At 61.0% G+C, this 54,601-nt stretch carries 60 protein-coding genes and 1 pseudogene (2 of these 61 only partly in view); 26 read left to right on the top strand and 35 right to left on the bottom strand.

Going from position 1 to position 54,601, the window contains the following annotated elements; all coding sequences use genetic code 11:
• Positions 1-1,198, bottom strand: the 5' portion of a protein-coding gene (locus N2600_RS30305; RefSeq protein ID WP_260299650.1) for a formimidoylglutamate deiminase. It extends 149 nt beyond the left edge of the window; the window shows 1,198 of its 1,347 coding nt (coding positions 1-1,198); the start codon lies at positions 1,196-1,198; the stop codon falls past the left edge of the window.
• A 123-nt stretch (positions 1,199-1,321) separates the two neighbouring features.
• Here N2600_RS30305 and hutI point away from each other — a divergent pair, with 123 nt between their 5' ends.
• The 6 genes from hutI (at position 1,322) to N2600_RS30275 (ending at position 8,163) form a co-directional block, all read left to right on the top strand.
• Positions 1,322-2,584 (top strand): imidazolonepropionase, encoded by a 1,263-nt coding sequence (gene hutI, locus N2600_RS30300; RefSeq protein ID WP_260299649.1) that lies wholly within the window; start codon positions 1,322-1,324, stop codon positions 2,582-2,584.
• Positions 2,581-4,116 carry a histidine ammonia-lyase gene (hutH, locus tag N2600_RS30295; RefSeq protein WP_260299648.1) on the top strand — a complete coding sequence of 512 codons (1,536 nt, stop codon included), beginning with the start codon at positions 2,581-2,583 and terminating at the stop codon, positions 4,114-4,116. Before hutI ends, hutH begins: the two co-directional genes overlap by 4 nt.
• Before the next feature lie 153 nt (positions 4,117-4,269).
• On the top strand, positions 4,270-5,073 hold the full coding sequence (gene hutG, locus N2600_RS30290) for an N-formylglutamate deformylase (RefSeq protein ID WP_017968262.1): 804 nt from the start codon (positions 4,270-4,272) through the stop codon (positions 5,071-5,073).
• A gap of 30 nt (positions 5,074-5,103) precedes the next feature.
• Entirely contained in the window at positions 5,104-6,777 is a 1,674-nt protein-coding gene (gene hutU / locus N2600_RS30285; RefSeq protein ID WP_018069840.1) for a urocanate hydratase, read from the top strand.
• 5 nt (positions 6,778-6,782) lie between these two features.
• Positions 6,783-7,358: a HutD/Ves family protein gene (locus N2600_RS30280; RefSeq protein ID WP_260299647.1), complete on the top strand. Its 576-nt coding sequence runs from the start codon at positions 6,783-6,785 to the stop codon at positions 7,356-7,358.
• 175 nt (positions 7,359-7,533) lie between these two features.
• Positions 7,534-8,163: a J domain-containing protein gene (locus N2600_RS30275; protein WP_222386884.1), complete on the top strand. Its 630-nt coding sequence runs from the start codon at positions 7,534-7,536 to the stop codon at positions 8,161-8,163.
• A gap of 20 nt (positions 8,164-8,183) precedes the next feature.
• Here the strand turns inward: N2600_RS30275 and N2600_RS30270 are convergent, their stop codons facing one another.
• The 3 genes and pseudogenes from N2600_RS30270 to N2600_RS30265 form a co-directional block, all read right to left on the bottom strand.
• Positions 8,184-8,885, bottom strand: coding sequence for a DUF899 family protein (locus N2600_RS30270; protein WP_162115223.1), 702 nt, complete (start codon positions 8,883-8,885; stop codon positions 8,184-8,186).
• 152 nt (positions 8,886-9,037) lie between these two features.
• Positions 9,038-9,130, bottom strand: a pseudogene (locus N2600_RS34685) (nucleotidyl transferase AbiEii/AbiGii toxin family protein); the annotation flags it as partial.
• Positions 9,131-9,178: 48 nt separating this feature from the next.
• Positions 9,179-9,439 (bottom strand): DUF982 domain-containing protein, encoded by a 261-nt coding sequence (locus N2600_RS30265; RefSeq protein ID WP_017968256.1) that lies wholly within the window; start codon positions 9,437-9,439, stop codon positions 9,179-9,181.
• A gap of 253 nt (positions 9,440-9,692) precedes the next feature.
• Between N2600_RS30265 and N2600_RS30260 the strand changes: the two genes are divergently transcribed.
• From N2600_RS30260 to N2600_RS30250, 3 genes are read left to right on the top strand one after another with little or no spacing between them, the layout of a single operon-like run.
• The gene (locus N2600_RS30260; RefSeq protein WP_260299646.1) at positions 9,693-10,037 is read left to right on the top strand and encodes an ArsR/SmtB family transcription factor; all 345 of its coding nucleotides are present in this window, start codon (positions 9,693-9,695) and stop codon (positions 10,035-10,037) included.
• Entirely contained in the window at positions 10,018-10,503 is a 486-nt protein-coding gene (locus N2600_RS30255) for an SRPBCC family protein (RefSeq protein ID WP_017968254.1), read from the top strand. Before N2600_RS30260 ends, N2600_RS30255 begins: the two co-directional genes overlap by 20 nt.
• Complete coding sequence (locus tag N2600_RS30250) at positions 10,496-11,116, top strand: glutathione S-transferase family protein (RefSeq protein ID WP_260299645.1); 621 nt, start codon at positions 10,496-10,498, stop codon at positions 11,114-11,116. The genes N2600_RS30255 and N2600_RS30250 overlap by 8 nt, the downstream gene beginning before the upstream one ends.
• Before the next feature lie 325 nt (positions 11,117-11,441).
• On the opposite strand, the gene N2600_RS30245 is transcribed toward N2600_RS30250, so the two are convergent.
• On the bottom strand, positions 11,442-11,624 hold the full coding sequence (locus N2600_RS30245; RefSeq protein ID WP_017968252.1) for a hypothetical protein: 183 nt from the start codon (positions 11,622-11,624) through the stop codon (positions 11,442-11,444).
• Between the two features lie 71 nt (positions 11,625-11,695).
• On the opposite strand from N2600_RS30245, the gene N2600_RS30240 reads away from it, so the two are divergent.
• Positions 11,696-12,337, top strand: coding sequence for an alpha/beta hydrolase family protein (locus tag N2600_RS30240; RefSeq protein ID WP_260299644.1), 642 nt, complete (start codon positions 11,696-11,698; stop codon positions 12,335-12,337).
• 46 nt (positions 12,338-12,383) lie between these two features.
• Here the strand turns inward: N2600_RS30240 and N2600_RS30235 are convergent, their stop codons facing one another.
• From N2600_RS30235 to pcaQ, 4 genes are all read right to left on the bottom strand, one after another.
• On the bottom strand, positions 12,384-13,055 hold the full coding sequence (locus N2600_RS30235; RefSeq protein WP_260299643.1) for an RES family NAD+ phosphorylase: 672 nt from the start codon (positions 13,053-13,055) through the stop codon (positions 12,384-12,386).
• On the bottom strand, positions 13,052-13,573 hold the full coding sequence (locus N2600_RS30230; RefSeq protein ID WP_222313948.1) for an MbcA/ParS/Xre antitoxin family protein: 522 nt from the start codon (positions 13,571-13,573) through the stop codon (positions 13,052-13,054). Before N2600_RS30230 ends, N2600_RS30235 begins: the two co-directional genes overlap by 4 nt.
• A 94-nt stretch (positions 13,574-13,667) precedes the next feature.
• A complete protein-coding gene (locus N2600_RS30225) occupies positions 13,668-14,357 on the bottom strand; it encodes a methyltransferase family protein (RefSeq protein WP_260299642.1) in 690 nt (229 codons plus the stop codon).
• Between the two features lie 19 nt (positions 14,358-14,376).
• Positions 14,377-15,294, bottom strand: a complete 918-nt coding sequence (gene pcaQ / locus N2600_RS30220; protein ID WP_222313930.1) for a pca operon transcription factor PcaQ — start codon at positions 15,292-15,294, stop codon at positions 14,377-14,379.
• Between the two features lie 433 nt (positions 15,295-15,727).
• Here pcaQ and pcaD point away from each other — a divergent pair, with 433 nt between their 5' ends.
• From pcaD to N2600_RS30195, 5 genes are all read left to right on the top strand, one after another.
• Complete coding sequence (gene pcaD / locus N2600_RS30215; RefSeq protein ID WP_222313927.1) at positions 15,728-16,537, top strand: 3-oxoadipate enol-lactonase; 810 nt, start codon at positions 15,728-15,730, stop codon at positions 16,535-16,537.
• A complete protein-coding gene (pcaC, locus tag N2600_RS30210) occupies positions 16,534-16,938 on the top strand; it encodes a 4-carboxymuconolactone decarboxylase (protein ID WP_017968245.1) in 405 nt (134 codons plus the stop codon). Before pcaD ends, pcaC begins: the two co-directional genes overlap by 4 nt.
• 9 nt (positions 16,939-16,947) lie before the next feature.
• Positions 16,948-17,697, top strand: coding sequence for a protocatechuate 3,4-dioxygenase subunit beta (pcaH, locus tag N2600_RS30205; RefSeq protein ID WP_018071487.1), 750 nt, complete (start codon positions 16,948-16,950; stop codon positions 17,695-17,697).
• A 2-nt stretch (positions 17,698-17,699) separates the two neighbouring features.
• Positions 17,700-18,311: a protocatechuate 3,4-dioxygenase subunit alpha gene (gene pcaG, locus N2600_RS30200; RefSeq protein ID WP_260299641.1), complete on the top strand. Its 612-nt coding sequence runs from the start codon at positions 17,700-17,702 to the stop codon at positions 18,309-18,311.
• Positions 18,312-18,452: 141 nt separating this feature from the next.
• Positions 18,453-19,499, top strand: coding sequence for a 3-carboxy-cis,cis-muconate cycloisomerase (locus N2600_RS30195; protein WP_260299640.1), 1,047 nt, complete (start codon positions 18,453-18,455; stop codon positions 19,497-19,499).
• Here N2600_RS30195 and N2600_RS30190 read toward each other — a convergent pair.
• Both N2600_RS30190 and N2600_RS30185 read right to left on the bottom strand, forming a co-directional pair.
• Positions 19,496-19,819 (bottom strand): helix-turn-helix domain-containing protein, encoded by a 324-nt coding sequence (locus N2600_RS30190; RefSeq protein WP_260299639.1) that lies wholly within the window; start codon positions 19,817-19,819, stop codon positions 19,496-19,498. The two genes, N2600_RS30195 and N2600_RS30190, sit on opposite strands and share 4 nt — an antisense overlap.
• Complete coding sequence (locus N2600_RS30185) at positions 19,803-20,168, bottom strand: type II toxin-antitoxin system RelE/ParE family toxin (protein WP_260299638.1); 366 nt, start codon at positions 20,166-20,168, stop codon at positions 19,803-19,805. The genes N2600_RS30190 and N2600_RS30185 overlap by 17 nt, the downstream gene beginning before the upstream one ends.
• A gap of 62 nt (positions 20,169-20,230) precedes the next feature.
• Between N2600_RS30185 and N2600_RS30180 the strand changes: the two genes are divergently transcribed.
• A complete protein-coding gene (locus tag N2600_RS30180; RefSeq protein WP_260299637.1) occupies positions 20,231-20,998 on the top strand; it encodes an SDR family oxidoreductase in 768 nt (255 codons plus the stop codon).
• A 57-nt stretch (positions 20,999-21,055) separates the two neighbouring features.
• On the opposite strand, the gene N2600_RS30175 is transcribed toward N2600_RS30180, so the two are convergent.
• From N2600_RS30175 to N2600_RS30145, 7 genes are all read right to left on the bottom strand, one after another.
• Positions 21,056-21,886, bottom strand: coding sequence for a shikimate dehydrogenase family protein (locus N2600_RS30175; RefSeq protein ID WP_162115211.1), 831 nt, complete (start codon positions 21,884-21,886; stop codon positions 21,056-21,058).
• Positions 21,887-21,890: 4 nt separating this feature from the next.
• Positions 21,891-22,958: a Gfo/Idh/MocA family protein gene (locus N2600_RS30170; RefSeq protein ID WP_260299636.1), complete on the bottom strand. Its 1,068-nt coding sequence runs from the start codon at positions 22,956-22,958 to the stop codon at positions 21,891-21,893.
• Positions 22,959-23,002: 44 nt separating this feature from the next.
• Complete coding sequence (locus tag N2600_RS30165) at positions 23,003-23,767, bottom strand: amino acid ABC transporter ATP-binding protein (protein ID WP_130671043.1); 765 nt, start codon at positions 23,765-23,767, stop codon at positions 23,003-23,005.
• A 54-nt stretch (positions 23,768-23,821) separates the two neighbouring features.
• The gene (locus N2600_RS30160) at positions 23,822-24,463 is read right to left on the bottom strand and encodes an amino acid ABC transporter permease (RefSeq protein WP_260299635.1); all 642 of its coding nucleotides are present in this window, start codon (positions 24,461-24,463) and stop codon (positions 23,822-23,824) included.
• A gap of 10 nt (positions 24,464-24,473) precedes the next feature.
• Positions 24,474-25,142, bottom strand: coding sequence for an amino acid ABC transporter permease (locus tag N2600_RS30155; protein ID WP_260299634.1), 669 nt, complete (start codon positions 25,140-25,142; stop codon positions 24,474-24,476).
• Between the two features lie 31 nt (positions 25,143-25,173).
• Complete coding sequence (locus N2600_RS30150; protein ID WP_222295321.1) at positions 25,174-25,617, bottom strand: type II 3-dehydroquinate dehydratase; 444 nt, start codon at positions 25,615-25,617, stop codon at positions 25,174-25,176.
• Between the two features lie 303 nt (positions 25,618-25,920).
• The gene (locus N2600_RS30145; protein ID WP_222386867.1) at positions 25,921-26,751 is read right to left on the bottom strand and encodes a transporter substrate-binding domain-containing protein; all 831 of its coding nucleotides are present in this window, start codon (positions 26,749-26,751) and stop codon (positions 25,921-25,923) included.
• A gap of 248 nt (positions 26,752-26,999) precedes the next feature.
• Between N2600_RS30145 and N2600_RS30140 the strand changes: the two genes are divergently transcribed.
• A complete protein-coding gene (locus tag N2600_RS30140) occupies positions 27,000-28,895 on the top strand; it encodes a bifunctional sugar phosphate isomerase/epimerase/4-hydroxyphenylpyruvate dioxygenase family protein (RefSeq protein ID WP_260299633.1) in 1,896 nt (631 codons plus the stop codon).
• Positions 28,896-28,990: 95 nt separating this feature from the next.
• Here N2600_RS30140 and N2600_RS30135 read toward each other — a convergent pair whose 3' ends face one another.
• Positions 28,991-29,665 (bottom strand): GntR family transcriptional regulator, encoded by a 675-nt coding sequence (locus N2600_RS30135; protein ID WP_170256480.1) that lies wholly within the window; start codon positions 29,663-29,665, stop codon positions 28,991-28,993.
• 76 nt (positions 29,666-29,741) lie between these two features.
• The gene (locus tag N2600_RS30130; RefSeq protein WP_260299632.1) at positions 29,742-30,410 is read right to left on the bottom strand and encodes a GntR family transcriptional regulator; all 669 of its coding nucleotides are present in this window, start codon (positions 30,408-30,410) and stop codon (positions 29,742-29,744) included.
• Between the two features lie 497 nt (positions 30,411-30,907).
• Here N2600_RS30130 and N2600_RS30125 point away from each other — a divergent pair, with 497 nt between their 5' ends.
• The 3 genes from N2600_RS30125 (at position 30,908) to N2600_RS30115 (ending at position 33,125) form a co-directional block, all read left to right on the top strand.
• The gene (locus tag N2600_RS30125) at positions 30,908-31,738 is read left to right on the top strand and encodes an MBL fold metallo-hydrolase (protein WP_170256478.1); all 831 of its coding nucleotides are present in this window, start codon (positions 30,908-30,910) and stop codon (positions 31,736-31,738) included.
• 125 nt (positions 31,739-31,863) lie between these two features.
• Positions 31,864-32,238 carry a GFA family protein gene (locus N2600_RS30120; RefSeq protein ID WP_162115205.1) on the top strand — a complete coding sequence of 125 codons (375 nt, stop codon included), beginning with the start codon at positions 31,864-31,866 and terminating at the stop codon, positions 32,236-32,238.
• A 2-nt stretch (positions 32,239-32,240) separates the two neighbouring features.
• Positions 32,241-33,125: an alpha/beta fold hydrolase gene (locus tag N2600_RS30115; protein WP_222386925.1), complete on the top strand. Its 885-nt coding sequence runs from the start codon at positions 32,241-32,243 to the stop codon at positions 33,123-33,125.
• Here the strand turns inward: N2600_RS30115 and N2600_RS30110 are convergent.
• Both N2600_RS30110 and N2600_RS30105 read right to left on the bottom strand, forming a co-directional pair.
• Positions 33,122-33,862, bottom strand: coding sequence for a polysaccharide deacetylase family protein (locus N2600_RS30110; protein ID WP_222386865.1), 741 nt, complete (start codon positions 33,860-33,862; stop codon positions 33,122-33,124). The two genes, N2600_RS30115 and N2600_RS30110, sit on opposite strands and share 4 nt — an antisense overlap.
• Complete coding sequence (locus N2600_RS30105) at positions 33,862-34,950, bottom strand: glycosyltransferase family 4 protein (RefSeq protein WP_162115203.1); 1,089 nt, start codon at positions 34,948-34,950, stop codon at positions 33,862-33,864. Before N2600_RS30105 ends, N2600_RS30110 begins: the two co-directional genes overlap by 1 nt.
• 177 nt (positions 34,951-35,127) lie before the next feature.
• Here N2600_RS30105 and N2600_RS30100 point away from each other — a divergent pair, with 177 nt between their 5' ends.
• Entirely contained in the window at positions 35,128-36,846 is a 1,719-nt protein-coding gene (locus tag N2600_RS30100) for an adenylate/guanylate cyclase domain-containing protein (RefSeq protein WP_222386864.1), read from the top strand.
• Positions 36,846-37,724, top strand: coding sequence for an FkbM family methyltransferase (locus N2600_RS30095; RefSeq protein ID WP_170256474.1), 879 nt, complete (start codon positions 36,846-36,848; stop codon positions 37,722-37,724). The genes N2600_RS30100 and N2600_RS30095 overlap by 1 nt, the downstream gene beginning before the upstream one ends.
• Before the next feature lie 148 nt (positions 37,725-37,872).
• Here the strand turns inward: N2600_RS30095 and N2600_RS30090 are convergent, their stop codons facing one another.
• The 9 genes from N2600_RS30090 to N2600_RS30050 form a co-directional block, all read right to left on the bottom strand.
• Complete coding sequence (locus N2600_RS30090) at positions 37,873-38,205, bottom strand: hypothetical protein (protein WP_222295325.1); 333 nt, start codon at positions 38,203-38,205, stop codon at positions 37,873-37,875.
• Between the two features lie 239 nt (positions 38,206-38,444).
• The gene (locus tag N2600_RS30085) at positions 38,445-39,344 is read right to left on the bottom strand and encodes an RDD family protein (RefSeq protein WP_260111944.1); all 900 of its coding nucleotides are present in this window, start codon (positions 39,342-39,344) and stop codon (positions 38,445-38,447) included.
• Positions 39,341-40,417 (bottom strand): stage II sporulation protein M, encoded by a 1,077-nt coding sequence (locus N2600_RS30080; protein WP_222386862.1) that lies wholly within the window; start codon positions 40,415-40,417, stop codon positions 39,341-39,343. The genes N2600_RS30085 and N2600_RS30080 overlap by 4 nt, the downstream gene beginning before the upstream one ends.
• Complete coding sequence (locus N2600_RS30075; protein WP_260299631.1) at positions 40,417-41,736, bottom strand: DUF58 domain-containing protein; 1,320 nt, start codon at positions 41,734-41,736, stop codon at positions 40,417-40,419. The genes N2600_RS30080 and N2600_RS30075 overlap by 1 nt, the downstream gene beginning before the upstream one ends.
• The gene (locus N2600_RS30070) at positions 41,737-42,693 is read right to left on the bottom strand and encodes an AAA family ATPase (RefSeq protein WP_222280194.1); all 957 of its coding nucleotides are present in this window, start codon (positions 42,691-42,693) and stop codon (positions 41,737-41,739) included.
• Positions 42,694-42,780: 87 nt separating this feature from the next.
• Positions 42,781-44,067 (bottom strand): hypothetical protein, encoded by a 1,287-nt coding sequence (locus N2600_RS30065; protein WP_260111942.1) that lies wholly within the window; start codon positions 44,065-44,067, stop codon positions 42,781-42,783.
• Positions 44,060-44,815, bottom strand: a complete 756-nt coding sequence (locus N2600_RS30060) for a hypothetical protein (RefSeq protein ID WP_222386859.1) — start codon at positions 44,813-44,815, stop codon at positions 44,060-44,062. Before N2600_RS30060 ends, N2600_RS30065 begins: the two co-directional genes overlap by 8 nt.
• A gap of 4 nt (positions 44,816-44,819) precedes the next feature.
• Positions 44,820-45,266, bottom strand: coding sequence for a DUF805 domain-containing protein (locus N2600_RS30055; RefSeq protein WP_017968216.1), 447 nt, complete (start codon positions 45,264-45,266; stop codon positions 44,820-44,822).
• Between the two features lie 250 nt (positions 45,267-45,516).
• On the bottom strand, positions 45,517-46,422 hold the full coding sequence (locus N2600_RS30050; RefSeq protein ID WP_260299630.1) for an NAD(P)/FAD-dependent oxidoreductase: 906 nt from the start codon (positions 46,420-46,422) through the stop codon (positions 45,517-45,519).
• Positions 46,423-46,554: 132 nt separating this feature from the next.
• Between N2600_RS30050 and N2600_RS30045 the strand changes: the two genes are divergently transcribed.
• Positions 46,555-47,010 carry an Rrf2 family transcriptional regulator gene (locus N2600_RS30045; protein ID WP_222386857.1) on the top strand — a complete coding sequence of 152 codons (456 nt, stop codon included), beginning with the start codon at positions 46,555-46,557 and terminating at the stop codon, positions 47,008-47,010.
• Between the two features lie 415 nt (positions 47,011-47,425).
• A complete protein-coding gene (locus N2600_RS30040; protein WP_260299629.1) occupies positions 47,426-49,216 on the top strand; it encodes an ABC transporter ATP-binding protein in 1,791 nt (596 codons plus the stop codon).
• 125 nt (positions 49,217-49,341) lie between these two features.
• Here N2600_RS30040 and N2600_RS30035 read toward each other — a convergent pair whose 3' ends face one another.
• The gene (locus N2600_RS30035) at positions 49,342-49,821 is read right to left on the bottom strand and encodes a class I SAM-dependent methyltransferase (protein WP_260299628.1); all 480 of its coding nucleotides are present in this window, start codon (positions 49,819-49,821) and stop codon (positions 49,342-49,344) included.
• Between the two features lie 224 nt (positions 49,822-50,045).
• Between N2600_RS30035 and N2600_RS30030 the strand changes: the two genes are divergently transcribed.
• Positions 50,046-51,221: a DUF3095 domain-containing protein gene (locus tag N2600_RS30030; protein ID WP_162115193.1), complete on the top strand. Its 1,176-nt coding sequence runs from the start codon at positions 50,046-50,048 to the stop codon at positions 51,219-51,221.
• Between the two features lie 54 nt (positions 51,222-51,275).
• Here the strand turns inward: N2600_RS30030 and N2600_RS30025 are convergent, their stop codons facing one another.
• The 3 genes from N2600_RS30025 to N2600_RS30015 all read right to left on the bottom strand — a co-directional run bounded on the left by N2600_RS30025 (position 51,276) and on the right by N2600_RS30015 (position 53,272).
• Positions 51,276-51,548: a Txe/YoeB family addiction module toxin gene (locus N2600_RS30025; protein WP_260299627.1), complete on the bottom strand. Its 273-nt coding sequence runs from the start codon at positions 51,546-51,548 to the stop codon at positions 51,276-51,278.
• Between the two features lies 1 nt (position 51,549).
• Positions 51,550-51,801 carry a type II toxin-antitoxin system Phd/YefM family antitoxin gene (locus N2600_RS30020; protein ID WP_260111936.1) on the bottom strand — a complete coding sequence of 84 codons (252 nt, stop codon included), beginning with the start codon at positions 51,799-51,801 and terminating at the stop codon, positions 51,550-51,552.
• Positions 51,802-51,934: 133 nt separating this feature from the next.
• Positions 51,935-53,272: a nucleotide sugar dehydrogenase gene (locus N2600_RS30015; RefSeq protein WP_260299626.1), complete on the bottom strand. Its 1,338-nt coding sequence runs from the start codon at positions 53,270-53,272 to the stop codon at positions 51,935-51,937.
• Between the two features lie 504 nt (positions 53,273-53,776).
• On the opposite strand from N2600_RS30015, the gene N2600_RS30010 reads away from it, so the two are divergent.
• Positions 53,777-54,601, top strand: the 5' portion of a protein-coding gene (locus tag N2600_RS30010; protein WP_260111934.1) for an adenylate/guanylate cyclase domain-containing protein. Its footprint extends 519 nt past the window's final position; 825 of the gene's 1,344 nt are visible here — the first part of the coding sequence; it begins with the start codon at positions 53,777-53,779; its stop codon lies beyond the right edge, outside the window.

Genomic DNA, 54,601 nt, shown 5'->3' with positions numbered 1-54,601 from the left:
TCTGGTCGCCTGCGAGATAAGGAACGGCCGTCGTATCGAGCGAAACGATATCGGCGGAATGGCCCACGGCGAGCCCGGCCGGCGCCTTCAGCGCGGCGCCACCACCGGCCAGTGCATGTGTGAACAGCGAAAGCGCCGTCGAACCGCCGGGTGCGGCGATGACGTTGCGGGCGCGAAGCGCCAGGCGTTGCGAATATTCGAGCTGGCGCAGTTCCTCCGACACGGAGATCAGCACGTTGGAATCCGAGCCGATGCCGTAACGCCCGCCGTCTTCGAGGAAAAACGGCGCGGCAAAGGCACCGTCGCCGAGATTGGCTTCGGTGATCGGGCAGAGGCCGGCGATCGCACCGCTTTTCGCCATCCGCCGCGTTTCGTCCTCGGTCATGTGCGTTGCATGGATCAGGCACCAGCGCTCATCCACAGGCGCATGATCGAGCAGCCATTCCACAGGCCGCGCGCCGGACCAGGCGACGCAGTCCTCGACCTCCTTCACCTGCTCGGCGACATGGATATGGATGGGACCGTCGCCGGCCAGCGGCACGAGCTTTATAAGCTCGTCCGGTGTCGCCGCGCGCAGGCTGTGCGGCGCCAGCCCGAGCTCGGCGCCGTCGAGCCGGCCGGTGACTGCCCGGCATCCCTCCATCAGCCTTTCGAAGCTTTCGAGCGAATTGATGAAACGCCGCTGACCATCGATGGGGGCAGCTCCGCCGAAGCCGGAATGAGCATAGAAGACCGGCAGCAACGTCAGGCCGATACCGGTCTCTTCGCTTGCCGCGCCGATGCGTTCGGCAAGCTCGGCGATATTGGCGTAAGTGCTGCCGTCCCTGTCATGGTGAAGATAGTGGAACTCGCCGACGCGGGAAAACCCGGCCTCCAGCATTTCCGCATAAAGCTTGGCCGCGACCGCTTCGACATGCTCCGGCGTCATCGCCAGGGCAAACTTGTACATGACCGTGCGCCAGCTCCAGAAGCTGTCATTGGCCGGGCCGCGCACTTCGGCAAGGCCGGCCATCGCCCGCTGGAAGGCATGGCTGTGCAGGTTCGCCATGGCGGGAACGAGGAGAGCGTGGCATTCATCGCTCGGTCCCGGAGAAGTCCCGATTTCGACCCGCGCGATGCGCCCGGCTTCAAGCGTCAGCCGCACATCTTTCTGCCAGCCTTGCGGCGTCAGCGCCGTGCCTGCGTGAAGTGTGGTCATGGCCTTCCCTCTCCTTTTGCCGCGTCGCCGATCTTTCTTTTCCAGAAAAGCGCGCAAAATTTCTCTTGTCACCCGTCGATTATGTATATACATGTTATTGACATAAGGAAAGGCGCAAAGCTGATGACCGGGAACAATTTTTCAGAGGAAACCTCGTCCGCAGAAGGTCGCCCAGTTCTTTGGCGCAATGCGCGGCTGGCCACGCTGGCGCCTGGCAAACAAGGACTCGGCATCGTCGAAAAGGGCGCCGTACTGATCGAAAACGGCCGCATCGCCTTTGCCGGCGCCGAAAGCGACCTGCCGGCATCGGCCATCGAACACTCCGAAATCGTCGATCTCGAAGGCCGCTGGGTAACGCCCGGCCTCGTCGACTGCCACACCCATATCGTCCACGGCGGCAACCGCGCCCGCGAGTTCGAAATGCGGCTTGCAGGCGCCACCTATGAGGAGGTCGCACGCGCCGGCGGCGGCATCGTCTCCTCGGTGAAGGCGACCAACGCGCTGTCGGTCGAAGAGCTCGTCGCCGAGGCTCTGCCGCGGCTCGACACGCTGCTTGCCGAAGGTGTCACGACGATCGAGGTCAAGTCCGGTTACGGGCTGAACCGAACCGGTGAAGTGAAGATGCTGCAGAGCGCCCGCCTGCTCGGCCATGTCAGACCAGTCCGCATCGCCACCAGCTATCTCGGCGCCCATGCGACGCCTCTCGAATACAAGGGTCGCAACGGCGATTATCTCGATGATGTCGTCCTGCCCGGTCTCGACGACATGCATGGCCTCGGTCTTGCCGATGCCGTCGACGGCTTCTGCGAGGGCATTGCCTTTTCCACGACCGAGATTGCCCGCGTCTTCGACAAGGCAAAGGCGCTCGGCCTGCCGGTCAAGCTGCATGCCGAGCAGCTCTCCAATCTTGGCGGCGCCAGGCTCGCCGCGTCCTATGGCGCGCTTTCGGCCGATCATCTTGAATATCTTGACGAAGATGGCGTTGCGGCGATGGCCGCAGCCGGCACCGTCGCCGTGCTGCTGCCCGGCGCCTTCTACGCCATCCATGAGAAGCAGAAACCACCGGTAGAGGCGTTGCGGCGGGCAGGCGTGCCGATTGCGATCGCCACCGATTGCAATCCCGGCACCTCGCCGCTCACCTCGATGTTGCTCACCATGAACATGTCGGCCACGCTTTTCGGCCTGACCGTCGAGGAATGCATCGCCGGCGCCACCCGCGAAGGCGCCCGCGCGCTCGGTCTGCTCGACAAGACGGGAACGCTCGAACCCGGCAAATCCGCCGATCTTGCCATCTGGAATATCGAAAGCCTCGCCGAGCTCGTCTACCGCATCGGCTTCAATCCGCTTCACACGCGCGTCTTCAAGGGCGAAAGGAACGGTCGATGACCATCACGCTCCACCCGGGCTCCGTCTCGCTCAAAGATTTGGAAACCATCTACTGGACGGGCGCACCGGCAAGGCTCGATCCCGCCTTCGATGCCGGGATCACCAAGGCCGCTGCCCGCATCGCCGAGATCGCCGCCGGCAATGCGCCGGTCTACGGTATCAATACCGGCTTCGGCAAACTCGCCTCGATCAAGATCGACAGCGCCGATGTGACCACCTTGCAGCGCAATCTCATCCTGTCGCATTGCTGCGGCGTCGGCGCGCCACTGCCTGAGAATATCGTGCGGCTGATCATGGCGCTGAAACTGGTCTCGCTCGGGCGCGGCGCCTCCGGCGTGCGGCTGGAGCTGGTGCGGCTGATCGAAGGCATGCTGGATAAGGGCGTCATCCCGCTGATCCCGGAAAAGGGCTCGGTCGGCGCCTCCGGCGATCTTGCGCCCCTTGCCCATATGGCGGCGGTGATGATGGGCGAGGCCGAAGCCTTCTTCGCCGGCGAACGCCTCTCAGGCGCGCAAGCCCTCGAAAGGGCCGGCCTCAGACCGGTCGTGCTCGCCGCCAAGGAGGGCCTGGCGCTGATCAACGGCACCCAGACCTCGACGGCGCTGGCGCTTGCCGGCCTCTTCCGCGCCCATCGTGCGGCACAGGCAGCGCTCATCACCGGCGCCATGTCCACCGATGCCGCCATGGGCTCTTCGGCGCCCTTTCATCCGGATATTCACACATTGCGTGGCCACAAGGGTCAGATCGACACGGCTGCCGCGCTTCGCGCCCTGCTCGAAAACTCCATCATTCGCCAAAGCCACATCGAGGGCGACGAGCGTGTGCAGGATCCCTATTGCATTCGCTGCCAGCCGCAGGTCGACGGCGCCTGCCTCGATCTGCTGCGCTCGGTTGCCCGCACGCTTGAAATCGAGGCTAATGCGGTCACCGACAATCCGCTGGTGCTGTCGGACAATTCCGTCGTCTCCGGCGGCAATTTCCACGCCGAACCCGTCGCCTTCGCCGCCGACCAGATCGCACTTGCCGTCTGCGAGATCGGCGCGATTTCGCAGCGCCGCATCGCGCTGCTGGTCGATCCGACCCTTTCCTACGGCCTGCCGGCCTTCCTCGCCAAGAAGCCGGGCTTGAACTCCGGCCTGATGATCGCCGAGGTGACGTCTGCGGCGCTGATGTCGGAAAACAAGCAGATGTCGCACCCGGCCTCGGTCGATTCGACGCCGACATCGGCCAACCAGGAAGACCATGTCTCCATGGCCTGCCATGGTGCCCGCCGCCTGCTTGGCATGACCGAGAACCTGTTCGGCATCATCGGCATCGAGGCGCTGACCGCCGCCCAAGGCGTCGAACTGCGCGCACCGCTGTCGACCAGCCCGGAACTTTCGAAGGCCATCGCCGCAATCCGCAGCAAGGTGCCGAGCCTCGACAGCGACCGCTATATGGCCAATGACCTCGCCGCGGCGGCCGAACTGGTGGCGACGGGCGCGCTGAACGCCGCCGTTTCGGATGGCATTCTGCCGGTTTTGGAAGGTTGAGATGATGATGGAAAAAGTCCCCTCCCCAACCCCTCCCCACAAGGGGGAGGGGCTTAACCTGCGGCCCCGGCTGCATTCAATCTTGAACGCAGAGCGTGCGGCTGGCTCTAGCCCCTCCCCCTTGTGGGGAGGGGTTGGGGAGGGGTTTTTGCCATGACCGCACCATACGAAATCCATCGGGGCACCTCCCCCGTCATCCTCGGTTTCCCCCATACCGGCACCAACGTGCCGGCTGAGATTGCCGACCGCCTCAATGACAACGGCAGGATGCTGGCCGACACCGACTGGCACATCCATCGGCTCTATGACGGGCTGCTCGACAATGTCACGACCGTGCGCGCCACCTTCCACCGCTATGTGATCGACGCCAATCGCGATCCGGCCGGCGTCAGCCTCTATCCCGGCCAGAATACCACCGGCCTTATTCCCCAGACGGATTTCGACGGCAAGGCGATCTGGAGGGATGGGCAGGCGCCTGACGAAGCCGACGTCGCGGCGCGGCTGCGGGACTTTCATGCCCCCTATCATGCGGCACTTGCCGCCGAGATCGAGCGCGTGAGAGCAATCCATGGCGTCGCAATTCTCTACGACTGCCACTCGATCCGCTCCCACATTCCCTTCCTCTTCGAAGGCAAGTTGCCGGATTTCAATATCGGCACCGACATGGGCAAGACGTGCGACAGCGCCATCGAGCAGGCGACGCTCACCGTCGTCGAAGCCGCCGAAGGTTACGACAGTGTGCTCAACGGTCGTTTCAAGGGCGGCTGGACGACACGCCACTATGGCCAGCCCGATACCGGTGTGCACGCGATCCAGATGGAGCTTGCGCAATCGACCCATCTCCAGACCGAGGCGGCGCCCTTCGCCTACGATGCCGCCAAAGCAGACAGACTCCGCGTCCATCTCAAAAACATTCTGGTGCGCATCGAACAGATCGCGCCCGACCTGAAACGCTGACGCCCGAAACCTGAGAACAGGGGAACCGCCATGAACAATCCACGCCACAATATCCGCGAAATCCGCGCGCCCCGCGGCAACGATCTCAATGCCAAGAGCTGGATGACCGAAGCGCCGCTGCGCATGCTGATGAACAATCTCGACCCTGACGTTGCCGAAAATCCGAACGAACTCGTCGTTTATGGCGGCATCGGCCGCGCCGCCCGCACCTGGGAGGATTTCGACCGCATCGTCGCGACGCTGAAGACGCTCACGGAAGAAGAAACGCTAGTCGTGCAGTCCGGCAAGCCGGTCGGCGTCTTCCGCACCCACAAGGATGCGCCGCGGGTGCTGATCGCCAACTCCAACCTCGTGCCGCACTGGGCGACCTGGGATCATTTCAACGAACTGGATAAGAAGGGCCTTGCCATGTACGGCCAGATGACGGCCGGCTCGTGGATCTATATCGGCACGCAGGGCATCGTGCAGGGCACCTACGAGACCTTCGTCGAGGCCGGCCGCCAGCATTACGGCGGCAATCTCAAGGGCAAATGGATCCTGACCGGCGGCCTCGGCGGCATGGGCGGCGCCCAGCCGCTCGCCGCCGTCATGGCCGGCGCCTGCTGCCTCGCCGTCGAATGCAATCCCGATTCGATCGATTTCCGCCTGCGCACCCGCTATGTCGACGCCAAGGCGGAGACGCTGGATGAAGCGCTTGAGATGATCGACCGCTGGACCAAGGCCGGCGAGGCAAAGTCCGTCGGCCTCCTCGGCAATGCTGCCGAAATCCTGCCGGAAATGGTCCGTCGCGGCATCCGCCCCGATATCGTCACCGACCAGACCTCGGCCCACGACCCGATTAACGGCTACCTGCCGAAAGGCTGGACGATGGGTGAGTGGAAGGCAAAGCGCGAAAGTGATCCGAAGGCGGTGGAAAAAGCGGCGCGCGCCTCGATGCGCGAGCATGTCGAAGCGATGATCGCCTTCTGGAACGCCGGCGTGCCGACACTCGACTACGGCAACAACATCCGCCAGGTCGCCAAGGACGAAGGCCTCGAAAACGCCTTTGCCTTCCCGGGCTTCGTGCCGGCCTATATCCGCCCGCTGTTTTGCCGCGGCATCGGCCCCTTCCGTTGGGCGGCTCTTTCCGGCGATCCGGAGGATATCTACAAGACCGATGCCAAGGTGAAGGAGCTGCTGCCTGACAACAAGCACCTGCACAACTGGCTCGACATGGCCAGGGAGCGCATCGCCTTCCAAGGCCTGCCGGCACGCATCTGCTGGGTAGGTCTTGGCGACCGCCACAAGCTCGGCCTCGCCTTCAACGAGATGGTGAGAACAGGCGAACTCTCCGCCCCGATCGTCATCGGCCGCGACCATCTGGACTCCGGCTCCGTCGCCTCGCCGAACCGCGAGACCGAAGCGATGAAGGACGGTTCCGACGCCGTTTCCGACTGGCCGCTGCTCAATGCCCTGCTCAACACGGCATCGGGCGCCACCTGGGTGTCGCTGCATCACGGCGGCGGCGTCGGCATGGGCTTCTCGCAGCACTCCGGCATGGTCATCTGCGCCGATGGCACGGACGATGCCGCAAGACGCCTCGAGCGCGTGCTGTGGAACGATCCGGCGACCGGCGTCATGCGCCACGCCGATGCCGGCTACGAGATCGCCATCGACTGCGCCAAGGAAAAGGGCCTGCGCTTGCCCGGCATTCTCGGGAACTGAGCCCGGTGAAGATCCTGCGCGCCGGCGATCACAAACGCATGCCCTGGAAAAACGGCAAGGGAGAGACGGTGGAGATCGCCGTCTTTCCACCCGGCGCTTCGATCGACGACTTCGACTGGCGCATCAGCATGGCGACGGTCGCAGAAGACGGGCCCTTTTCGATCTTCCCCGGCATCGACCGGACGCTGGCGATCCTTAATGGCAACGGCATGGTGCTCGATATCGCAGGCAGCACGCCCGTGCTTCTGACAATGGCAAGCGATCCCCTGGCCTTCCCGGCGGATATCCCGGTCGCCGCCAGGCTCGAGGACGGAACAATCACCGATCTCAACGTGATGACGCGCCGTGACGGGCTTAGCCATACGCTGATCCGCATCGACGTCGATGGCAGCAAAACCGTGCCGCTGCCGCCCTCGACATGCCTGTTCCTCTGCCATCGCGGCGCATTGTCATTCCGCCGCGACGGCGAGACCGGCGCGCTTGCGGCCGGCGATGCGCTGCTGATCGACGACGCGGCTGCAACCGTGCTGGAAATCGATGGCGAAGCCAGATGTTATCTCGCTTTGATCACCACAGGCTGATCTTCGAACAACATACTGAAAACATTAAGCAATCGAGGATTTGGCGAAGCGTGTGCATAAACCATCGCCATCTCGGGCCATGGACGTCATTCCTCGTTTCGGTCTAAACTTCGCCCTTCTGATGCAGAAGAAGACCTAGACTGCCCGCAACGTGCCGGGGAGCAAGGGAGCAGGCGTGACGGATCCATACGATATTCTCGGCGTTGAACGCGATGCGGACGACGCGCAACTGAAGGCCGCCTATCGGCGCCTGGCGAAGGTCGCCCACCCCGATTCGGGTGGCGATTCGGAAGCCTTTGCCCATCTGCAGAAAGCCTATGGGCTGCTTCTCGATCCGGTCCGGCGCAAGGTCTACGACGATACCGGCTACGACGTCGAATTCGCCGATGCGGCCGAATTGCAGGCGCTCGTGATGATCGAGAAGCTCGTCACCGATGCAGTGCTCGACGAGCGCGCACCCGGAAGTTTCGATCCCGTGGCCGTCATGCAGGACAGTCTTTCCGAAGAACTGCGAAAGGCGCGTTTCAGCAAGAGCGAACTGGAGCGCCACGCCTCGCGCATCGGACTGCATCTGGAACGGCTGGAAAAGCAGTCCGGCCGCGATGTGCTCGCCCACATGTTCCGCGCCCGCATCGAAGCGATCTCCAAGGCGGTCGCGGAAACCGAGGCGAAGATCAAGGCGGCGGAACGCGCCGCCGACATGCTCTCCGGCTATGTCTACGACATCGATCCGCCGCCGCTGTCTGATGACGCGGTTACCAGCATCGAATGGGTCGAAGCCTCAAGAAACCGCTCCACCGGCTGACAGCGTAGACGCGGCTGATCTTAATAAGCCAGCTTCGGATACCAGTCCGGTGCCCGACCTTCGGGCGTCGCATCGAGCACGGTCCAGAGCGGCATCAGGTCGGGCGCGCCGCGCGGATCCTCACCGGGATCGGCCGTCACACCGCCCATCTCCTGGCTCCAGAAATGGCGGATGGTGCCGTCGCGCCGCGTGAATACGTTGAAGGCGGCGTCATCGCTGCCATCCCTGCCGATTGCGTGATAGTCGCGGCTGTAGTCGTCCGTCATGTCGGAATAAAGCGGCAGATGATGCCAGCCGCGCTCCTTCTTGAAGGCGAGCAGCCTTTCGATCGGCGAGCGGGCGACGACAGCAAGGGCGGCGCGCTGCTGGATGTCAGGCACTTCGCCGTCCCAGGCCGACAGCAGCGAGGTGCACATCGGGCACGGGCGCTCGCGTTGCGGGCCGAACATGTAGCTGTAGACGATCAGCGTATCCTTGTCGGCGAAGAGCTCGGCAAAGGAGATCGGCCCATCGCTGCCTTGGAAGCGGTAGTCTTTCGTCACCTCGCCGCCCGGCGGCAGCGCCCGGCGCTGTCTTGCCACGCGCTCGATGTGCCGGCGCAATTCGATCTCTTCGGCCAGCAGCGCGTCGCGGGCGCTGCGATACGCCTCGCTCTCATTGGGAAACCGAACGCCGTTCTTGGCCGCAAGCACGGCGGCGGGGACCAGATGTTGATTATCCATGAAGATATCCTCCTTCTATTGCCGCGCGTCTCAGACGCGCCAAGGACGTGCTGAAGCCACGACCGCGGTGCCAGCACATCATTACAAGGACGATCGGCTGATGCGAAAATCGACAGAGCCGACGGAAAATATTCGCCCCGCGCTTTGGCTGGCTCAGCGCCCGGATCGCCAAAGCCCAGCAGATCAAGATCTCGCGTTCCGAAATGCGGACCATCGAACCAGCTCATGATCAGCATTGCGCCCTTCCGAGAGGACGCCGCCCCGTGAACTCATTTCACCGTCGGCTGCGAAACTCAGTGAACGGTGATCACCGGAATGCCAGCTTCGTCGGCGGCACGGATAAGCGCTGCTCGCGCGTCCTGAGCCGGAATTTCCCCATGAATTGCATTTCGGCACGCTCTAATCGCTATAAGATATTCTTCTCCGTCGTCGATCGGCCAGCCAACGGTCAGCATCTCGGCAGCCTGGAAAAGGGTTGCGACAAGCTTGTATTTTTCCGACCCACTCACGACGAGCATCAGAGGGGCAAACTCTTCGGATGTGCGCCACTTCATGACATTAGGTCTCCCCACAGTAAACATATTAGTAACCGTGCAAGAACCGTTCCGTGATCTTGGCTGGCATGCCGAAGCTCGTTTCGGAGGTCGCATATGGAAAGGAGAACGTTTCTTAATGGCCGCTCTAGCCGCCCCAGCATCGCCAGCGTTAGCATGGGCACCTGTTTGCAGGGAAACGGTCGCGCAAGATGACCTTGACACGCCGCCATAATCAATATATCTCGTCGGTTATATAGCTACAAGGTGATATATGGATAGCAGCCTCGATTCGATTTTCTCCGCACTCTCAGACCCAACAAGGAGAGCGATCCTTGAGCGGCTTGCTAGCGGCAAGGCGACCGTGGCCGAACTCGCAGATCCCTTCGAGTTGTCTCAGCCTGCCATCTCAAAGCATCTCAAGGTCCTGGAACAGGCCGGATTGATCCGCTCCGGCCGTGAAGCGACTTCGCGTCCCCGCGAACTTCAGCCGGACGCGTTGAAGAAAATTTCTGATTGGATTGGCGATTACAGACGCTTCTGGGATCAGAGCTTCGATCGTCTCGATGGCTATTTGTCCAAGGTACAAGGATACGAAGATGACAAATCCGAAGACTGATACTGACAATGCTCGCGATCTGGTTTTTGTACGAAGGTTCAATGCCCCATGCGATCTCGTTTTCAGGGCATGGACCGACCCGAAAGCGCTAGCGCAATGGAGCGGTCCTCACGGTTTCAAGGCGGTGGGCGACCAGCTTGAAGTTTGGCCCGGCGGTAGACACCGCGCCTGTCTGATAGCGCCAGATGGAGAGGAGCACTGGGTTAGCGGAAAATACCTTGAGGTCGAGCCTCCGCACAGGCTTGTCTTCACACATGCCTGGGAAATCGGAACCGGCGAAACGAGCCCGGAAACGGTGGTCACGATTGCGCTAAAGGAAAGCGACGGAGGCACGGAAATGACGTTTCGGCAAAGTGGATTTGAAAGCGCATCGTCACTTGAGGGTCATGAAGGTGGTTGGTCGCAAAGCTTCGAGCGACTTGGCGTTTTTCTGGGGGCTGAATCCGAAAGGCCGGACCATGAATAAGGCGGCGATGAAGCTTTACTATTGCGAGACGCTCAATCCTCGGAAGGCCTGCGCCGCTGCCCGTTTTCTTAAAGCCGACGTGGAGTTCATAAGGATTGACCTGGCAAGCGGAGAACAGCGCACCACTGAATTCCTGGCTCTTAACCCGAACGGGAAAGTCCCTGTGCTGCAGGATGATGGCGGAACCTTGTGGGAAGCGAATGCCATCATGTGCCGGTTGTCTGACAGAGTTGCCTCGGATTTCTGGCCGCATGACCACCGGCAGATCGACGTCCTCCGGTGGCTGAGCTGGGACGCCAGTCATTTCACCCGGCACGGGGCAACACTGTGGTTTGAAACCTTGATCAAGCCGTTGTTCGGCGGAGAGCCTGACGTCGCCGTGATCGAAGATGCGAAGACGAGCTTCCGACTCCATGCTCGCGTGCTCGACGACCATTTGGCCGAGAACAGCGTCGCGGTCGGGAAGACACTGACTGTCGCAGATTTCGCGTTGGCCGCTGCACTTCCTTATGCGACTTCTGCTGAGATTCCACTTTCCGAGTTCAGGCATATACAGGCGTGGTACGAACGGCTTGAACAAATAGATGCGTGGCAAAACCCTTTCCCGGCGTAAAAAGTGCGGCCGTCTCCGCTTGGCTGGCGCGGCTGCTTTGCCGGTATTTTCTAACTAATCCGCTTCACGGGGCCTCGCTTCTCCGCCGCTGGAATCCCTTCGCCCGTCAAACGACAAGACGAAAGCGGCGGTATGCGCAAGGGCTGCAAAGCAAAAAGGGCGCTCGACCCTTGCGGGGAGCGCCCTTATCCTGTCGGACAACGAACAATTCGACGACGTCGATACCGCGCGCGTCCATTTTCAGGCAGGACGGGTATATGGACCCTTCCCGCCGGGGTTTCAAGAGGCTGTTCAGCGGTTCTACACTATAATCGACCGTAGTCGATCAGGAGGCGACCCCGGTGATCGGATTGACCACAGGTCGTTCGCTTTTGTCCCTGACCCCAGCCGGCTGCACCGCCGGCGGCGCCATCGATTCTGCGTCGGCGGGCTCCGGCTTTTCAGGAACGACGCCGACATCCTTGGGTCGCCGCTGCTCGGGCTTTACGTTTTGATCATTCGTCGACATTGTCAGTCTCCTTTCCAGGAAGAAGTCACGGCCGTCGACATGGTTCCGGCGATGGGATGGAGGATTTACCGATGCTTGACAGGTTTCTGCTGCAGGGGCCTCAGGATGCACGCTTCACCATCCTTCTTGCGCATGGCGCCGGCGCGCCGATGGATTCGGCATCGATGACAGCAGCCGCAAATGCGCTCGCCGGCGTCGGCTTTCGTGTGGCCCGTTTCGAATTCGCCTATATGGCTGCCCGCCGCACCTCGGAAGGCCGCAAGCCGCCGCCACGGGCCGAAACACTCAATCCCGAATACGAGGCGGCGATTGCCGAGCTCGGCGCCAGCGGCCCGCCGATCATCGGCGGCAAGTCGATGGGCGGCCGGGTCGCCAGCATGGTCGCCGACGATCTTCATCGCCGGGGGAAGATCGCCGGCCTGCTCTGCCTCGGCTATCCCTTCCATCCCCCCGGCCAGCCGGGGAAGCTTCGCACCGGCCATCTCACAGGGCTGACGACGCCCGCCCTGATCTGCCAGGGAACGCGCGACGAATTCGGCACGCGGGACGAGGTGTCGGGCTATGATCTCTCCGACAGGATCGAGATCCTCTGGCTGGAGGACGGCGACCACGACCTCAAGCCGCGCAAGTCGATCTCCGGTTTCTCCAGTGCCGATCACCTCGCCGCGATGGCGAAGGCGGTGAAGGCATGGGCCGAACGACTGCCGCTTTGAGAATCACTCATATCCCCAGCGCGGCAGACGCCTGCGGCTGCCATTGTCAGGCTGCAAGCTTCCTGACATCGATGCGTCGGTCGGTGGCGGAAACGGTGATTTCGAAGTGGTCGGCCTGCACGACGCCCTGAATATTGCGCGGCCGGTGCGCGACGATGGCCACTCCGCCTTTCAGCCGGACACTATCATAGAGGATACCGGCGCCGCCGCTCGAGCGGACCTCTTCCCCCAGCACCTGCGACGCCGCATAGCTGGTGGCGTCATAGACATCGGGCCGCAGACTCTCTTCGCCGCGAATGTCGAGGTAATCGCCAACCAGATTGGCCGCATAGCTTCGATAGGTGCGCGCCATCGTCGCGACGCCGCGCGCGTAAGCTTCGCGCCTGAGATGATGGCCAACCTCCGCGGCGGCGGTTCTGAGATCGTCGGCGGCATACCAGGCGCCGAGATCCGGGCCGTTGAAGCGCATTCCTCCCGGCGCGACATGCAGGAATGCCGCCATCACAATACTGGCATTGGCAATGCCGTAAACCCATTGGTCCTCGGGAAGCCGTTGGATACGGTCAGCGACCAGGCGGTCGTTGGTCCAGCCGACGAGCTCCATCACGGCTTCGAGATCGGCCGCCCGCGTCACCGTCTCAAAAAGCCCGATGGGCGGAAATTGCGAGGGGATCAAGCGGTACGACGGACGCGGCGCCTGGGCAAAACGATCCCTCACCGGAAGACGATGTCCGCATCTTCGTAGGGCGTGAACGCTTCGTCGAGCATATTCGGCTGCATGTAGAGACCGCCGCGGGCGCCGTCGAGAAACCGGCGGACGGTCATCAGCCCGTCCTGGGTCCCGTTCGTCACGATATCAAGCGGCGGATGGCCGCCGAAAACCGGGGCCTGATGCGGCGTCCGCAGCCAGGCGACGCCGGCACGTTCATCGGAAAACAGCACGCCGAGCGCCTGATGAATGCCGAGCACAGCCGAGATGCGGGTTAGCGTATCGACATCGAGCGTGAACGCGCCGTGCTCGCGCGCCTGTTTGGCCCAATTGTGGTAGGTCGACCGAGAGGGATAACCGAGCACGAGCAGACGCTGCTCTTCCGTCAGTCCCCAGAGATCGGCGATCGCCAGGAAGGTTCGTAGTGCCGGGGCGCTGAGCCTCCTGCGGTTTGCCGGAGCAAACCGCTCGGTTTCCAGTCGCTGTGGCCCCTGGCCTTCTCGGTGCTCCCGTCGTGCATGCTGCATAGAGATCTCCTGTCTTGAACTAGACATAGTCCAAATATGGACATTTATCAATCAAATTTGAAGAGGTGGGTCCAGCGGACTGCCGGCTTTGGCGTCACCATAGTCCAGGCAGCAGCCGGTAGCGGACCTTGCGGCGGTATTCGGCGTAACCCGGCAGGTCTCTTGTCAGATGTTTCTCCTCATCCAGCAGCCGCGCAGCAAGTCCGCCAAAGGCAGGAGGGATGGCAAGCAGGCCCCAATAGGAGCCGAGCGATACAGGCATGCCTGAGAAGAGCACCAGCGCCGCCGCATACATCGGATGGCGCACGATGCTGTAGAGCCCGCTGGAAATGACCCGTTGGTCCCTCTGGATCTCGACTGTCGCCGAGGCGAAGCTGTTCTGACGCAGGACGAGGAAGCAGCCGTAAAAACCGGCCGCGACCAGGAGATTACCGAATATCACCATCGGCACTGGAACGGCCAACCAGCCGAACCGATGATCGAGGGCCGAGCCGATGAAGAGCGCAATCAGCGCGACACTGTTGAAAAGCTGAATACGCTTTTGCGCCGGTAGCCGCTCCGCGCCCGGCCCGACATGCAACCGCTGTTCCAGCAAAGCGCGGTCATACTTCAGGAAATAGGCCGTCGTCGCGATGATCCAGCCGCAAAAATTGAGAAGGAACAGCCAGCCCTGCCAATAGGACAGCGAGCCTGCCGCGACGAAGATCATCACCGCCAGCACCACGACGAATTTCACCGACGCTTCCGTCGCCCGCCTGCCCAGATCCTTGTTCTGACTCTCCATCGGTCCGACCTCCGTTATCTCAGGATACCGCGCCTGCCGCCTCGCGGATCGTCTGCATCAGGATCGATTGCGGCAGCGACGGCACGGCATCGGCGCGCATCGTCAACCCGACCGGCCCCTTGGTCTCGCCGGTATCGACCGGCAGAAGCGCCAGCCGCCCGTCGGTGACATCGGCGGCCACCACGCCGTTGGAAATGATCCAGATCGCATCGCTCGCCCGCAGGAAAGCGCGGCCGAACGAATCCGACACCGTCTCGATCTGGTTCGGCAGGCTGGAGACGCCGTTGGCGATGAGGAAATTTTCAACTACCGGCCGGATGATCGAACCCCGCGTCGGCATCAGCACCGTATAGTTGCCGAAGCTGGCAAAGAGCGATTGCCGGCCGTCGAGCAGCGGATGGCCGGCGCGCACGGCAAACACCACCTGTTCGGAATAAAGATGCTCAAAGGAAAAACCCGCCATCTTCTCAGCACCTGCTAAGCGCCCGACGACGATATCGAGATCGCCGACACGAAGCTGTTCCAAGAGCACCGCGTTCTCGCCGGTGACGATCTTCACCCGGCTCCAGGTCTTCTCCTTGAGGAAGAGTTCCATCGCCCGCGGCATGATGCGCGATGACACCGTCGGCAGCGCGCCGATGCGGATCGGCGGCGCATCGGAAAACTGCTCCTGCGAGACGGAATCGAGACCCTGTCGCAGCGCGGTCAGCGCAGCGCCTGCGTGCCGCAGGAAGACCTCGCCGTAGCGGGTGATCTTGATGCCGCGGCCGTCGCGCTCGAAAACATCGACGCCCAGCACCTGTTCCAGTTCGCGGATCGTCTTGGTGACCGCCGGCTGGCTGACATGCAGCAATTCGGCGGCCTTCATGACGCTCTTCTGCCGCGCCACCTCGACAAAGGTTTGCAGATGGCGGAACTTGACCCGGCTGTCGATCATCGCTCGCATAACTCCATGGTTATCGAAACGCCAATAAATATCATTTTACTTAACCGGATCAACCATTCAATTTCGAGCCGGAACGCTGCCTGTTTCATTTGGAAGGGCAGCGAGAACTCTAAAATTTTGAAGCGCGCATCATTCTTTGTGAAATCCTCTATAATCCAGGGAGGCTTAGTGAAGCACCGGATGTGGTTTGCCTCGATAGGCCGGGGCAAGTTTGGCAAGAGGGCTAACCCCACTCTCCGTCATCCTCGGGCTTGACCCGAGGATCCATGCCCGCTGCTGCTCGGGTCAAGCCCGAGCATGACGGAGGGTGAGGCAGGCGGGAGGAGCCATTCATGGCGCAGACGCCTGAGTCAGGAATGCCGTCCGTCAGTTGAACCAAATGCCGGTCCTCCGGCTGAACTGATTTGATGAGGAGGAGAGTGACGTGCAGTTCGCCCGCATAAACGACGTGACGATCCATTATCAGGTCATCGGTGCCCCTGCCGACAGGCCGGTGATCGTCTTCACCAATTCGCTGGGCACGGATTTCCGCATCTGGCGCGACGTCGTGGTGCGGCTCGCCGGCGAATTCGCCATCGTGCTTTACGACAAACGCGGCCACGGCCTTTCCGATGTCGGCCAACTTCCCTCATCGATCGAGGACCATGCGACGGATCTCGCTGGCCTTCTCGATCTGCTGTCGGTCAAGGATGCCGTCATCTGCGGCCTGTCGGTCGGCGGTCTCATTGCCCAGTCGCTCTATCACCGCCGGCCGGACTTGATCCGCGCGCTCATCCTCTGCGACACCGCCCACAAGATCGGCACGGCGCAGAGCTGGAATGCCCGCATCGCCGCCGTCGAAAAAAACGGCATCGCAAGCATCGTCGACGCCATCATGGAACGTTGGTTCACGCCCGCCTTCCGGCGGCCAGAGAGCACCGCCTATGCCGGCTATTGCAACATGCTGACGCGCCAGTCCGTCGAGGGCTATCTCGCCGCCTGCGCCGCGATCCGCGATGCCGATTTCACCGAAATCGCAAGGACGATCACTGTCCCGACGATCTGCATCGTCGGCGACCAGGATGGCTCGACGCCGCCCGATCTCGTGCTTTCGACCGCGAAGCTGATATCAGGCGCGCGTTACGAGGTCATCCCTGATTGCGCGCACATTCCCTGCGTCGAGCAGCCGGAGGCGCTGACGGCGATCATCCGCGCCTTCCTCACATCCATTCCGTCTGGAGAAGTCAGCCCATGAATGAGACCGCGTCCTCCTCCGAGCGCTATCGGCAGGGCATGGCGACCCGCCGCGCCGTGCTCGGCGACGCCCATGTCGACCGCGCCGCCACCGCGTCGACGGAGTTCGACCGCCCTTTCCAGGAGTTGATCACCGAAGCCGCCTGGGGCCATGTCTGGTCGCGCCCGGCGCTGACCAAGCGCGAGCGCTCGATCGTCACGATCGCTCTGCTTGCCGCGCTTGGCCAGGACGACGAGGTTGCCATGCATGTGCGCGCCACCGCCAATACGGGGGCGACCCGCGAGGATATCTGCGAGGCGCTGCTGCATGTGGCGATCTATGCCGGCGTTCCCGCTGCCAATCACGCGATCAAGATCGCAAAACAGGCTTTTGAACAGATGGACGCCGAAAAGGCGGCCTGAGGGAGGAACATGTCCGAACGACCGAACCGCAAGCCCGAGACCGGCGGCTTCTTCGCCCGCGACCGCGCCTGGCATGCGCCGGCGCTGACCCCCGGCTACAAGACCTCCGTGCTGCGCGCGCCACAGCGCGCACTGCTGTCGCTCGACGGCACGATTTCCGAAACCACGGGTCCGGTCTTCGGCCATTCGATGATCGGCGAACTCGACAACGACCTGATCCTGAACTACGCGCAGCCCGGCGAAAGCGCCATCGGCGAACGCATCATCGTCCATGGCCGCGTGCTCGACGAGCGCGCCAGGCCGGTCGCCGGCGCCTTGGTCGAATTCTGGCAGGCCAATGCCGGCGGCCGCTATCGCCACAAGAAGGAAACCTATCTGGCGGCGATCGACCCGAATTTCGGCGGCTGCGGCCGCGCCATTACCGACGAGGACGGCCACTACCATTTCCGCACCATCCGTCCCGGCGCCTATCCCTGGCCGAACGGCATCAACGATTGGCGTCCCGCCCATATCCATTTTTCGATCTTCGGGCATGGTTTTGCCCAACGCCTGATCACCCAGATGTATTTCGAGGGCGATCCGATGATCTGGAAATGTCCGATCGTCGGAACGATCCCCGACAAGGCGGCGATCGAGCAACTGATCGCGCCGCTCGACTGGGGCAACACCATCCCGATGGATTCACGCGCCTATAAATTCGACATTGTGCTGCGCGGCCGCCGCTCGACGATGTTCGAAAACAAATTGGAGGGCAACTGACCATGCAGCAGCTCGGCTATCTCAAGGAAACCCCGTCGCAGACGGCAGGCCCCTATGTCCATATCGGCCTGACGCCGAATTTCTGCGACATCTCGGGCGTCTACGACACCGATCTCGGCATCGGGATGGTCAACGACAAGACGCTCGGCGAGCGTATCACCGTCACCGGCCGGATCTTCGACGGCGCCGGCGCATTGGTGCGCGATGCGGTCATCGAGATCTGGCAAGCCGACAGCGCCGGCCTCTACAACAGCCCGTCGGAAATGCGCGGCGCCGCCGATCCCAATTTCACCGGCTGGGGCCGCTGCCCGACCCGTGCCGAAGACGGCGTCTACAGCTTCGAGACCGTCAAGCCCGGCCGCGTTCCCTTCAAGGACGGCCGCAGACAAGCCCCGCACATCACTTTCTGGATCATCGCCCGCGGCATCAATATCGGCCTGCATACGCGCATGTATTTTCCGGAGGAGACGGAGGCCAATGCCGCCGACCCGCTGCTTTCCCGCATCGAACATCGCGAGCGCGTCGCAACGATGATCGCCACCCGCGACGGCGCGACCTGTCATTTCGACATCTACCTGCAGGGCCCGAAGGAAACGGTGTTTCTCGATATCTGAGGGCATGGTGGCGGCTTGTTTGCCGGCCACTGTGCAAGTAGCCTCCATAAATCGCGGACGCCGCCTCGAGTCCCTTCTCCCCAGTGGGGAGAAGGTGGCGGCAGCCGGATGAGGGGGCCGCCACCACAAACCGAGACGATCATGACCGCATCGCCGTTCGACCACCCCTTCCTTTCCAGCCTGCTCGGCGACGATGAAATCGCGCCCTATGTCTCCGCCGAGGCGGATATACGGGCCATGCTCTCCTTCGAGGCCGCGCTCGCCAAGGCTGAAGCCGCTCACGGCCTCATTCCTGCCGAAGCCGCAAGGCGCATCGCTGACACCTGCGCCGCCTTCTCGCCGGATATGTCCAGTCTTCGATCGGCAACGGCAAGGGACGGTGTCGTCGTTCCCGATCTCGTGAAGCAGCTGCGCGCCGATGTCGGCGAGGAAGCGGCAAAAAGCCTGCATCTCGGCGCCACCAGCCAGGATGTCATCGATACCAGCCTGATGATCCGCCTGAAGACCGTCGTCTTCCTGTTTGCCGGTCGGCTTTCCACCATTGCCGAACGGCTCGATGCGCTGGACCGCCAGTTCGGCCGGACCCGGCTGATGGGTCACACACGTATGCAGGCGGCGATCCCGATTACTGTTGCTGATCGCCTCAACGCGTGGCGCGCACCGTTGACGACCTATCGCGATCGCCTGACCGAGCAGAGTTTTCCCGTCCAGTTCGGTGGTGCGGCCGGCACCCTGGACAAGCTCGGATCGCAGGCCGCAGCCATCCGCGCTTCGCTCGCCCAGGAACTCGGCCTCACCGATGCATCGCAATGGCAGAGCGGGCGTCTGCCGATCGCCGATATTGCCGGCCTGTTTGCGTCGATATCGGGCAGTCTCGGCAAGATGGGGCAGGATATCGCACTGCTTGCCCAGGCCGGTGACGAGATCGAAATTTCAGGCGGCGGCACCTCGTCGGCCATGGCACACAAGCAAAACCCCGTTTCCGCCGAAGTCCTCGTCTCGCTCGCCCGCTTCAACGCCACGGCGCTCTCGGGCATCCACCAGTCGCTTATCCACGAACAGGAACGCTCGGGCGCCGCCTGGACGCTCGAATGGCTGCTGCTGCCGCAAATGACGATGGCAACTGCCGCCAGCCTGGGACTGGCGAAGGAGCTGACGGGGAATATACGGCGGCTTGGATCGCTTTAGCTCAGAACCTGAAGTCCGTGCTTCTGCACTATCGAGAGCAGCTTCAAAGCTATCCCGCTTGGTCGCTTGGCACCGCTTTCCCACTTCTGCACGGTGGATTCGCTGGTATTCAGATATCGTGCGAAAACCGGCTGGCTGACGTGATTGCTTTCCCGCAGTGCCTTGATGGCCTCGGGACCAAGTGCGTGCGGCGAAACCAAGCAGCTTTCATCGAAGGAGCGCATCGTTTCCTTGTCGATCGCTCCTATTTTATGGAGAGCCTCCGCGGACGTGTGAATCGCCTCGAACGCATCGCTTTTGTACTTAATGCTTTTTGCCATGTTCGATCTCCACAAAATGACCGATATCGAGCAACTCCTGAAGCTGGCTGTCGGACAGACCGGCATAGGATTTGGTAAGTTTGCGAAACTTCACAAGTTCGTCGTCTTCAATATTAGCCCTGTCCTTTTTGGCGAACAAATACTCATACACCCAAAATCGGCCAGCATTCGCCAAGACGATCGACCGATGCTGGTTGTCGTTCAATCGCTTCTTGAAGACGCCGCCACCCAGATCATCGGCCTTGCCTTCCGCAACCTGCCTGATAGCTTTCAATAATTCGGAATCGGATATCCGCGCTTTGCGAGCTGCCTTGGTAAACCAGCGGGTTTTGAAAATCCGTTTCGCCATGACTCTAAGTAGCACCCGGTGCTATGTTTTTCAAGTTGACATCCCAAGATGAGAGTAGCCTGGTGACCTTCCCCCTTTTCGACCTCTCCGGCCGCCGCGCCCTCGTCACCGGCTCCAGTCAGGGCATCGGCCGCGCATTGGCGGTCGGGCTTGCTGAGCATGGTGCTTCGATCATCATCAACGGCCGCAACGCGCAGAAGGCGGAGGCCGCCGCCGAGGATATTCGTCGCAGCCATCGCCATGCGGTCAGCGCCGCTTTCGACGTCACCGATGCGGAGGCGAGCCGCACCGCCATCGCCTATATCGAGGAGGAGATCGGCCCGATCGACATCCTCGTCAACAATGCCGGCATGCAGTTTCGCACACCGCTGGAGAACTTCCCGGTCGACAAATGGGACGAGATCTTCAAGACCAATGTCTCCAGCCTGTTCTATGTCAGCCAGCCGGTCGCCCAGGCGATGATATCGCGCGGCTGCGGCAAGATCATCAACATCGCCTCCGTCCAGGCCGAACTCGCCCGTCCCGGTATCGCGCCCTATACCGCGACCAAAGGCGCGGTGAAGAACCTCACGCGCGGCATGGCCACCGACTGGGCGAAATACGGCCTGCAGGTCAATGCGATCGCGCCCGGCTATTTCCGCACGCCGCTCAACCAGGCGCTTGTCGACGATCCGAAGTTTTCTGGCTGGCTGGAAACCCGCACGCCGGCGGGCCGCTGGGGCGAGGTCAAGGAGCTCGTCGGCGCCGCCGTCTTCCTCGCCTCGGATGCCTCTTCCTTCGTCAACGGCCATATGCTGACGGTCGATGGCGGCATCACCGCCTCGCTCTAGAACAGGATGTCGTCCGAAAAACCGCTCACACTTTCGGCATCATGCTCTGAATTCGCATCATCCGAGTTTGGCGATGGCACGGAGATTGTCGGCCGTCGTCGTCGGGAATTCGAAGAATTCGAGATAGGCGGGGATCTGTTCGAACAACATGTCCGTCCCCACCTGAAATGCGCAGCCGCGCGCCCGCACGGCCTCAAGAAAAGGGGTTATCTCCTTCGTCAACACGACTTCGCCGACGAAGGTCGATGGCGAGATGCGGTCGATATCGATCGGCAGCGGGTCACCTCGCCGCATGCCGAGAGGCGTCGCATTGACGACAATGTCGAAACCTTCGGGATCGGCGGAGCCGACCGTCACTTCAAGATGCGGATAATATTTCTTCAGCCTGTCCAGCAGCGCGGTCGCGGTCGTCTGGTTGGCATCGAAGATGGCGAGGTGGTCCACACCCGCCTGTGCCAATGACGCGGCGATCGCCGAGCCGACGCCGCCGGCGCCCGCAATGAGCGCATGGGCTCCTTCAACCTTTTTACCCTTGCGCAACACGCCGCGAACGAAGCCCTCGCCATCGAACATGTCACCGATCAGCCTGCCGTCCGAACCGAGACGCACTGCATTGCACGAGCCGGCGACTTTTGCGTTGGTCGATGTTTCGTCGAGCAGTGCCATTGTCGAAACCTTGTGCGGCATCGTGATCAGAGCACCGTGGATGTTGGACAACCGGAACAGAAGCTTCAGAAATGCCGGATAATCCTCCGGCCTGCAGCCCATCGGCACGACGACGGCATCAATTCCGTTCTTCTGAAAGTACGGATTGTAGATCAGCGGGGCCTTGAAGGACTCCGTGGGATAGCCGAGGTGAGCGATGAGTTTGGTCGTCCCGGTGATCATGTGGTCAGACTTTCTGGGGATCGGAAGAGGCGCTGCCATTGGAGAGGTGGATCATCTGCCCTAAGCGTGCCGATCTCTTGATCGCTTCGACGACCCTGAGCGTAGCAAGGCCCTCCCGGCCACTCACCAGAGGCGTGGCACCGCCACGAATGACGTCGCAAAAGTGTCTGAGCTGAACGCAAAGGGGATCGGCGGCTTGGTAAGGCACGCGCTCCTGGGCAAGCGGCTCCAGCCAATCGGGCTTCGAAGGGCTCGTCCAAAGCGTCAGATCGGGAATTCCGAGCGAACCCTTGGTGCCGCCGATCTGGTAGCAGAATTGATCGTAACGGGGAAAAGCGGGGTTTTCGCCGGTGGTCGTCTCCCAGCTCCAGGGCGCGGCCACGGCATCGCTGCCGTTGAGGGTTGCAAGCACCCCGCTTGCGAAACGCAGCGTGACGACAGCCGTATCCTCGACGGCATGGTTCCGCACGGCGTGGGATTCCATCGCATGGACGGCTTCGACCTCGCCGAAGAAATATCGGAAGAGATCGACATCGTGGATCAGGTTGACGAAGACCGGGCCGGCGCCCGCCTCGCGCCGCCAGGGAATGTCGAAATAGTCGTCGGGCTTGGCGACCCAGAACGTGCCGTGCACCGTGAGGATCCGGCCAAGCCTTCCGCCGTCGACGATCTGTTTGACCGCCTGGATCATCGGATTGTGGCGTCTGTGATGGCCAACCAGCAGCGGTATGCCTGCCTTCTCGCCGGCGGCAACCAGTGCTGCGGCAGCATCGACATCATCGGCGATCGGTTTCTCGATGAGGACAGGAATGCCGGCAGCGACGATCTCCATTCCGTTCTCAACGTGGAGCTGGTTCGGCGTTGCCACGATGACGCCGTCAGGCCTGTCCTCGACGCGGATGCCTGAGAAGCTCCGGTACCATCGGGCGCCGACAGTCTCGGCAAAGTCGCGACCGGCGGCAGAAGGATCGATCACCGCCGAGAGAACGGTTCCGGGCTCGGACATAATACGCTCGACGTGGCGCCTGCCGATGAGGCCAGCTCCCATGACTGCAATCTCCAGCGGCTTCATTGCCTGCTCCCATAATTTGCCAGAGGCATCGACCTTGAAACGCATTACTTCCGCAGGATCTCTCCGAGGAATTTCCTGGTTCGCTCATGCTGTGGGTTTGTGAAGAACTCGGCCGGCGGGGCTTCCTCGACGATCGCGCCGCTGGCCATGAAAATCACGCGATCGGCGACCTGACGGGCAAAGCCCATTTCGTGGGTGACGCAGATCATCGTCATGCCCTCGTCGGCGAGCGCAATCATCGTATCCAGCACCTCCTTGACCATCTCCGGATCAAGCGCCGACGTCGGCTCGTCGAACAGCATCACCTTCGGCCGCATGCAAAGCGCGCGGGCAATGGCCACGCGCTGCTGCTGACCACCCGAAAGCTGCACCGGATATTTGTCGGCCTGCTCCAGGATCTTGACCCGCTCGAGCAGCCCGCGTGCCCGTTCCTCGGCCTCCGCCTTGCCGACGCCGGCAGCCTTCATCGGCGCCAGCATGCAGTTCTGCAGCACCGTCAGATGGGGAAACAGATTGAACTGCTGGAAGACCATGCCGACCTCACGACGGATCGCATCGATGGTCTTGGCCTGATTGCCTAGAAGAATTCCGCCGACGCGGATTTCACCTTTCTCGTAGGTCTCGAGATGGTTGATGCAGCGGATGAGCGTCGACTTCCCACTGCCGGAAGGCCCGCACAACACGATCCTCTCGCCGCTGCGAACCGATATGTTGATGTCGTGCAGGGCTTGAAAAGCACCATACCACTTCTCCACCCGCTCCATGGTGATCATGGTCTCTGCGCCTTGAGCAGGACTGGGACTGGTCATCAGTAGAACTCCACGTTGGCGGGCTGGACCGCGTCGAAGAATGGGCGATGCGGATCAGCGCGCAGAGACGGCAAACTTTCGTTCGAGGCGCGCGCCAAGGATCGTCAGTGGGCAGCACATCAGGAAGTAGAGAGCGCCGACGATGCCGAAGACCGTCAGCGGTTGGAAGATCTGGTTGGAAATGATGTTGCCGGCCCGCGTCAGCTCGGTGAAGCCGACGATCGATGCAAGCGAGGTGCCTTTGATCAGCTGCACGAGGAAACCGACCGTGGCTGGCAGCGAGATGCGCAGCGCCTGCGGCAGGATGACATCCCTCATACGCGAGACGTATCTGAGGCTGAGAGCCTTGGCCGCTTCCGTCTGGCCGCGCGGCACCGCTTCGATCGATCCGCGCCAGATCTCGCCCAGATAGGCGCTGGCATGCAGGGTCAGGCCGATGGCAACGGCCACCCAGGCGTCGAGCATCAGCCCGACCAAAGCGAGGCCGTAATAGACGACGAAAAGCTGCATGAGCAGCGGGGTTCCCTGGAAGACGGCGATGTAGCCGGCCGTGACGCGTTCCAGCAGCGGTATGCCCGAGGCGCGCGCAAGGGCGACGCCGAGCCCTGCAATGCCGCCGCAGACGAAGCCGACGGCAGACAGGACCACGGTCCATTTCAAGCCGATGAGGAGGAAGACGAATTCGTCGTGACCCATGGAATTCCTCCTACTTGACCGGATATTTGAAGTAGCGCGCCGAAAACAGCGCGAAGATTCGCATCATCAGCCAGGAGATCACGAAATAGAAAACCGTGACCGTGAAGTAGACCTCGAAGCTTCGGAAGCTCTCCGACTCGATGCGCTGCGATACGGAGGTCAGCTCGTAGGCCGAAATCGCCGATGCAATGCTGGTGGTGAGCGTCAGGAGGACGAACTGGCTGGTCAGGGACGGATAGATCGCCCGCAATGCCGGCTTGAGAATGATCAGCCGGAAGACCTGAGCCTTGTGCAGACCAAGGGCCAGCCCCGCTTCCATCTGTCCCCTAGGGATCGACTGAACACCGCCGCGAATGATCTCGATGGCGTAGGCACCACCGTTGATGCCGAGCGCGATAATCGCCGTCGGCGTCGGATCCAGCCTGATGCCCGTGAGCGGAAGCGCAAAATAGATGAAGAAGATCTGGACCAGGAACGGCGTGTTGCGGATCAATTCGATGAAGGCGATGACCAGCCATCGCGCCGGCTTGAACGCAGAGTCGCGCAGCGCAACGCCGCCAATTCCGATGATGATCGCCAGCAACATCCCACAAATGGCAAGCAAGAATGTCCCGAGACAGCCAAGCAGAAGGCTCGGCAGGCCATCTATGACCGGGGTGAAATCCAACTTATAATTCATGGCGACCCTTCCGGTCCGTGTTCCTGAAAGTTCAGTCCCGCTTGACCATTCCAGCCATCGCCTGGATAGCCAGTTCGTAGCCGTCGGCTCCAAAGCCGATCATGATGGCGGTGGCAACGCGCGAGATCAGCGAATTGTGGTAGATGCTCTCGCGCGCATGAACATTCGAAATGTGCAGCTCGATCTTCGGCGGGTCGAACATTTTCAACGCATCCAGAAGAGCGATCGATGTGAAGGTATAACCGGCAGGATTGATGATGATGCCACAGGCGTCTGTCCTGGCCTTATGCACGCTCTCCACCAGTTCGCCCTCGAAATTGGTCTGCCGGAAGTCGATGGCAAAGCCGAGACTGTCAGCCTTTGCGAGGCACTTGTCCTTGATATTGGCCAGCGTCACCGAGCCGTAGATGGCGGGCTCGCGCTCACCGAGCAGATTCAGGTTCGGTCCGTTGAGCACAAAAATGGTTCTGGTCATGTCGCGCACCTCAGGGCCGTGGGTATGGCGGTTGCGTTGACGGGCATGGCTGCCCGCCTTCATTGGTAAGGGCTTCGTCTGGACCTCAATATTCCCGCGCCAGGAGATGGCCGCCTGCCCCTCATCCGGCTGCCGCCACCTTCTCCCCGTAAACGGGGCGAAGGGATCAAGCCGTGACCTCTCCGTCCCTCGCCAGCGTCCCGTGGAGCACGTCCCCTCTCCCCGTCCTTACGGGGAGAGGGTTAGGGTGAGGGGCAATCGGGCGGCCACCGACGCGAAAGCCAGCCATCCTTTGCCGTTCGCTCAGTTCGCCGCGAATGGAATGCCTTCCAGCTTTTCCGGGAATTCCGGTACCGGAACCTTCATCCACTTGTCGTAGACTGCCTTGAGGTCGCCGTTGGCCTTGATCTTGTCGATGAAGGTGTTGAGCGCCGCATTGATTTCCTTTTCGCCGAGACGCGTGCAAGCACCGTTGTAGAGCTTCTGGAATTCAAGCTTGTTTTCGAATTCGCCCGGACGGGCCTTCTCCACCCGGTCCATGTAGAAGATATTGCCCCCGAGTGTCTCGACCTGGCCGGACACCAGCGCTTGGACACTCGCGGCGTCTCCATCATAGCGCCGGATGGTCGTGCTCGGCGGCGCGTTCTTGGTCACCTGCGTGTCCTGAGCCGCACCCTTGGCGACGCCGACAGTGAACTTGGCCATGTCGGCATTCGTCTTGATCTCAGCCGATTTCGGACCAATCAGAACGATCGCGTTGGCAACATAGGGCTTGCTGAACTGCACGGCCTTTGCGCGATCCGGCAGCATCGCCATCGTTGCGAAGAGAACGTCGACACGGCCGGCCGTCAGTGCGGGAATGCGATTGTTGACTTCAAGCGGCACGAACTCGACGGATACACCCAGTTCCTTGGCAAACAGCGTTGCGATGTCGGCGTCGAGGCCGTCCTGTTTGCCGCCGCTGGTCACGAAACCCCAGGGCGGGTTGTCACCCTGAATTCCGACGATGATCTTGCCGCGAGCCTTGATTTCATCAGGCGTGATGGCGGCGGCCGGTTGCGCCAGGGTGACGGCAGCCACCAGGGCTGCGGCTCCGAGCATCGCGTTTCCACGCGTTAGGAAAGACTTGAACATGTAACTCCTCCTCCTTTGGCGGTCATTCGACCGGACAGCCACCTCACCTTTTGACTGTGTGAGGAATGATTGCCAGAGACGAGCGCTGAAATCAACAGAGTTTTTAAAAATCATATGAGAGTTTATAATAAGACACGCTATTTGAATTCCTCACGACATTTGCCATAATAGTAACGAGCGGTTTTCTGGAATGCATCTTTGTGTTCGGCGCTCGTTCAATCCCGCACGGATATCGGAAGGGCTTTGACATGAGGACCTCGATTGCGACTGTAACGATCAGCGGCGAACTGCCGGAGAAGCTCGAGGCGATCGCCCGAGCGGGCTTCGACGGCGTCGAGATCTTCGAGAATGACTTCCTCGCCTTCGACGGCAGGCCGGCCGATGTCGGAAAACTCGTCCGCGACCACGGCCTGGAGATTACCCTGTTTCAGCCATTTCGTGATTTCGAGGGCATGCCGGAGCCGCTGCGGAGCCGCACGTTTGACCGCGCGGAACGGAAGTTCGACGTCATGCAGCAGCTGGGAACGGACCTGGTGCTCGTATGCTCGAACGTCTCGCCGGCCGCGATCGGCGGCATCGACCGGGCGGCAGAGGACTTTCATGAACTCGGCGAGCGTGCCGCCAGGCGAGGACTGAGGGTGGGCTACGAGGCGCTTGCCTGGGGTCGCCATATCAGCGACCACCGCGACGCCTGGGAGATCGTCCGTCGCGCCGATCATCCGAATGTCGGTCTTATCCTCGACAGCTTCCACACTTTGTCGCGCAAGATCGACGTCAATTCCATCCGCTCGATTCCTAAGGAGAAGATCTTCATCGTCCAGCTTGCCGATGCGCCGCTGATTGACATGGACCTGCTCTATTGGAGCCGCCACTTCCGAAACATGCCGGGGGAAGGCGACCTTCCCGTCACGGCGTTCACCGAAGCCGTCGCGGCAACAGGTTATGACGGGTATTTCTCCCTGGAGATCTTCAACGACCAGTTTCGAGGCGGTTTGTCGCGGGCGATTGCCGCCGATGGCCACCGCTCGCTGATCTATCTTGGCGATCAGGTGCGCCGCCATCTCGGCATCGGCAGCATGACCGGGGCGGCGATGCCGGAAAGGCCTTCCGTCAAGGGCGTCGGCTTCGTCGAGTTTGCCACGGACGAGGAAGACGAAGTCGAACTGGTTGCATTGCTGCGCACTCTCGGGTTCAAAAAGACGGCGGTCCACCGCACGAAAAAGGTCTCCCTCTTCGAGCAGGGCAAGATCCGGATCCTCGTCAATGTCGATCAGGCAGGATTTGCCAACGCGGCCTACGCCGTTCACGGTACTTTTGCCTATGCCATGGCCCTGATCGTCGACGATGCGACAAAGGCCTATGAGCGCGCGCTCGCCTTGGATGCAGAGCCATTCACCCAGCCTGTCGCAGACGGTGAGCTCGAGCTGCCTGCCATTCGGGGCGTGGGAGGCGGAATCATCTATCTCATCGACGACAAGAGCGCATTGGGTCGTTTCTCCGAAATCGACTTTCAGCCGGTCACGGACCACAGCGACGCGCCGTCTGCTGGTCTTTTGCGCATTGATCACGTCGCCCAGACGGTCGGCTACGATGAAATGCTCACCTGGCTTTTGTTCTACACCTCCATTTTCGAGACGCGGAAGACCCCGATGGTCGATATCATCGATCCGGCCGGGGTGGTCCACAGCCAAGTCGTCGAGAACGACACCGGCGCGCTGCGCATCACCATGAACGGCGCCGAGAACCGCCGCACCTTGGCGGGACATTTCATGGCCGAGAAATTCGGGGCCGGCATCCAGCACCTGGCGTTCCTGACCGACGACATCTTTGCGACCGCCGAAAACCTTCGTGCCTGTGGTTTCAGATCGCTGCACATTTCGCCGAACTACTACGATGACGTCGAAGCACGCTTCGGCCTCGATCCTGCCCTGACCGAGCGGCTGAAGGCGGAGAACATCCTCTATGATCGGGACGAGCATGGCGAATATTTCCAGCTCTATAGCGGAACCTATGGAGAGGGTTTCTTTTTCGAGATCGTCGAGCGCCGCGGCTACCGCGGCTACGGCGCGCCGAACGCAATTTTCCGGATCGCCGCCCTGAAGAAACAGATGCGTCCGGAAGGAATTCCGAAAGACGCCTCTTGAGGCCCTGGTTTAGAGCGGTTCAGTTTTTCATCGAGAGCAGAGCCACTCTAAGCTTTTGTTTTGAAAAACTGCTTCGCACTTTTCCCGGAATTGCTCTAGCGAATCCGGCCGCTCTTCAGCACATGCTCCACGCCGCTTTGAACGTGCGTTCTGACGACGTCGGTCGCGCCAGCGACGTCGCGCTGAATGGAAAGTTCAAACAAAAGCCTGTGGTCATCGACGACTGGCTTGCCGCGAAAACTCTCAGCCAGCATATGGTAACGAAGAAAGCGGTCGAAGACAGACGACAATGTCGCCATCAGCGTCGCTGAATTGCAGGCCGAGACGATCGCCTGATGGAACTCCCAGTCGTATCGAACCCAGTCGACGGTCCGCGAGACGTCACCCGCAAGCAGCTTGCGTTCGGCGGCAGCCAGCCTGTGATGGGCAGCGACGATGCGCCCCTCCCATTCAAGATTTCCCGCAGCGAATGCAAGGCCGATCGCATGCGTTTCAAGAACAATCCGGAGGTCGGCGAGCTCCAGAAGTTCGCGGCGCGAAGCAGGGCTGACTTCAAAGCCGCGCTGCCCCTCGGCGACAACGAGGTTTTCCGTCGTCAGGCGGCTTAGAATTTCACGCAGCGATGAAATGCCGATGGAGTAGCGCTCCTTTGCCTGCTCCAGCTTGATCTTGGCCCCCGGCGGCAATGTCCCAGATATAATATCCTGGCGGATCTGCCGGAAGACGACATCGCTTACTGTTTCAGCCGGATCATGGATTTGCTTGAGCATGGCTTTTTCCTGGTTTTGCCGAAATGTCACCTGTGTTGGTGGACCTAAAGCTCGAAGAGCAACATCCGGATCATTTCTATTTCAGCGTCCCTCTTGCCAGCGCATGTTCGACCCCGCCTTGGATATGCAGCACAAGCACGCGCTTGGCCGTCTCCGCATCACGTCGCAGCGCCGCATCCAAAAGCTGCTGGTGTTCATTGGCGGCGACATCGCCTCGATAGGACAAGGCAACCATCTGATATCTGAGATATCTGTCGAAGATCACCGAATGCGTTTCCATCAGCAGCTTCGACCCGCAGGCGGATATCAGGGCCTGGTGGAACTCCCAGTCGTAGCGCTTCCAGTCCTCGGCCCTGCTGGTGTCGCCGGATGCCATCACCCGTTCCATCCGCGCCAATTTGTAATGCGCCGATACCAGGGGAGCCTCCCACTCTACGTCGCCATGCACGAACGACTGTTCCAGCGCATGTGTTTCCAGCAGAAGCCTCAGCGCCGCTGTCTCCTTGAGGTCCGAAACGGATACCGGAGACACTTCGAAACCCTTTTGTCCCTCGGCAGCGACGAGCCCCTCGGAGGACAGCCGGTTCAGCACCTCCCGAAGTGTACTGATGCTGGTCTCGTAGGACTCCTTCAGGCTTTCCAGCTTCAATTTTTGTCCTGGAGCCAGCCGGCCAAAAATGATGTCGGCCCGAATGCGCCTGTAGCTGGTCTCGGCAATGGTCTCGTTGATAGCCGGCTGCAACATGGCGAGTCTCTTATATTTTCTGTATCGTCGGATATATCTCTTTCTGGCATTCTCAATCAAGAAAACATTCGCAGAACAGGAATTAGAATTTTCTCATATGATGCTGCCGGAGAACGTGGAAGCGGCCGGCAGGGCCTGACCATAACACCGTGCCCCATGCGTGTTGGGCGAAGCCCTTTCACGGGGCTTTCGTGCTGCTCTTAAAACCGGATTTTTCGGCTCAACAGGGCGGCAATTGTTTTTTCAATCGCGCGCAACCATCTAATAGGCATGACGTACGGGAAAATGTCCCGCCCTCAGCAGCCCGTTTACCGAAAACCAACCATACTGGGTTGCTTTCCGAAGCGAAAGCCGATTGCTTAGGAAAATCTACTTCTTCTTCCGCTAGCGGTTAGGAGAATGAAAGGGGCCGCAGGCAAACCCGTGGAATTCTACTGCTTCGCATCGGGATGAACAATGACTACGATGGCGATGCGGGAAGGCCGGTTTGAAGAACGATGACGACAGATTTATTTCAGGTAAAATTTTGGGGCGTCCGCGGCAGTATTCCCGTGTCGGGCCCCGAGTTCGATCGCTACGGCGGTAACACTTCCTGCATCGAAATTCGCTGCGGAGAACATCGGATGATCTTCGACGCGGGCTCCGGCCTGCGCGAGGCTGGGCTCTCGCTGCTCGCCGACAGCGTCAGCGACGTCGATCTGTTCTTCAGCCACTGCCACTACGACCACATCATCGGCCTGCCCTTCTTCAAGGCGATCTATTATCCCTCGATCAACGTCAACATCTGGTCCGGCCATCTCCATGGCAAGATGAGCACGCGGGAAATGGTCGAGCAGTTCATCAGCCCGCCCTGGTTTCCGGTTAAGACCGACATCTGCCAGGCGACGATGAACTTCCGCGATTTCCATGCCGGTCAGGTGCTGACGCCCCATGCGGGCATTGAGATCAAGACCTTCATGCTGAACCATCCGGGCGGCGCCATCGGCTACCGCATCGAATGGCAGGGCCGTTCGGTCGCTCTCGTCTATGACATCGAGCATATTCCAGGCAGCTACGATCCGGTTTCGCTGGAGATGATGCAGGGCGCCGATCTCGTCGTCTACGACTGCACTTACAATGAAGACGAGATGCAGCGTTTCAAGGGCTTCGGCCATTCGACCTGGCAGCACGGCACCGAGCTTGCGAAAATGGCCGGCGCGAAGCGCTTCGCCTTGTTCCACCACGCGCCCTCCCGCACGGACGAACAGCTGGCGCAGATGGAAGCACACGCGCAGGACGCTTTCCCCGGCGCCTTCGCCGCCCGCGACAACCAGACTATGGTGGTCTAGAACCGACAAGTCTCCTGTACCCGCGCAAGTGGGCGCGCCCGGCAGCTTGCGCCTTGCTGACGGAACAGATGTCGGATCCGACCGTTTTCCCGGCAGCGCAAGATCGATGAAACGGGGTATCAGCCATGACCGTGCTTTCCGGACAATGCCTTTGCGGGCAGGTGCAGCTTTCTGTGCGGGGCGAACCGCTGCGCGTCGGCATCTGTCATTGTACCGACTGCAGAAAAGAAAGCGGTTCGGCCTTCACCTTCTACGGGGTCTGGCCCGCCGGCCAGTTTGAACATTCCGGCGAAACCGGCGAATTCCACGGCCGACGCTTCTGCACCGGCTGCGGCGCGCGCCTGTTTTCCGCCGATGACCAGGAGGCGGAAATCAAGCTCGGCATCCTCTCGCAGGCGCCGACGCCACTGGTGCCACGCTACGAACTCTGGATCAAGCGCCGCGAAGCGTGGCTGCGACCGGTGGAGGGCGCCGAGCAGTATGAGGAGGACCGAACGTGAACGTGGCCACGCTCGTCCGACATCACTTCGTTACGGTTGCAGGCGTCGAGACTTTTTACCGCGAGGCCGGCCGAGAAGATGCTCCGGTCTTGTTGCTGCCGCACGGATATCCCTGCTCATCCTATGAATTTCGCAATCTCATGCCACGCCTTGCCGACCATTGGCGCCTGATTGCGCCGGATTTCCCGGGTGCGGGCTACAGCGGCACGCCTGATGATTTCGACTACAGCTTCGACGGATACGCTGCCTGGCTGGAGGCCTTCGTCAGCGCGATGAATGTCGACCGGTTTGTCCTCTACCTCCACGACTTCGGGTCGCCTATCGGTGCGCGGTTGGCGATCAAGGACCCCCAGCGCATCTTGGCGCTGATCATCCAGAACGGCGACATCCCCTATGATGATGCCCTCGGGCCGAAGTATGCGGAGATCGAGGCGACATGGACGCTTCCGAGATCCGAGATGAAGAAGGTGCTGGCGGAGACAGTCAGCGAGGAGACCTTCAAGGAGGAATTCCTCAACGATCTGCCGCCGCTTCTGGCCGACACGGTCCCGCCGGATCTCTGGAAGCTGCACTGGTCGCTGATCACGCCGCGGCGCAAGGAAATCGCCATCGACCTGATCGCCGGACTGAAGGAGAACCGGGCGTGGTTCCCGGAACACCGCAAATATCTGCGCGAATATCGGCCTCCGACTTTAATCGTCTGGGGTCCGAATGATCACTACATGCCGGAAAAATCGGCGCGAGCCTACATGCGCGATCTGCCGGATGCCGAACTGCATCTGCTCGGCGGCGGCCACTGGCTGCTCGAGACGCATCTCGATGACGTCGTAGCACTCATGCGAGAGTTTCTCGGGCGAGTTTCACGCCGCCTGATCGGCAATGTCTAAGGCTCTAGCAATTCCGACGCCGATGACCAGCGGACGGCGGGATGCCGGCCCGTCGCTGCAAACAAGGCGGACAGAAAATCCCAGGCGGCCGCATCATGAACCAGATGGTGAGTGAGCACGCCGATCGGCTCGTCGCTGCCGGCAAGCCGGTCGCGGAGTTCAGCGACCAGTTCGGCCACCAGTTCCCCCTCGCTGCGGCCGCCGCGCGTGCCGTGCCAGTCAATAATGTCGACGTGGGTGTTGAGCAGCGGGATTGGTCCGCCCTCTCTTGCCCGCCCGTAAGTCGAAAGCGCGGCAAAGCCGAGTTCGGGCAATGCAGGAATCAGGGCGGCATCGATCCGGTTCCACGGCGGCACCAGCACCGGCAGGAAGCGAGCCGGATGGAGCCGCTTCAGGCGCTGTAATCCCTCACGCAACTCGCCGAGCACCACCTCGGACGCCCGTTCGCCGCCGAGTTCCTGCTTCTTGCGCTCAGGTCCGGCGTGATTGGTGTGGGACCAGCCGTGCACGGCGACAGCGACGCCTGCTCCCCCCGCCAGCCGCGCGGCCAATGCCTCACCCGTCAGGGCGGGAATGACGGCAAGCGTCAGCGGAATTCCGTTGTCGCCGGTCAGCGACAGCAGCTTTTCCAGATCAGGCGTCGGCTCGACGGCGTCGTCGTCCCTGAGCCAGAACCGCACCACGCGGCCGGCGGCACGCCAGCGTTCAAGCTCGCGGCCCAACGGTTCCCAGTTCATCACCTCACTCCTGTTCCTGCGCTTCTGCGCAAAATCCCGTCCAAGACACGGGCAGCCCTCGCAAGCGAACGCTCCTCGAGCACGAAGCATCGTGCCGCCTGCCCCATCGCGTCACGCTTTTGACCGTCGCCGAGCAGGGTTGCGATCGCCCTTGCATAGGCAGCGACATCACCCTCCGGCGTCAGCAGGCCGGTCACGCCAGCCTCGACCACCGCTGGCACGCCTGCCGTTGCCTGCGCCACGACAGGAAGACCGGCTGCCTGGGCCTCGAGATAGGCGAGACCGTAGGCTTCGCCGCAGCCGGGCCAGACATAGATGCCGCCATGTCCGAGCAATTCGGCGATCTCGACGACATTCCGCTCGCCCAGCCATTCGATGCGGCCGGGAAAGCCGGCAAACAGCGCCTCCACCTCTTGCCGCAACGGACCATCGCCGATGACGGCCAGCGTCCAGAGCCGGTCTTCGATCAGCCGCAACGCTTTTGCAAGCATGACATAACTGTCCATCTTGTCGCCGGCCCGCATCATCGCGACCGTCATCAGCCGGCGCTGATCGGGCGCTGGCGACACCGTCTCGAACAACGCCGTGTCGATGAAGGGGTTAAGCCTGGCAAGGCGCGCCTGCGCAAAGGCGGCGGCAAGTCCGGCCTGGTCGCGCCCGGTGAAGCTGATATTGACCGCCGCCCGCATGATCGCCTCGCCCACCAGCTTCTGTGAAGCTGCCCAGCCGGTTCGATCGCGTTTTGCCGCATAGGAGGATTCGGCGGTGACGTAGGGAATTGCGAATTCGGCTGATATCGCCGGCCCGAAGGGATCGGGCGATTTGTAATAGGGGTGGTAGCAGAACCAGAGTTCCGGCCGCGGCGCGGATTTCCATCTTAGCCGCAGCCGCTCCAGTTCGGCGCCGATGGCGGGTTCAAGCGCCGCTGCGGCTTGCGGTGTCGAGGCATAGGTACGGAATTCGGAGGCGACGTCGACCTGATGCCCGCCAAGCTCCAGTGCCCGGATCAGCAGTCGCGCCATCAGCCGGTCGCCCGACGGCACCGGATGGTTCGGCGATTTCATCGGCGCGTAGAAAGCCACCCGCATTGACACCTCACGTGAGACAGACTGTTTACAACTTTCGCGCCCGTCGGAAAAATTCCGCTCTTGTCCCTTTGCCGGAAACTTGCGCATAAGCATATGGAATGTGATCGCGATCGAAGCAATTCCGCCTCTTTCTCAATCTCTATGGGCCTGCGGTTACATCGACAAGAACGGGAATGAATGACGACGGTCTCGGCCACAGGGATTTTTTCGGAGCGTACGATCAGAAGGGCGAGGCTCGGTTCCGGCCTCGTCATTTTCATCTTCGTCCTCTTCCATTTGTCGAACCATGCGATTGGCCTGATTTCCGTCGCTGCCGCCGATAAAGCCGCCCACCTCTTCCTGGCGATCTGGCGCAATCCTCTGGGGACCGCCATCTTCTATTCGTCGGTCCTCATCCATATCGCGCTGGTGCTGCGCGCCATCTACATGCGCCGCAGCCTCGTCATGCCGAAGGGGGAAATGGCGCAGATCGTGCTCGGCTTGATGATCCCGCTGCTGCTCCTCGATCATGTCATCGGTACGCGCATCGCCCACGAATTCTACGGCTACATCGATGACTACGAGACGGTCGTCGGAATGCTCTGGATCAGGAACCCGACAAACGGCGTTCGGCAGGTGTTCGCCGTTGTCGCCGTCTGGATCCACGGCTGCATCGGCATCCATTTCTGGCTGCGCTACCGCTCCTGGTATCCGGACTTCGCTCCGCTAATGCTGGCGCTTGCTATCCTCGTGCCGGTGCTCGCGCTGCTGGGCTTCGTCGAAATGGGCCGGGCGCTCGCCGACCCTTCCTACCAGCAGTCAATGACGGTCAGCGCCTACAAGGAGGGGGTCAACACCCGCTACGCCTCGAACCCGGACGTTCACCGTCAGGTCGCCGTGATCCGCGCCGGGCTCTACGGCGCCTTCTCGGCCTCGCTGCTCATCGTCGTCGTCGCCCGCGCCCGGCGCAAGCTGAAGGAGCGGCTCGATCAGGTCGCCGTGAATTATCCAGGCGGCGAGGTGATCCGGGTGCCGCGCGGCTTCTCGGTGCTGGAAGCGAGCCGCCTCGGTGGCCTGCCGCATTATGCCGTCTGCGGCGGCAAGGGCCAGTGCTCCACCTGCCGCGTGCAGATCTTTGGCGATTACGAAAGCCTGCCGGCCCCCGACAAGATGGAGCAGACGACGCTGAAGCGCATCAATGCCGGCCCGGATGTCCGGCTCGCCTGCCAGCTTCGTCCGAACCGCGACGTTGCGGTCGCGCCGCTTCTCGTCCCGGCGGTCGAGGCAGCCCTTCCTGCCAACAGCCAGGAAACGAGCCCCGGCCGCGAGCGTGAAATCGCCGTGCTCTTCGTCGATATCCGCCATTTCACCACGCTGACGGAAACCCGCCTGCCCTTCGACGTCGTCTTCCTGCTGAACCGCTATTTCGCCATCATCGGCAAGGCGGTGGAGCAGGCGGGCGGGCGGCTCGACAAGTTCATCGGCGACGGCGCCATGGCGCTCTTCGGCCTCAATACCGCGCCGGAGGAAGCCTGCCGCCAGGCGCTCAACGCAGCAGCCGCGATCGTCGCCGAGGTCGAGAAACTCGCTGCCGAGTTGGCCGATGAACTGGCGCTGCCGCTGCGCATCGCCATCGGAATTCACACCGGTCCCGCCGTCGTCGGCACGATGGGATACGGCCGGGTGCGCAGCATGACGGCGATCGGCGATACCGTCAATGTCGCGAGCCGGTTGGAAAGCGCTGCAAAAGAGTTCGAAGCGGCGATCGTCATCTCCGAACCGGTGGCGACCCTTTCGGGTGCTGATCTTTCCGGCATCGAAAGCCGTGAAATCAGTGTGCGCGGCCGGGCCCTGCCCTTGAAAGTCTACGTCATTCCGAGAGAGAAAGCAGCAGAACCGCTCGAAGGAAAAGACTGATGCCCGGCAAGCCCTGGCTGACCACCAAATACTGGAGCCGCCGGCTGCGCAAGGCGCGCAATAGAGCCGCTTCGCGCTTCTTCGACACCCGCTTCGGCCGCCGCTTGCTGATCGAAAATATCGGCCCGCGCGTCGTCTCGATGACGATCGACGCCGGCGACCACCTGATGACCTTCTCGCCCGCCGACTATATCGGCCGCAAGGTCTTCCGAAAGGGCCATTTCGAGCGCGAGGCCGTCGACCGGCTGATCGCCATCCTGCGCGAGCGCGGCCTCTTGCGAAAGGACGCGACGCTGCTGGAGATCGGCGGCAATATCGGCACCCAGACCGTCTATTTCGCCCTCAGCGACACCTACGCCCATGTTGTCAGCATCGAGCCCGATCCGCGCAATTTCCCGCTGCTTGCCCTCAATATTCGCCAGAATCGGCTGGAGGAGAAAGTCCGCCTCGTCAACTGCGCCGCCGGCGAGAGCGAAGGCGAGATCGACTTTTTCCTCAACCTCAACAATCACGGCAAGAGCAGCGCCATCCGTCAAAGCCCGACAGACAGGAAGATCAGCGTGCCGGTGAAGCCGGTTTCCGAGATCCTTGCCGGTCTTTCGGTCGATCCGGCCGCAATCGGCCTCGTCTGGATGGATATCGAAGGCTACGAGCCGGTCGCCTGCCGCTCGATGCGGCCGCTGCTTGCCCGCCGCGTGCCGCTCTATATGGAATTCACGCCGCTCTTCTACGGCCCGGAGGGAACGAAAGCCTTCATATCGATGCTGTCGGGGTTCTACGAGGATTGCCTCGTCGTCTTCGAGGACCGCGAAGAGGAAATGAAGGTCCGCGACCTGCCGGGCAATTTCGGACAGTACAACGTGCTGTTTCTGCCTTAAATGTTCGGCCATGCATGCCGGAGAGACTCTTTCCCCTGCGTCAATTGAAATTCACCAGACACGCGGTGAAGATGCAGCACTTGTCACTTGCTTCGGTATCCGGCGGTTACAGCGGGTTTGTCATCTCCGCCAAGCGCTGCCGCCCTTATCATGCTTGCCACCACTTGGCTCTTTCAATCATGACTTTCCGCAGCACTTTGCGGTTGTCGGGAACCTGGATTACAATGGTTTTGCTTTTGTTTCCCTTTTTTACTTCTCCACAAATTGCAAACACCGCCGAAAGCAATGGCTCGCTAATAAGACCCGACATTCCAAGAGTGGTTGCAGCTTTTAACGCCGACTCTGGCGTCATCTTGAAACCGCATGTCGATTTCGTCACATCATGAAAGAAGATTGCTGATGCGGCGGCGCGTTCGTCGGCCTGAGCGTGACCCGTAGCAGCAAGAACAAGCGCGAAAGCGCCTAAAATACGTAGCTTCATTACATTATCCCTAAAGTACAATCTATGGGCATAGTACAACCCGGCGGATTTCCGAAGTAACTTCTCTCCAACTCAAAACCACAATTCCTTCAGAGTTCGATCGGTAGGAGGGCTCTAACAACAGCCAAACTGGCATCCGATCACCTGTCGTCGAGCTCAAGCCTTCTCAATGCTTCAAAAAAGACGTTCATCAATTGGTGGCGGTGACTTGCCACTTTCGTCCCAAAGCATTCACCCCATCAAACGAGCTTCTTCGCCTCTGATCGCGAATGCTCATGATATTTGTTTTCGCGAAGCGTGCCGAAAAGCTTCAAGCTCTCGAGATGCTCGCGTTGGGCGCGATAGAACTCATTCAGGAAAACCAGTCCCCGGCCGGGCTTCACCGTGTCTTCATACCGGATCCTCCGGGTAATGGTTCGCACGATCTGTTCGATCTCTTTATGGTTGGCTGTCTTCGTCGAGTCGCGAAGCACGTCCTCCAGCGTCTGCAGCTCATATTTGCCGTAGATATCGAGATGTTCCGGCAGGAATTCGAATTCCGCCTGCGACGAGACGGCGGCAGGAGCAGACAGCGCAAGGTCGGACAAGAGCACGGAACGCGGAGTGTCGACCACCAGGGTGCCGGCAATGATGTCGCCAAGCCTTTGCCGGCGTCGGTTGGTGAAGGGGACGACGACCACCGCTAGAAGCCAGAGGCTCGTCAGACCGTTTTCCCAGACCGACTGCGTGCCGACCGAAGCCAAAAGGCCCATGGGGGCGAAAATCTCCACCTGTTTCATCAGGTTGCGTGCGGTCACCTGGTGCGGCGTGAGCCGCCGTCCGTCCATGTTGATGACGCGGATGCCCGTGATTCTCTTTCCGAGCGTGCGTCCGTTCCAGATGAGCTCCGAGAGAATGTAATAGGGGGTCTGCACCAAAAAACCGAGCATCACCATGAGCATCGCCTCCGCCGTCATAGGCAGCACGCCTGTGAAGAGGATGGCCACAGCGCAGATGAATATGATGATCGAGGTGAAGACGATGTCGAGGAATTGCGCGCCGAAACGGGTTCCGATCGAGGCAATGGCGAAGCTGATCGGGACGCCCTCAGGCGGTATGAACTGCTCGACGTGGCTGCCGTCCGTGACTGTCTGGCTCATCGCATGGCCTCACGCGAAACCTTGCTTTGGCGACCTCCAAGCAGCAGCCAGCCTACCCAGAAGAGGCCCATCCCCCAACCGATGACGATGCGCCAGAGCGGATCCTGGATCAGCTGACGCAGGAAGCCTTCGATGAAGGCTGCCGCGACAAGCATCAGCGCCGCCAGGATGGCGAGCTTGACGGCATCATGCGCCTGGTGGCGCAAGGCTTCCTTTCGCGTTCTGGCACCGGGAAGGAGAACGGCAAGTCCGAGCCTTGCCCCACCGGCGCAGGCAATGGCGATGGCCGCAAGCTCGGTGACGCCGTGGATCGAGAGCCAGGCGAAGACGTCGTAGCCTAGCCCTCTGCGATAAAACATCGCGAAGAACGCGCCGAGGATCAGACCATTGTAAAAGGTCAGGATGAAGCTCGGCACCGACAGGAAAACACCAAGGGTGAAGATCAGGATGACGATGGTGGTGTTGTGGGAAAAGAGAAAGCTGGAAAATGCGGCCAACTGGTCGCTGTCATGCCCTTCATTGCCATAGATGGTCGAGCGGAGGTAATCGGTCGAGGCATCGGGCGTGCGCTGGTCGGCCATCTCCGGCGGCACCAAGGTATAGAACCAGCTCGGGTCGTTGGCGCAAAGTCTGTATCCGGCCAGCGCGCCCAGAATGAGCGCCAGGAAGCCGATGAACAAAGGCAGGACCGAGCGCCGCACCGCCTGGGGAATGCCGTGCAACAGCAAGCGCCTCATTAGGCCGCCAAGGCTTTCCTGAGGAGCGTAGACGACGAGATAGGCCCGGGCGCAGAGGCTTTCCAGATAGGCGATCAAGGCGCGATCGAGGGAAATATCGCGCGCCACGCTCAACGAGTTCATCGCCTGCCTGTATCCGGTGGCGAGATTGCGGACTTCATCATAGCCGAGTGCGGCTGCGCCCCCTTTCTCGGCACGCGTCACCAGTTCGTCCAGTTGGCGCCAGTGTGCCTCGCGCTCCAGCCGGAAGCGGGCCGAACGAAGCGTATCGTTCTGAACGGCGCCGACATTGACTGTCGCGCCCCTATCCATCCTGCCGTCGATACCGATATCCATCATATCATCTCACGGGATTTGATTTCGATGTAGCGCGCAATGAGATCCGCAGTTAGTGCCTCCGGCGTGCTGTCGAGGCAAAGCACCCCGAGACGCGCCAGCTTTTCCATGACGGCGCGCCTCTCCTGCAGGATCTGGCGCGCCGCAACCGAGCGAGCGACGGCATCGAGCGTCGTTTCCTCAGGTTCGATGAGCTTGGCCAGCATCGGATCGCGCAAGGCGACATAGACGACAAAGTGATGCCGGGCGAGCACCTGCATGTTCTCGATCATCAGCTCCGCCGTGATGGTGTCGACGAAATCGGAGAATATCACAATCAGCGACCGTCGCTTCAGGCGTCCTGACAGGTGGCTCAGTCCCAAGGTATGGTTGGTCTCCTGGGTTTCGTAGCGCAGCCCGGCGCACACCGTCTGCAGCCGCGGAAAGGCCGCTCGTCCGGGCAAGGCCGGCACGAACAGACGCGGACGGCTGTCGAAGCTGTAGAAGCCAACAAGATCGCCGGCAAGGCCTGCGCCCCAGCACATGGCGAGCGCCGCATTGATGGCGCGATCGAGCTTCGTGAAGCCGGCAAGCTGCTCGGCCATCAGCCGTCCGGAATCGACGCAGAGGATGATCTGGTGGTTTCGTTCGGCCCTCATCTCGCGCACGACGAGGCTGCGCATGCGCGCCGAGCGCTTCCAATCGATGCTGCGCGGATCCATGCCGCTTACAAATTCACGCAGCTGGTGGAATTCCGATCCCTCGCCGCGCAACCGCAAATCCTTCTGGCCGGCCTCCAGCGGCAGGATCTGGGTCTTGATCGCTCCAGACAGCACCGGCGATATGTCGGGCTGGACAGCGATCTCTTGCCCAACGGGCATCTTTGCGATGATCTCGAGCAGCTTCAATCGCGATGACCACTTCAGCCATAGCTCGTGGACAGCGTATCGTCCCCGCCGGGTCAGATGAAGGTCCAGAGAGGCCTTGACCTCTCCTTCACCGGCACCCGATGCAGGGTCGAGCCATCTGATTTCGTCGACGACCAGCTCGGGAGCGAGATCGAGCCGGATTTCGATTTTCCGGGGCAGCGCGCCCTTCTGCGGCCGGATGCCGACCGTAAACGCGGCGGTGTGGCCGACAAAGCCTTGCGGCGGCAGATCGAAATCGATCGTCATCCTCCCCGCCAGGTTGGAGATGACCAAATCGGCGACGGTCAGGGCTGCAAGCGCAAGCCACATGAGGAGCAAGAAGGAGCTCATGTCGCGCCACCACACGCTGGTGAAGACCGTCACCGCGGCTGATATCAGAACGAGCGCGATCAGAGTGGAGGATGGCCGCATTTAACGGGGCGCGTCCACGCGGTTCATGATATTGCGCAGCACCTCGTCCGGCGTGCGCCCGTCAATTTCCGCCGAGGGCGAAAGTACGATGCGATGGCGCAAGGCAGGCACCAGCAACGCCTGGACATCGTCCGGCAAGCCGTAATCCCTTCCCTCGAAAGCCGCTCGCACGCGCACTGCCGATGCTACCGCGTCGGCCGCGCGGGTGGACGCACCATAGAGAATGTCGGGATCGGAGCGCGTGGCGCGCACCAAGTCGACGATGTAGGTCAGGATCGTGGTGTCCAGATGGATCGCATCGATCAGCGCCCGCCCCGTAGCGAGTGCGGCACTCGTGACCAGCGGACGGATGCCGGCGTTGCGCAGGTCTGATTTCAGCGCCTGCGTCGCATGTTTGGAGAGGATGGCAATTTCCGTATCGCGGCTGGGAAATTCGACGACGAGCTTGAACAGAAAGCGATCGAGCTGTGCTTCGGGCAAGGGATAGGTGCCCTGCTGCTCGATCGGGTTTTGCGTGGCAAGCACGAAGAAATCCGGTCCCAGGGAATAATCGGTTCCGTCAAGCGTGACCATCCGCTCGTTCATCGCCTGCAGCAGGGCCGATTGCGTCTTCGGGGGGGCGCGATTGATCTCGTCGGCGAGAAGAATGTCGGTAAAGACCGGGCCCTTGGTCAGGTGGAACTGATTGGTCTGGAAATTGAAGAGATTGACGCCCAGAACATCGCCGGGCATCAGGTCTGGCGTGAACTGGATGCGGCGATATTGCAGCGCCATGGCGGCGGAGACCGACCGGGCAAGCAAGGTTTTGGCTGTGCCGGGCGGACCTTCGACGAGGCAGTGGCCGCCGGCAAAGATCGAGATCAGGACGAGGTCGATGATCGCATCCTGCCCCTGCACCGCTTTGCCGATTTCGCCACGAACCGCGGCGATAAGATTGCGAAATTCACCTAGATCCAAGATCAATGCTCCCTCGAGCATGATGCCGAAATGTGTAAGCGGTTTTCGGACGACATCATGCTCTAACTCTTTAATTTAGAACAGGATTCAGATTTTAGGCCGACCCGGCCTGAAATCATCCTGTTCTAGCGACTTTCTAAATATTTCGAGATTGCGGTGCAGATCCGCCCGCGTCATCCGATGCCCACGATCGATCAGCGCTTGCGCTGACGAGTGCAATGCCTTCGCCGCCGCCTGATCGCGGCGCGCCAGGCGTTGAAACAGCCGCTCTACGCCTGCCTCGTTTCCGGCTCCGGGGCCGAAGACCAGTTGCGCCTTGTCCGCAAGCAGATGGAGCACGAACTGTCCGGTCATCCGGCCATCATTGCCTGACAGGCGCAGCAGACGCGCCGTCGCGTCGATCGCGGCCGTCTTCGACATCTCGGTGTTTGCGGATGCCTCGGGCAAAGCAGGCCCGAAGCGATAGGCGCCGCGCCAGAAACAAATAGCGGCGACGACGAACAGCACTCCCCAGATGACGGACAGCGGATAAGCGAAAAACCGCTTGAAATCGGAGGCAGAGCGCTCGTAGGTCCGGCCTTCATCCGCCGGTTTCTTACTATCCAGAGGCAGGCCGGCCGTATCCAGATAGACCGGCCGCTTCTCGCCCGCGCCGCGCAACAGCGTGACGAGCGACACGGCAAAGGAGGCGTTATCGGCCAGAGCCAGTCCGTGATTGTTCAACAGGTCCGGATCCGACAGCAGATAGACGTTCGGGTCGTCCTCGCCACGCAGTAGCAGCGCGCCCGACGGTGTGCCCGCCAGCTCCTCCCAACCGCTCGGCAGGCCCGACCGTTCGAAGGTTTGCGCCTGATAGAGGGCGATGTTGATGGGCTGGCCCGGTTTCGGCTGCGGCTGCGCCTCTTCAAAATCGGTGCTGCTACGGGCAAAGCCAAAATCTGAATAACCGAGCTTGTCGAGTTCGCCGCCGATATCGGCGAGATCGATCAGTCCCGATGTGCTGGCAACACCATCCGTTGAGACGCTGCCGCGCCATTTCGGCAATATGATCAGCGTCGGCAACGCATAGCGGTTTGACTCCCGGATCGGGCTTTCCGGGCCTGCGTCATCCGCTTCCTCGCTTGCCTGAGGTGCGACAACCATGGCTTGGCGTATCGACAGGGGAATGATGCGCAGCGAGATTTCCGAACGCGCCCGAGCGACATGAGGGTCGGATCGTACGACAGGGATACCCTTGGCTTGCAGCCACGTTTCCAACCCCTTGTTGCCAAGCGGCGAGCGGTCGAAATCGCTGCCGCGCGAAAGCGCAAAGACTGCCAGCGCCGCCAGCGCAAGCAACAGCCCCAGCAACAGAAGAGGCCCCGCGTTACGCATTGGCTACTCTGCCCGATGACAGCAAGCCGCGCGCGGTCGTCAGAAGGATGCCGAAATGGCTTTCCGCAAGCGTGCGGCCACCGTAATGAACGAGCTCCACTGCGGTCAGAAAATTTTCAAGCCGATCGCGGTCGGGCATATTGTCCGGCAGACGGGCGAAAACGGCCCGTTCCGTATCCGAGCGGAAAAGCCGTGTTCCCGTCACATCTGCCGCGTGCAGCAGGCAATGTCTGAGCAGCAGGACAAGCGCCTGCCTGCGATCCGCCATGGCGGCAATGCGCTGCAGAAAGTCGCTCGGCTTTTCCTCGGCCTCGGCTGCTGACGTGCGCCAGCTTTCCGGCGCCTCCCCCTGCCGTTTAATGTCGCGTGGCGCAGATGAAAGCAAGACGCCGCCATTACCGAAGCGTATCCATAAACCGATGACCACGATGAGACCGACAAGCACGACGGCAACCGCCAGAGGACCGTTGACGACCGGCTCCCGCGGGCTCATCAACGGCTTGCGTTGAGGCGACGATTTTGTCGTATTCGATGCCGGTTCGACCTTTGCAGAGGCATCGGCATAGACGAGCGTGCAGCGCAATCCGTTCTGCTGACACTGGGCGGCATATTCGGCTCCGACGGCGCTCTTTCGATGATCACCGCCCACAACCTGCCGAGTGTCGCTGTCCTGCGCCCACGCAGACGAAATCTGAGCCGAAGCGGCGAGCAACAGAGCCACCAGCAGGCTGACAGTGCGGATGGTCATGCTGCTAGGCAAAGACCTCTGCTCTTGCTTCGGGACGCAGCGGATCCGGCCCGAACCTGTTCGGACCATCCGTGCCCCTCATTACGGAAATAACCGTGATCGCGAGACCCGTAATGGTACCGATATAGGGAACCATGCCCAGGACGATCAGCGCCAAATACCACCAACCGGAAATGTCGCGATCGTGAAAACGGCGAACCTGAAGGGATAATATTGGTATAAAGATTGCAAGCCCAAACAATCCGCCGATCACCATGATGGCGACCACCGCTGACGAAACTCCACCCTGTTGGTCGGAAAAAGCGCCTACCGCCAAAGCCAAAATTACAAGCGCGAGCCCAACCAAGGTATAGAACAGCACGAACCACCAATATTCCGAGCGGGAGGCCCTGCCGGAAAAGGTTGCGTATTTCTGCGTCAGAACGGTCCGAACAGCATCAGTAAACCCCATATGAAATGCCCCCATTTCAGCTTGCTGCAAGCGCGGTGATCCACGGTTTCACCATCGTCTTGCTTGTTAGTCATTCAGATGAAAACAGCTACAATTCAAACGTAGAAATTGCAATAAGTCGGTTGCATTGGGACCATTATTTTAAAAGCAATGATTAACGCGTTGAGATTTTCACCTTGGTCACGAGGTGGACGTAAAGGTCCCTGACCTGCTGGGGGAAGATTCAGCCCGTTTAACCTGCTGTTTTGCCTCATGCCGCCGACTGCATCACCAGCGATTGATGGCAGTGCACGCCGGCGAGCACGCCTGAGGCGGAGGCGAGCGTGGCATTGTGCATGGCGCTTGCCGCATCGCCGGCGGCGAAGACACCCTTGATGGTGGTTTCCTTGTTATCGGCGATCCGAATGATTGGCCCGAACGGGCCGTCGTCGAAGGCGCAGCCGAGCTGTTCGGCAACCGGGCTAGCCATCGTCGTTTTCGGCGCGACGAAGACGGCATCGAGTGGCACGACGCGGCCATCGGCGAGGCGAACGGCCTCAAGCTTCAAATTGTCGCCCAACAATTCCACGATAGGGCTGCGTTCGATCCGGACGCCACGGGCGGTCAGCTTCACCAATTGCTCTTCGTCGAGCTCGAACAGCGCCTGGGTGAAAAAGGTCGTCGCGCCCCAGTCCGGGATCATCATGGCGGAATGGGCCGAATGCGGATGGTTTGCGAGAACGCCGAGCTTGCCGCCGCTGACCTCAAAGCCGTGACAATAGGGGCAGTGCAGCGCGGAACGGCCCCATCGCTCCTTGAGGCCGGGGATCTCGGGCAGTGTGTCGCTGACGCCGGTTGCGAGAACGATGCGCGCGGCTCGTTCTTCGCTGCCGTCTTCGGTGCCGACAATGAACCCGTCACCATCGCTCTGCGCCCGGACGACTTTCCCTTGGCGGATGGTGATGCTCGGATAGAGCGAAAGCTGCCGTTTTCCCTCCCGCATGATCGCCGCCGGCGTCTGGCCGTCCTGGCCGAGGAACCCATGCGACGCTTCAGAAAACCGATTGCGCGGCGCGCCGGCGTCAACGAGCAGCACGCGCCGCCGCGCCCGGGCCAGCTGCATGGCGGCCGACAGGCCGGAAAAATTTCCGCCGATGATCATGGCTTCAAACCACATGGAACTCTCCCTTGATATCGAACTCATGGCTCAACATAAGTTACATGAATTGGCGCCGTCAAGCATCATGTTACTTGTCTTGTTACGATCCGCTTGCGATAATGATCCGTCCGATCGACAGGAAAGAGAGCCATGCGCAATGACAGCCGCCTTTCACGCATGCTGCACGTGCTGATCCACATGGATAAGCACCAGCATTCGGCGACCTCCGAAATGATTGCCAAGATGCTGAACACCAATCCGGTCGTCGTCCGCCGCACCATGGCCGGCCTTCGCCAACAGGGCTATGTCCGCTCCGAGAAAGGCCATGGCGGCGGCTGGACACTGGTGCGTCCGCTGTCCGAGATCACCCTGCTCGACGTCTACCGCGCCATCGGCGAACCGCATCTCTTCGCCATCGGCCCAGCCGACGATCAGCCGCAATGCCTCGTGGAACAGGCGGTGAATGTCGCTCTCGGCGACGCGATGAAGGAGGCACAGGCCCTGCTGCTGCGACGGTTGGACAGTGTGACGCTGGACAAAATCGCCGCCGACTTCGAGGCAAAACTGACCGCCCTCCCGACTACATCCTATTCCTGCGCCTCATGAGCGGTGATTACATCTCTCGGTAGAGAAAGTAACGATCTTCCTTCGTTGTGAAGCGAGCACGCCGGCCCGAACCGTCACTCGCAGCGCACAAGGTGTGTCGTTTCCGCATCACTTTCTGTAAGGTTGCAAATATCCGCTTGGCAATGGCGAATTGCTTCGGTACAAAACGCTCACCGCTTTAGTTCAAACATAAGGGAGGCGTTGCATGCCAGCAATCATCGAAACCTTCCCGTGCGGAATGTCCCGACGCTAGGTCATTTCCATTCGCGGCCCGCCTCAAGCGCGCCCGACATGCGGTTTTCCCTTAATTCATAGCCCGATGATCTGACGGGATTATTTCGTCTCCCGCTTGGGCTGTGCCTTCCAACTCTCTATTTTGAGGACCGGTTGCCGAACACGGCGCCGAGCGATTAAAATGACTCGCAAGAAGCTCGATTTCCGCGCCGATGCCTATCGCCATGTGCTCGGCTTTGTTTTCCATCATTGGCGCCATCGGCCTGTATTAGTGGGCATTATCATCGTGTTGGTGATAGCAAGCACGCTGGCCGAAGTCATGGTGCCGGTGTTTTCCGGCCAGATCGTCGATGCCATTGCCGGTAGCAACGCGGCTGACCGGGCGCTGCGCGCCTTCGTCATCGTCGTGGCACTGGGCCTGACCAGCGTGGCATTGCGCTGGTTCATCTTCAACGGCATTATCCGGCTGACGCTCCGCACCATGGCGGATGTGACGAACAACGGTTTCCACAAGGTGCAGCGGTTCTCGACCGACTGGCACGCCAACAGCTTTGCCGGTTCGACGGTGCGCAAGATCACCCGCGGCATGTGGGCGCTCGACTCGCTCAACGACCTGCTGCTGGTCGCCTTGCTGCCGTCCATCGTCATGCTGGTGGGCGCCAGTATCGTGCTCGGCAGCTACTGGCCGATCATGGGCCTGATCGTGGCTGCGGGGTCGCTGATCTATATCGGTGTGACCGTGGCGCTTTCCATGGGCTTCGTATCGCCGGCGGCAAGGCTTGCCAACGCCTGGGACACCAAGCTGGGTGGTGCGCTGGCAGATGCCATCAGCTGCAATTCGGTGGTCAAGGCCTTCGGCGCTGAAAGCCGCGAAGAGACGCGACTGGGCCAAGTGCTCGCCAGATGGGACAGCCGCACGCGGCGGACATGGAAGCGCGGCACATTGAGCGGCACGATCCAGGGCTTCATGATGGTTTCGATGCAGGCCGGCATTCTGGGAACGGGCCTGGTGATGTGGCGGCAGGGGCTGGCGACGCCTGGCGACATCACCTTCGTGCTGGCCATGTTCTTCGTTCTGCAAGGTTATCTGCGCAATGTCGGCCAGGACATCCGCAACCTGCAGCGTGCCGTCAACGACATGGAAGAACTGGTGCTGCTCGACAAGATGCCGCTCGATATCGAGGACAAGCCCAACGCCAAGCCTGTCAAGATCAGGGAGGGCGAGATCGTCTTCGATCGCATCACCTTCCAGTACGGCGCTCATCCCACTCCGCTTTACGAGGATTTTTCGGTCACCATCAAGCCGGGCGAACGCGTGGGCCTGGTGGGGCATTCGGGCTCGGGCAAGACGACCTTCGTCAAGCTCATCCAGCGCCTCTATGACGTCAACTCGGGCGCGATCCGCATCGACGGGCAGGATATTGCAGGGGTCAAGCAATCAAGCCTGCGCGGCCAGATCGCCATCGTGCAACAGGAGCCTATCCTGTTCCACCGAACGCTGGCGGAAAACATCGCCTATAGCAGGCCGAACGCCTCGCGGCGCGAGATCGAGCAGGCGGCGAAACAGGCGAGTGCCCACGACTTCATCATGGACCTTCCCAAGGGCTATGAGACGATGGTGGGGGAACGCGGCGTCAAGCTGTCGGGCGGCGAGCGGCAGCGTGTCGCCATTGCCCGTGCCTTCCTGGCGGATGCGCCGGTGCTAATCCTGGACGAAGCGACGTCGAGCCTCGACAGCGAGAGCGAAGTGCAGATCCAGCAGGCCATGGAACGTCTGATGAACGGCCGCACGACGCTGGTCATCGCCCACCGGCTGTCCACGGTGCGGGCGCTGGACCGGCTGCTGGTCTTCGACAAGGGAAAAATCGTTGAAGAAGGCGACCACCAGGCGCTGATCCGGCTCAATAACGGTATCTATCGCCGGCTGTTCGAACGGCAGGCGCTGGAGCTGACCAAGGGTCTGGTGGCGTGAACCGAAACGCTACAGCACCGCGTCTTTTCAGACGCGCGGCGCAGTAGCAGTTTGAATGGCTGCATAATTTTATCCTTAAATCGATTCCGATTTCAGGAATTATGCAGCAGGGCCGATGCTATCCTCTACGTCCGTCGGTAGAGGAAATAACGGCCTTCCTTGATGCCGTCAGGCAGCGGCAGCGCCACCAGCTCGGGATGCTCAAGCGGCAGCCCGCTGACGGCGACGCCGTTATGGGCGAGCACGCCGGCCATCAGTTGCGGCAGCCAGGTCAGCGTCACCGCGTCGATCTCGTCATGGCCGGTGCCGATATCGGCATGGGCAAGGGCTGCGCCGATGCCGACGAAGGCCTGGCCGGATTCGCGGATATTGCCGGTCACCATGTCTTCTGCCTCTGGTGTCGAGGCCGAATAGGAGCGCGCTTCCCAGTCGAAGGCGACGATGCGCCGGCCGGGAAAAATCTCGCGCAGATGATCATAGGTGCGGCCGTTGCCGAGGCCGAACTCCAGCACCGGGCCTTCAATTTCCCCCACCAGATCGACGATCGAGTTCAAAATGTCGCGTTGAGCCGTCAACCGGCGAATGAAGCTGTCGAGGCGGCTCATCTAATCTCTATCCGTCATGAAATCGTCAGCGGTCCTGGAGGAATTCCAGCAAAAGTGCGAGAGCGGTTTTGCATCCGGAATTGCGTAAAAACAAAAAGATAGAGCATTTCCGTGCGTCCGAAAAAGCAGGTAATGCTCTAACACATGAAACCTTGGCAAGTCGATTGCCGTAAATGGGAATTGGCGTTGCAGTGGCAACATGGGTCTGTGCTAAGCTTGATGACATGAAAACCGTGACCGACGAAGATTTTTTTGCCGAAGTGCCGCTCTTCAGCGAATTCGAGGGCGTGACCGACGCCGCCAACTACCGGCCGCTGCCGGACGGATGGGTGCTGGCGCTCGCCGACATCGTCGGCTCGACGCAGGCGATCGGCGCCGGCCGTTACAAGGACGTCAACATGGCAGGCGCCAGCGTCATTTCAGCGGTGTTGAATGCGGTCGGCAAGGGCGACTATCCCTTTGTCTTCGGCGGTGACGGCGCACTGATCGCGCTTCCGGGTTCGCTGGAGGCGGCGGCACGCGGCGCCCTTGCCGCCGTGCAGATCTGGGTCGAAGAGGATTTGGGCCTGATGCTGCGCGTCGCCATCGTGCCGGTCGCCGACACCCGCGCCGAGGGCCTCGACGTCCGTGTCGCGCGCTACTCCGCAAGCCCCTACGTGACCTATGCGATGTTCTGGGGCGGCGGCACCAGTTGGGCCGAAAGACAGATGAAGCTCGGCCGTTACGGCATTGCCCGCGCGCCCGCTGGAACCCGCCCGGATCTCACCGGTCTCTCCTGCCGCTGGAGCCCGATCGATGCGAGAAACGGCGAGATCGTCTCGATTATCGCCGTGCCTGGCGAAGGTCGGCCAGGCCGGGAATTTCAAGAGCTCGTCGGCGGCATTGTCGCCATCACCACCGAGCAGAACCGCGACAGCCATCCGGTACCGGCCGATGGTCCGGACCTTGCCTTCTCGCTCCATGGCATCAATCGTGAGGCCAAAGCCACCGCCCCACCGCGCCGGCGGTTGTGGCAAAAGCTCTTCATCTTCCTGCAGCTCGCCATCACGGTTGTGTGCTACAGGCTCGGCATTCCGCTCGGCCGCTTCGATGCACGCCGCTACAAGCGCGACGTCGCCGACAATTCCGATTTCCGCAAGTTCGACGACGGGCTGAAAATGACAATCGACGTCGACGCCGAACACCTGAAGCGCATCGAGACCCTGCTGCAACAGGCACAGGCCAAGGGTGTTGCCCGCTACGGCCTGCATCGGCAATCCTCAGCGTTGATGACCTGCTTCGTGCCGACGCCGATCGCGCGCGATCACATCCATTTCATCGATGGCGCCGCCGGCGGTTATGCCGTGGCCGCGAGCCAGATCACCGGCAAGTCGCTTTCTACAGCGCCGAGCGTGATCTAACGCTGTAACCGCGCAATCTTTCGGACGCCGCAATCACCTGCACCACGCATGAACCTACTTTTCGTAATGAAATCGGCACTGAATGATTTCCAACTCCTGGTCGGAACCCTTGCCAGTCACGCAGTAGACGAGCCGATGCTCTCCGAGGATGCGCCTTGACCAAAATCCGGATAGATCGCCCTTCAATGGCTCTGGCTTGCCAAGAACTTTAAAGGGCGACCTTTTTGTATCTTTCAGGAGCTCGTTGATTTTCTCGACCATCTTCTGGTCGCTTTTCTGCCAGTATTCGTACTCTTCCCAGGAATTCGGCGTCCATAGCAATTTCATGTCAGAGGGTGGGATCGCTCTCTACCACCTGCCCCTTGCGAAGCTGTCCGATACTTTCGCGTAGCCGGGCAGAATTAGCAGGCGTCGAGAGCAGGTGTAACATCTCTTGCATACTCTCGTATTCGCCTTCGGCAACCAAGACCATTGCTTCCGAACCTTGACGGGTCACGAGCAGAGGAGCCCGAGAAGAGAGGACTTGATCAAAATAGGTTGCAATATTTTGCCGGAACTCCGTCAAACGAACGTGGGCCATCGACATCCTTTCCCAACTTCCAAGCGTACGGATATATGTACAGATTGCCGGAAAGTCAGTACGGAACATTAGCTCGCCCGCCATCTCGATGGGAGTCGCTGCCAAATAGCAGACTTATGCGGTGACGTTTGCGTCACGCCTTGACGACGTGATCGCCCGAGAGGCCGAGCCGGTTGAAGACGTTGCGCGTGTCGATAATCAGCGCCGCACTTTTCGACAGCCCCGCGTAATCCACCTTGTCGTGGTCGGTCGCCACCAGCACCGCATCGTAGCCGGCAATGGTATCAGGCGTCAGCGTCACCGATTTGCGGCCCTTCAGCGCCTGGTATTCGCGCGTCGGCGGGATCTCGGCGACGAAGGGATCGTGATAATCTGCATGTCCGCCACGCTCCTCGATGATCTCGATCAGCCGCAGCGACGGGCTTTCTCTTATATCGGCGACGTTCTTCTTGTAGGCGAGCCCAAGCACGAGCACCCGGCTGCGGCTCAGCGCCTTGCCGGCGCGGATGTCGAGCGCTTCGGCGAGCTTGCCGACGATATAACGCGGCATTGCCGAATTGATCTCGCCGGCGAGTTCGATGAAGCGGGTCGGCAGCTCATATTCGCGCGATTTCCAGGTGAGATAGAAGGGATCGATCGGGATGCAATGGCCGCCAAGACCGGGGCCGGGATAGAAGGGCATGTAGCCGAAGGGCTTGGTCTTGGCAGCGTCGATGACTTCCCAGACGTCGATACCCATCGCCGCATAGACGGTCTTCAGCTCGTTGACGAGGGCAATATTGACCGAGCGGAAGATGTTTTCGGTGAGCTTCACGGCCTCGGCCGTCGCATTCGAAGAGACCGGAACGACGGATGATACCGTCGCACCATAGAAGGCCTTCATCAGCGCCAGCGCCTCAGGCCCGTCGCCGGCGACGACCTTGGGGATGGTGGCGGTATGATAGTGCTGGTTGCCGGGATCCTCACGCTCCAGGGAGAAGCCGACGAAGAAGTCCGAGCCGGATTTCAGTCCGGTGCCTTCGAGAATGACCTTTACCACGTCATCGGTCGTGCCGGGATAGGTGGTCGATTCCAGCACGACGAGCTGACCGGGGCGCAAATGCGCGGCAATCGAGCGCGACGTCGCCTCGACGAAGGAAAGGTCGGGATCGCGATGTTTGGTGAGCGGCGTCGGCACGCAGATGATGACGACGTCGCACTCGGCAAGGCCGGCGAAATCGGTCGTCGCCTTGAAGCGGCCCGCATCGATCTCGGCAGACAGCGCCTCATCGCTCACCGCGTCGATATAGGAGCGGCGGGCATCGAGCGCCACCATCTTGCCTGGATCGATGTCGAAGCCGGTCACCGCAAAGCCGCTACGCGCCACCGCCATCGCCAGCGGCAGGCCGACATAACCAAGCCCGATGATGCCGGCACGGGCCGCGCGGGTTTCGATCTTCTGCAAAAGCGTATCGAAGGTGGAGGTGGTCAAGGCGGGATCTTTCAAACGGGAAGGGAAGGCTGATCTAATGCATGATCCAGGCAAATTAAACCCGGGCGCGGATCTTCCTCGTCTTTCCGGCGGCACGGCCGGCCGGTTCTCGCCGATGGCTGCCCCTCAACCTAACCCTCTTGCCGATCTCCTGGGCCGGGATGTCGGCATTGATGCCCAAATCCCTTAACCTGTGTGGCGGAAATGACTCAGGCCGCGCCGTTTGCTGCAACTTCAGCGCACAAAAAATTGCAGCTCCCATTGTTTCGCATTTGCAGCGTCCCTATTTTGACTTTTGATAATGAACCAGCTGGAAAGGACAGCCCGTCCGATCCCCGGATATGGGGAGCTGAGGGGCGCCACTGCCGGGCTTTCGGCAGATCCGTTGACACTATATTACCGCTCGTACATCCTGATTTCCCTGTGACCTGCGCATGAAAATGCGGCGGCCGAGGGAATTTTTGGCTCTTAGGGATGGCGTGCCTTATGAGGATCATACCGAGAATGAGCACGATCGAAACCAGCGTCTCCTCCATCCTGTTGGACCGGGTCGCTGAATGGCTGACGAACTCTTCGCTGGCCGGAGACGAGCTTGAAAACATCGTCCGCGGCTTCTGCGAAAGACTTGCGGCCGCCGGCCTGCCGATAGCGCGCGTGCACCTGACCTTTTCGATGCTGCATCCGCTCTACGATGCGCTGAGCTTCACCTGGCGGCGCGCCAGCGGCGTCACCATCGAAGGTTTTCGCATGCCGGCCGGGCAGAAGCCGGACCGCTTCCTGCAGAGCCCCTATTATTACCTGCTCGACAACAACCTGCAGCACATCCGCCGCCGGCTGACCCAAGAAGGCCCGGCCGAATTCCCGATCTTCGAGGACCTGCGCAAGGACGGCATCACCGACTACCTCGCCTTCGTGCAGCCCTTTGGCGACGGCTCGGTGCAGGGCATGATGGGTTCCTGGTCGACGGACCATAATACCGGCTTTTCCGACGACATGATCGATGCGCTGCTCAGGATGCAGAACCATCTGGCGGTCGCTGCCAAGATGGCGGTGCTCGGCAAGCTCGCCAACAACATGCTGACCACCTATCTCGGCGGCGACGCCGGCAAGCGGGTGCTGAACGGCCAGATCCGCCGCGGCGACGGTGAGACGATCCGCGCAGCCCTCGTCATGGGCGATATGCGCGAATCCACCATATATGCCGAAAAGGAAGGCCGCCAGGCCTATATCGATACGCTGAACCAGTTCTTCGACGCGATTGCCGCCCCCTTCAACCGCAATGGCGGCGAGATCCTGAGCTTCCTCGGCGATGGCTTCCTCGCCGTCTAT

It is taken from the genome of Rhizobium sp. WSM1274 (genome assembly GCF_025200775.1).
Classification (GTDB): Bacteria; Pseudomonadota; Alphaproteobacteria; order Rhizobiales; family Rhizobiaceae; genus Rhizobium; species Rhizobium leguminosarum_I.
The sequence above is the reverse complement of the archived record's forward strand: the minus strand, read 5'-3'. Positions and strand labels throughout refer to the sequence as shown.

What these genes read in the sequence shown, in the direction of transcription:
- N2600_RS30190 (WP_260299639.1), bottom strand. Translation starts at nt 19,819, where the DNA reads ATGGCAAAAAGCATTAAGTACAAAAGCGATGCGTTCGAGGCGATTCAC.
- N2600_RS30120 (WP_162115205.1), top strand. Translation starts at nt 31,864, where the DNA reads ATGACCGTGCTTTCCGGACAATGCCTTTGCGGGCAGGTGCAGCTTTCT.
- N2600_RS30240 (WP_260299644.1), top strand. Translation starts at nt 11,696, where the DNA reads ATGCTTGACAGGTTTCTGCTGCAGGGGCCTCAGGATGCACGCTTCACC.
- hutU (WP_018069840.1), top strand. Translation starts at nt 5,104, where the DNA reads ATGAACAATCCACGCCACAATATCCGCGAAATCCGCGCGCCCCGCGGC.
- N2600_RS30110 (WP_222386865.1), bottom strand. Translation starts at nt 33,862, where the DNA reads ATGAACTGGGAACCGTTGGGCCGCGAGCTTGAACGCTGGCGTGCCGCC.
- N2600_RS30065 (WP_260111942.1), bottom strand. Translation starts at nt 44,067, where the DNA reads ATGCGTAACGCGGGGCCTCTTCTGTTGCTGGGGCTGTTGCTTGCGCTG.
- N2600_RS30060 (WP_222386859.1), bottom strand. Translation starts at nt 44,815, where the DNA reads ATGACCATCCGCACTGTCAGCCTGCTGGTGGCTCTGTTGCTCGCCGCT.
- N2600_RS30105 (WP_162115203.1), bottom strand. Translation starts at nt 34,950, where the DNA reads ATGCGGGTGGCTTTCTACGCGCCGATGAAATCGCCGAACCATCCGGTG.
- N2600_RS30155 (WP_260299634.1), bottom strand. Translation starts at nt 25,142, where the DNA reads ATGAATTATAAGTTGGATTTCACCCCGGTCATAGATGGCCTGCCGAGC.
- N2600_RS30270 (WP_162115223.1), bottom strand. Translation starts at nt 8,885, where the DNA reads ATGGATAATCAACATCTGGTCCCCGCCGCCGTGCTTGCGGCCAAGAAC.
- N2600_RS30130 (WP_260299632.1), bottom strand. Translation starts at nt 30,410, where the DNA reads ATGTTGCAGCCGGCTATCAACGAGACCATTGCCGAGACCAGCTACAGG.
- N2600_RS30230 (WP_222313948.1), bottom strand. Translation starts at nt 13,573, where the DNA reads ATGCAGCATGCACGACGGGAGCACCGAGAAGGCCAGGGGCCACAGCGA.
- N2600_RS30020 (WP_260111936.1), bottom strand. Translation starts at nt 51,801, where the DNA reads ATGGCCCACGTTCGTTTGACGGAGTTCCGGCAAAATATTGCAACCTAT.
- N2600_RS30160 (WP_260299635.1), bottom strand. Translation starts at nt 24,463, where the DNA reads ATGGGTCACGACGAATTCGTCTTCCTCCTCATCGGCTTGAAATGGACC.
- N2600_RS30265 (WP_017968256.1), bottom strand. Translation starts at nt 9,439, where the DNA reads ATGAAGTGGCGCACATCCGAAGAGTTTGCCCCTCTGATGCTCGTCGTG.
- hutG (WP_017968262.1), top strand. Translation starts at nt 4,270, where the DNA reads ATGACCGCACCATACGAAATCCATCGGGGCACCTCCCCCGTCATCCTC.
- N2600_RS30225 (WP_260299642.1), bottom strand. Translation starts at nt 14,357, where the DNA reads ATGGAGAGTCAGAACAAGGATCTGGGCAGGCGGGCGACGGAAGCGTCG.
- N2600_RS30185 (WP_260299638.1), bottom strand. Translation starts at nt 20,168, where the DNA reads ATGGCGAAACGGATTTTCAAAACCCGCTGGTTTACCAAGGCAGCTCGC.
- N2600_RS30045 (WP_222386857.1), top strand. Translation starts at nt 46,555, where the DNA reads ATGCGCAATGACAGCCGCCTTTCACGCATGCTGCACGTGCTGATCCAC.
- pcaH (WP_018071487.1), top strand. Translation starts at nt 16,948, where the DNA reads ATGTCCGAACGACCGAACCGCAAGCCCGAGACCGGCGGCTTCTTCGCC.
- pcaC (WP_017968245.1), top strand. Translation starts at nt 16,534, where the DNA reads ATGAATGAGACCGCGTCCTCCTCCGAGCGCTATCGGCAGGGCATGGCG.
- N2600_RS30250 (WP_260299645.1), top strand. Translation starts at nt 10,496, where the DNA reads ATGAATAAGGCGGCGATGAAGCTTTACTATTGCGAGACGCTCAATCCT.
- N2600_RS30075 (WP_260299631.1), bottom strand. Translation starts at nt 41,736, where the DNA reads ATGCGGCCATCCTCCACTCTGATCGCGCTCGTTCTGATATCAGCCGCG.
- hutI (WP_260299649.1), top strand. Translation starts at nt 1,322, where the DNA reads ATGACCGGGAACAATTTTTCAGAGGAAACCTCGTCCGCAGAAGGTCGC.
- N2600_RS30080 (WP_222386862.1), bottom strand. Translation starts at nt 40,417, where the DNA reads ATGGATATCGGTATCGACGGCAGGATGGATAGGGGCGCGACAGTCAAT.
- N2600_RS30040 (WP_260299629.1), top strand. Translation starts at nt 47,426, where the DNA reads ATGACTCGCAAGAAGCTCGATTTCCGCGCCGATGCCTATCGCCATGTG.
- hutH (WP_260299648.1), top strand. Translation starts at nt 2,581, where the DNA reads ATGACCATCACGCTCCACCCGGGCTCCGTCTCGCTCAAAGATTTGGAA.
- N2600_RS30055 (WP_017968216.1), bottom strand. Translation starts at nt 45,266, where the DNA reads ATGGGGTTTACTGATGCTGTTCGGACCGTTCTGACGCAGAAATACGCA.
- N2600_RS30135 (WP_170256480.1), bottom strand. Translation starts at nt 29,665, where the DNA reads ATGCTCAAGCAAATCCATGATCCGGCTGAAACAGTAAGCGATGTCGTC.
- N2600_RS30085 (WP_260111944.1), bottom strand. Translation starts at nt 39,344, where the DNA reads ATGAGCCAGACAGTCACGGACGGCAGCCACGTCGAGCAGTTCATACCG.
- N2600_RS30170 (WP_260299636.1), bottom strand. Translation starts at nt 22,958, where the DNA reads ATGAAGCCGCTGGAGATTGCAGTCATGGGAGCTGGCCTCATCGGCAGG.
- N2600_RS30050 (WP_260299630.1), bottom strand. Translation starts at nt 46,422, where the DNA reads ATGTGGTTTGAAGCCATGATCATCGGCGGAAATTTTTCCGGCCTGTCG.
- N2600_RS30255 (WP_017968254.1), top strand. Translation starts at nt 10,018, where the DNA reads ATGACAAATCCGAAGACTGATACTGACAATGCTCGCGATCTGGTTTTT.
- pcaQ (WP_222313930.1), bottom strand. Translation starts at nt 15,294, where the DNA reads ATGATCGACAGCCGGGTCAAGTTCCGCCATCTGCAAACCTTTGTCGAG.
- N2600_RS30245 (WP_017968252.1), bottom strand. Translation starts at nt 11,624, where the DNA reads ATGTCGACGAATGATCAAAACGTAAAGCCCGAGCAGCGGCGACCCAAG.
- N2600_RS30165 (WP_130671043.1), bottom strand. Translation starts at nt 23,767, where the DNA reads ATGACCAGTCCCAGTCCTGCTCAAGGCGCAGAGACCATGATCACCATG.
- N2600_RS30095 (WP_170256474.1), top strand. Translation starts at nt 36,846, where the DNA reads ATGCCCGGCAAGCCCTGGCTGACCACCAAATACTGGAGCCGCCGGCTG.
- N2600_RS30030 (WP_162115193.1), top strand. Translation starts at nt 50,046, where the DNA reads ATGAAAACCGTGACCGACGAAGATTTTTTTGCCGAAGTGCCGCTCTTC.
- N2600_RS30195 (WP_260299640.1), top strand. Translation starts at nt 18,453, where the DNA reads ATGACCGCATCGCCGTTCGACCACCCCTTCCTTTCCAGCCTGCTCGGC.
- N2600_RS30150 (WP_222295321.1), bottom strand. Translation starts at nt 25,617, where the DNA reads ATGACCAGAACCATTTTTGTGCTCAACGGACCGAACCTGAATCTGCTC.
- N2600_RS30140 (WP_260299633.1), top strand. Translation starts at nt 27,000, where the DNA reads ATGAGGACCTCGATTGCGACTGTAACGATCAGCGGCGAACTGCCGGAG.
- N2600_RS30025 (WP_260299627.1), bottom strand. Translation starts at nt 51,548, where the DNA reads ATGAAATTGCTATGGACGCCGAATTCCTGGGAAGAGTACGAATACTGG.
- N2600_RS30125 (WP_170256478.1), top strand. Translation starts at nt 30,908, where the DNA reads ATGACGACAGATTTATTTCAGGTAAAATTTTGGGGCGTCCGCGGCAGT.
- pcaG (WP_260299641.1), top strand. Translation starts at nt 17,700, where the DNA reads ATGCAGCAGCTCGGCTATCTCAAGGAAACCCCGTCGCAGACGGCAGGC.
- N2600_RS30145 (WP_222386867.1), bottom strand. Translation starts at nt 26,751, where the DNA reads ATGTTCAAGTCTTTCCTAACGCGTGGAAACGCGATGCTCGGAGCCGCA.
- N2600_RS30035 (WP_260299628.1), bottom strand. Translation starts at nt 49,821, where the DNA reads ATGAGCCGCCTCGACAGCTTCATTCGCCGGTTGACGGCTCAACGCGAC.
- N2600_RS30175 (WP_162115211.1), bottom strand. Translation starts at nt 21,886, where the DNA reads ATGATCACCGGGACGACCAAACTCATCGCTCACCTCGGCTATCCCACG.
- N2600_RS30100 (WP_222386864.1), top strand. Translation starts at nt 35,128, where the DNA reads ATGACGACGGTCTCGGCCACAGGGATTTTTTCGGAGCGTACGATCAGA.
- N2600_RS30090 (WP_222295325.1), bottom strand. Translation starts at nt 38,205, where the DNA reads ATGAAGCTACGTATTTTAGGCGCTTTCGCGCTTGTTCTTGCTGCTACG.
- N2600_RS30260 (WP_260299646.1), top strand. Translation starts at nt 9,693, where the DNA reads ATGGATAGCAGCCTCGATTCGATTTTCTCCGCACTCTCAGACCCAACA.